46 protein-coding genes and 2 pseudogenes (2 of these 48 running past the window's edge) are annotated in these 57,671 nt (G+C 49.6%); 13 read left to right on the top strand and 35 right to left on the bottom strand.

Features of this window, described 5'->3' with window-relative positions:
* The 5 genes from BSZ32_RS05695 to BSZ32_RS05675 all read right to left on the bottom strand — a co-directional run.
* Positions 1–703, bottom strand: partial view of a L,D-transpeptidase family protein gene (locus BSZ32_RS05695; protein ID WP_276308407.1) — the 5' portion only. Its footprint begins 290 nt before the window's first position; only the first 703 of its 993 coding nucleotides appear in the window; it begins with the start codon at positions 701–703; its stop codon lies off the left edge, out of view.
* Between the two features lie 93 nt (positions 704–796).
* Positions 797–2,650 (bottom strand): phosphoenolpyruvate carboxykinase (GTP), encoded by a 1,854-nt coding sequence (locus BSZ32_RS05690; protein ID WP_105042538.1) that lies wholly within the window; start codon positions 2,648–2,650, stop codon positions 797–799.
* A gap of 166 nt (positions 2,651–2,816) precedes the next feature.
* Entirely contained in the window at positions 2,817–3,353 is a 537-nt protein-coding gene (locus BSZ32_RS05685; protein WP_105042537.1) for a rhodanese-like domain-containing protein, read from the bottom strand.
* Between the two features lie 134 nt (positions 3,354–3,487).
* Positions 3,488–5,782 carry a bifunctional glutamate--cysteine ligase GshA/glutathione synthetase GshB gene (gene gshAB / locus BSZ32_RS05680; protein ID WP_105042536.1) on the bottom strand — a complete coding sequence of 765 codons (2,295 nt, stop codon included), beginning with the start codon at positions 5,780–5,782 and terminating at the stop codon, positions 3,488–3,490.
* 77 nt (positions 5,783–5,859) lie between these two features.
* On the bottom strand, positions 5,860–6,189 hold the full coding sequence (locus BSZ32_RS05675; RefSeq protein WP_105042535.1) for an HIT domain-containing protein: 330 nt from the start codon (positions 6,187–6,189) through the stop codon (positions 5,860–5,862).
* 99 nt (positions 6,190–6,288) lie between these two features.
* Here BSZ32_RS05675 and BSZ32_RS05670 point away from each other — a divergent pair, with 99 nt between their 5' ends.
* Positions 6,289–8,298, top strand: a complete 2,010-nt coding sequence (locus BSZ32_RS05670) for an ATP-dependent DNA helicase (RefSeq protein WP_105042534.1) — start codon at positions 6,289–6,291, stop codon at positions 8,296–8,298.
* A 76-nt stretch (positions 8,299–8,374) separates the two neighbouring features.
* On the opposite strand, the gene BSZ32_RS05665 is transcribed toward BSZ32_RS05670, so the two are convergent.
* From BSZ32_RS05665 to BSZ32_RS05605, 13 genes are all read right to left on the bottom strand, one after another.
* The gene (locus BSZ32_RS05665) at positions 8,375–8,656 is read right to left on the bottom strand and encodes a hypothetical protein (protein WP_129589611.1); all 282 of its coding nucleotides are present in this window, start codon (positions 8,654–8,656) and stop codon (positions 8,375–8,377) included.
* 206 nt (positions 8,657–8,862) lie between these two features.
* Entirely contained in the window at positions 8,863–9,267 is a 405-nt protein-coding gene (locus BSZ32_RS05660; protein WP_105042532.1) for a hypothetical protein, read from the bottom strand.
* Positions 9,268–9,307: 40 nt separating this feature from the next.
* Positions 9,308–10,015 carry a type I 3-dehydroquinate dehydratase gene (locus tag BSZ32_RS05655; RefSeq protein ID WP_105042531.1) on the bottom strand — a complete coding sequence of 236 codons (708 nt, stop codon included), beginning with the start codon at positions 10,013–10,015 and terminating at the stop codon, positions 9,308–9,310.
* A gap of 198 nt (positions 10,016–10,213) precedes the next feature.
* Positions 10,214–11,227 (bottom strand): cytochrome c biogenesis CcdA family protein, encoded by a 1,014-nt coding sequence (locus BSZ32_RS05650; protein WP_105042530.1) that lies wholly within the window; start codon positions 11,225–11,227, stop codon positions 10,214–10,216.
* 17 nt (positions 11,228–11,244) lie between these two features.
* Positions 11,245–14,145 carry a HEAT repeat domain-containing protein gene (locus tag BSZ32_RS05645; RefSeq protein ID WP_165788665.1) on the bottom strand — a complete coding sequence of 967 codons (2,901 nt, stop codon included), beginning with the start codon at positions 14,143–14,145 and terminating at the stop codon, positions 11,245–11,247.
* 158 nt (positions 14,146–14,303) lie between these two features.
* The gene (locus BSZ32_RS05640) at positions 14,304–14,948 is read right to left on the bottom strand and encodes a DUF4159 domain-containing protein (protein WP_105042528.1); all 645 of its coding nucleotides are present in this window, start codon (positions 14,946–14,948) and stop codon (positions 14,304–14,306) included.
* An 8-nt stretch (positions 14,949–14,956) separates the two neighbouring features.
* Entirely contained in the window at positions 14,957–17,731 is a 2,775-nt protein-coding gene (locus BSZ32_RS05635) for a hypothetical protein (protein WP_105042527.1), read from the bottom strand.
* 17 nt (positions 17,732–17,748) lie between these two features.
* Complete coding sequence (locus BSZ32_RS05630) at positions 17,749–19,362, bottom strand: hypothetical protein (protein WP_105042526.1); 1,614 nt, start codon at positions 19,360–19,362, stop codon at positions 17,749–17,751.
* A complete protein-coding gene (locus BSZ32_RS05625; protein WP_129589610.1) occupies positions 19,346–19,942 on the bottom strand; it encodes a vWA domain-containing protein in 597 nt (198 codons plus the stop codon). Before BSZ32_RS05625 ends, BSZ32_RS05630 begins: the two co-directional genes overlap by 17 nt.
* A gap of 19 nt (positions 19,943–19,961) precedes the next feature.
* Complete coding sequence (locus tag BSZ32_RS05620) at positions 19,962–21,977, bottom strand: BatA domain-containing protein (protein WP_105042524.1); 2,016 nt, start codon at positions 21,975–21,977, stop codon at positions 19,962–19,964.
* A 6-nt stretch (positions 21,978–21,983) separates the two neighbouring features.
* Positions 21,984–22,865, bottom strand: coding sequence for a DUF58 domain-containing protein (locus tag BSZ32_RS05615; RefSeq protein WP_105042523.1), 882 nt, complete (start codon positions 22,863–22,865; stop codon positions 21,984–21,986).
* 15 nt (positions 22,866–22,880) lie between these two features.
* Positions 22,881–23,864 carry an AAA family ATPase gene (locus BSZ32_RS05610; protein WP_105042522.1) on the bottom strand — a complete coding sequence of 328 codons (984 nt, stop codon included), beginning with the start codon at positions 23,862–23,864 and terminating at the stop codon, positions 22,881–22,883.
* Between the two features lie 38 nt (positions 23,865–23,902).
* Complete coding sequence (locus BSZ32_RS05605) at positions 23,903–26,848, bottom strand: hypothetical protein (protein WP_105042521.1); 2,946 nt, start codon at positions 26,846–26,848, stop codon at positions 23,903–23,905.
* A gap of 271 nt (positions 26,849–27,119) precedes the next feature.
* Here BSZ32_RS05605 and lipA point away from each other — a divergent pair, with 271 nt between their 5' ends.
* Together lipA and BSZ32_RS05595 are read left to right on the top strand one after the other, a co-directional pair.
* The gene (gene lipA, locus BSZ32_RS05600) at positions 27,120–28,148 is read left to right on the top strand and encodes a lipoyl synthase (RefSeq protein ID WP_105042520.1); all 1,029 of its coding nucleotides are present in this window, start codon (positions 27,120–27,122) and stop codon (positions 28,146–28,148) included.
* A 563-nt stretch (positions 28,149–28,711) separates the two neighbouring features.
* Positions 28,712–28,882 carry a XapX domain-containing protein gene (locus BSZ32_RS05595; protein WP_105042519.1) on the top strand — a complete coding sequence of 57 codons (171 nt, stop codon included), beginning with the start codon at positions 28,712–28,714 and terminating at the stop codon, positions 28,880–28,882.
* Positions 28,883–28,953: 71 nt separating this feature from the next.
* Here the strand turns inward: BSZ32_RS05595 and BSZ32_RS05590 are convergent, their stop codons facing one another.
* From BSZ32_RS05590 to BSZ32_RS05565, 5 genes are all read right to left on the bottom strand, one after another.
* A complete protein-coding gene (locus BSZ32_RS05590; protein ID WP_105042518.1) occupies positions 28,954–30,411 on the bottom strand; it encodes a tetratricopeptide repeat protein in 1,458 nt (485 codons plus the stop codon).
* A 436-nt stretch (positions 30,412–30,847) separates the two neighbouring features.
* The gene (locus BSZ32_RS05580) at positions 30,848–31,780 is read right to left on the bottom strand and encodes an SgcJ/EcaC family oxidoreductase (RefSeq protein ID WP_105042517.1); all 933 of its coding nucleotides are present in this window, start codon (positions 31,778–31,780) and stop codon (positions 30,848–30,850) included.
* Between the two features lie 200 nt (positions 31,781–31,980).
* Positions 31,981–32,571: a DUF4202 domain-containing protein gene (locus tag BSZ32_RS05575; protein WP_105042516.1), complete on the bottom strand. Its 591-nt coding sequence runs from the start codon at positions 32,569–32,571 to the stop codon at positions 31,981–31,983.
* A gap of 379 nt (positions 32,572–32,950) precedes the next feature.
* Complete coding sequence (locus BSZ32_RS05570) at positions 32,951–34,135, bottom strand: hypothetical protein (protein WP_105042515.1); 1,185 nt, start codon at positions 34,133–34,135, stop codon at positions 32,951–32,953.
* Positions 34,136–34,140: 5 nt separating this feature from the next.
* Complete coding sequence (locus BSZ32_RS05565) at positions 34,141–34,743, bottom strand: hypothetical protein (protein WP_129589609.1); 603 nt, start codon at positions 34,741–34,743, stop codon at positions 34,141–34,143.
* Between the two features lie 79 nt (positions 34,744–34,822).
* Here BSZ32_RS05565 and folP point away from each other — a divergent pair, with 79 nt between their 5' ends.
* From folP to BSZ32_RS05545, 4 genes and pseudogenes are all read left to right on the top strand, one after another.
* The gene (gene folP / locus BSZ32_RS05560; RefSeq protein WP_105042513.1) at positions 34,823–35,662 is read left to right on the top strand and encodes a dihydropteroate synthase; all 840 of its coding nucleotides are present in this window, start codon (positions 34,823–34,825) and stop codon (positions 35,660–35,662) included.
* A 611-nt stretch (positions 35,663–36,273) separates the two neighbouring features.
* Positions 36,274–38,702 (top strand): annotated as a pseudogene (locus BSZ32_RS05555) (PSD1 and planctomycete cytochrome C domain-containing protein).
* A gap of 7 nt (positions 38,703–38,709) precedes the next feature.
* Entirely contained in the window at positions 38,710–40,149 is a 1,440-nt protein-coding gene (locus BSZ32_RS05550; RefSeq protein WP_105042512.1) for a DUF1501 domain-containing protein, read from the top strand.
* A 93-nt stretch (positions 40,150–40,242) separates the two neighbouring features.
* Entirely contained in the window at positions 40,243–40,707 is a 465-nt protein-coding gene (locus tag BSZ32_RS05545; protein ID WP_105042511.1) for a hypothetical protein, read from the top strand.
* A 339-nt stretch (positions 40,708–41,046) separates the two neighbouring features.
* Here the strand turns inward: BSZ32_RS05545 and BSZ32_RS18705 are convergent, their stop codons facing one another.
* Both BSZ32_RS18705 and BSZ32_RS05535 read right to left on the bottom strand, forming a co-directional pair.
* Positions 41,047–41,223: a hypothetical protein gene (locus BSZ32_RS18705; protein WP_165788664.1), complete on the bottom strand. Its 177-nt coding sequence runs from the start codon at positions 41,221–41,223 to the stop codon at positions 41,047–41,049.
* 278 nt (positions 41,224–41,501) lie between these two features.
* The gene (locus BSZ32_RS05535) at positions 41,502–42,047 is read right to left on the bottom strand and encodes a hypothetical protein (protein ID WP_129589608.1); all 546 of its coding nucleotides are present in this window, start codon (positions 42,045–42,047) and stop codon (positions 41,502–41,504) included.
* Positions 42,048–42,205: 158 nt separating this feature from the next.
* On the opposite strand from BSZ32_RS05535, the gene BSZ32_RS05530 reads away from it, so the two are divergent.
* From BSZ32_RS05530 to BSZ32_RS05520, 3 genes and pseudogenes are all read left to right on the top strand, one after another.
* Entirely contained in the window at positions 42,206–42,505 is a 300-nt protein-coding gene (locus BSZ32_RS05530) for a hypothetical protein (protein ID WP_105042508.1), read from the top strand.
* Between the two features lie 256 nt (positions 42,506–42,761).
* Positions 42,762–42,905, top strand: a pseudogene (locus BSZ32_RS20540) (sulfatase-like hydrolase/transferase); the annotation flags it as partial.
* Positions 42,906–44,060, top strand: a complete 1,155-nt coding sequence (locus BSZ32_RS05520) for a sulfatase-like hydrolase/transferase (protein ID WP_105042506.1) — start codon at positions 42,906–42,908, stop codon at positions 44,058–44,060.
* A 105-nt stretch (positions 44,061–44,165) separates the two neighbouring features.
* Here BSZ32_RS05520 and BSZ32_RS05515 read toward each other — a convergent pair whose 3' ends face one another.
* Positions 44,166–44,405, bottom strand: coding sequence for a hypothetical protein (locus BSZ32_RS05515; RefSeq protein WP_105042505.1), 240 nt, complete (start codon positions 44,403–44,405; stop codon positions 44,166–44,168).
* Between the two features lie 193 nt (positions 44,406–44,598).
* Here BSZ32_RS05515 and BSZ32_RS05510 point away from each other — a divergent pair, with 193 nt between their 5' ends.
* Positions 44,599–45,294, top strand: a complete 696-nt coding sequence (locus BSZ32_RS05510) for a pseudouridine synthase (protein WP_105042504.1) — start codon at positions 44,599–44,601, stop codon at positions 45,292–45,294.
* A gap of 99 nt (positions 45,295–45,393) precedes the next feature.
* Here BSZ32_RS05510 and BSZ32_RS05505 read toward each other — a convergent pair whose 3' ends face one another.
* From BSZ32_RS05505 to BSZ32_RS05455, 9 genes are all read right to left on the bottom strand, one after another.
* Positions 45,394–45,969, bottom strand: coding sequence for a DUF6036 family nucleotidyltransferase (locus tag BSZ32_RS05505; protein ID WP_105042503.1), 576 nt, complete (start codon positions 45,967–45,969; stop codon positions 45,394–45,396).
* Between the two features lie 141 nt (positions 45,970–46,110).
* Entirely contained in the window at positions 46,111–46,422 is a 312-nt protein-coding gene (locus BSZ32_RS05500; protein ID WP_105042502.1) for a hypothetical protein, read from the bottom strand.
* Positions 46,423–47,406: 984 nt separating this feature from the next.
* Positions 47,407–48,576 (bottom strand): tyrosine--tRNA ligase, encoded by a 1,170-nt coding sequence (tyrS, locus tag BSZ32_RS05485; protein ID WP_105044778.1) that lies wholly within the window; start codon positions 48,574–48,576, stop codon positions 47,407–47,409.
* A gap of 131 nt (positions 48,577–48,707) precedes the next feature.
* Positions 48,708–49,322 carry an imidazole glycerol phosphate synthase subunit HisH gene (gene hisH, locus BSZ32_RS05480; protein WP_105042500.1) on the bottom strand — a complete coding sequence of 205 codons (615 nt, stop codon included), beginning with the start codon at positions 49,320–49,322 and terminating at the stop codon, positions 48,708–48,710.
* Positions 49,323–49,390: 68 nt separating this feature from the next.
* A complete protein-coding gene (gene hisB / locus BSZ32_RS05475) occupies positions 49,391–49,975 on the bottom strand; it encodes an imidazoleglycerol-phosphate dehydratase HisB (protein WP_105042499.1) in 585 nt (194 codons plus the stop codon).
* A gap of 105 nt (positions 49,976–50,080) precedes the next feature.
* Positions 50,081–50,860 carry a hypothetical protein gene (locus BSZ32_RS05470; RefSeq protein WP_105042498.1) on the bottom strand — a complete coding sequence of 260 codons (780 nt, stop codon included), beginning with the start codon at positions 50,858–50,860 and terminating at the stop codon, positions 50,081–50,083.
* 14 nt (positions 50,861–50,874) lie between these two features.
* Positions 50,875–51,255 carry a hypothetical protein gene (locus tag BSZ32_RS05465; protein WP_105042497.1) on the bottom strand — a complete coding sequence of 127 codons (381 nt, stop codon included), beginning with the start codon at positions 51,253–51,255 and terminating at the stop codon, positions 50,875–50,877.
* Between the two features lie 19 nt (positions 51,256–51,274).
* Positions 51,275–54,166 (bottom strand): M16 family metallopeptidase, encoded by a 2,892-nt coding sequence (locus BSZ32_RS05460; protein ID WP_105042496.1) that lies wholly within the window; start codon positions 54,164–54,166, stop codon positions 51,275–51,277.
* Between the two features lie 70 nt (positions 54,167–54,236).
* The gene (locus tag BSZ32_RS05455; protein WP_105042495.1) at positions 54,237–54,836 is read right to left on the bottom strand and encodes a prepilin-type N-terminal cleavage/methylation domain-containing protein; all 600 of its coding nucleotides are present in this window, start codon (positions 54,834–54,836) and stop codon (positions 54,237–54,239) included.
* Positions 54,837–55,015: 179 nt separating this feature from the next.
* Here BSZ32_RS05455 and rnr point away from each other — a divergent pair, with 179 nt between their 5' ends.
* Complete coding sequence (rnr, locus tag BSZ32_RS05450) at positions 55,016–57,259, top strand: ribonuclease R (protein WP_165788663.1); 2,244 nt, start codon at positions 55,016–55,018, stop codon at positions 57,257–57,259.
* A gap of 13 nt (positions 57,260–57,272) precedes the next feature.
* Positions 57,273–57,671, top strand: partial view of a hypothetical protein gene (locus BSZ32_RS05445; RefSeq protein WP_129589607.1) — the 5' portion only. Its footprint extends 6 nt past the window's final position; the window shows 399 of its 405 coding nt (coding positions 1–399); its start codon is at positions 57,273–57,275; its stop codon lies off the right edge, out of view.

The following is a 57,671-nucleotide window of genomic DNA, read 5'->3' as shown; positions in this document are numbered from 1 at the left end:
GGCTCGTCTTGACTGGGCACTCGCCGATGGTAATGCCACTGCGAATCAGATAGAGCTTTTTGTCAGGCTTGCTAAAGATCATGGATGTTGGCCCAGATGGGGAGAGTTCAGGTTGCCAGCTGAACTTACTCGTTGTGCCATTTTGAAATTGCACTTTGTGACCATGCGAGACATGCACATCTGGCTCCTCATCTGTAACCACTACGGTTGTTCCGTTATGAGTGATTCCAAAGAGCTTCTTTGAAAAATCATAAGGGAGGTGGATGCAGCCGTGTGATGACGGGTGACCAGGGACTGCACCCGCGTGTAGGGCTACTCCATCCCAAGTAAGTCGCTCGGAGTAGGGCATTGACGCATTGCCGTAAGTTTTAGAGTGATGGTTCTTATCCTTGTTTAAAATGTGGAAAACTCCTGTGGGTGTTTCGTGGCCTTTGAAGCCAGTGCTTACCTCCGAGCTACCGATCCTGATCCCATTGCGGTAGACTGCGGCGGTTTGGCTCTTCAGACTGACTGTGACAAGGACGGGGCCATTTTTTGAAAGCTCTGGGTTCCATGTGAATGCGTCAGGATTGTGCTGACGGTCATCAGCATGGAGCATGCCTGAGGAAAGTACTGTAGCTGCAGTTAGAGCTACTGTGATGCGGAGGGCTTGGAATGTGTTCATGTCGTGTAGCAAGATAGTAAGCGCACCAATGCATAGCAAGGCCCGTTGTTCTTGAGTACTCGGAGCTCATTTCATCCACTGAGGGATATGAAAAAAGCCGGGAAGTGGAGCTTGCCGGCTTTGCCCTTAAATTTACTCAATAATACGTGAGGCTAATAACTCGCGCTGGTAGATGAGTTCTTTCGGGATCGAGTGGTGGAGCTTGAGGAAGAGCTCGCCTTGGCTGAGTACTTCTTGCTCCCATTCTTCGGGGCTGATTTTCATCACCTTGTTGAAGGTGTCTTCATCGAATCCATCGAGCCCATCGAGATCCATGTCCTCGAATTGTGGGACCCAGCCGATGGCGGTTTCGTGGCCGCGAGCTCGGCCTTTGCAGCGGTTGACGACCCACTCTAACACCCGCATGTTTTCGCCAAATCCAGGCCAGAGGAAGTTGCCATCCTCATCGAGCCTAAACCAATTGACATGAAACATCTTCGGGAGTTTGTCGATTTTTTTACTCATCTGGATCCAGTGGCGGAAGTAGTTGCCCATGTTGTAGCCGCAGAAGGGGAGCATGGCCATTGGGTCGCGCCGGACATTGCCAATAGCGCCCGCCGCCGCCGCAGTGGTCTCGGAACCCATTGTGGCGCCGATGTAAACTCCGTGGACCCAGTTGAATCCTTGGTAAACGAGGGGCATAGTCGTCTTCCTCCTGCCTCCGAAGATGATCGCTGAGATGGGTACACCCTCAGGGTTTTGCCAGTTAGGATCGATTGTTGGACATTGCTCGGCTGGTGCGGTGAAGCGTGCGTTAGGGTGCGCTGCCTTGACGCCATTTTCACCATCGGCAGGGGTCCAGTCGTTGCCTTGCCAGTCGATGAGGTGCGCTGGAACTTCACCGTCGATACCTTCCCACCAGACATCGCCGTCGTCGGTGAGAGCGACGTTAGTGAAGATGCAGTTCTCCTTCATTGAGTCCATGGCATTTGGGTTCGAGTCGTAAGATGTGCCCGGAGCCACGCCAAAGTAGCCGGTCTCTGGGTTGATTGCGTGAAGTTGACCATCCTCGTGCGGCCAAAGCCACGCGATGTCGTCACCTACGATAGTCGTCTTCCAGCCCGCTTTGCGGTACTTCTCAGGCGGAACTAGCATTGAAAGATTTGTTTTGCCACAGGCTGACGGGAAAGCTCCCGTCACATAGGTTTTCTCGCCCTCGGGTGACTCCAAACCTAAGATCAACATGTGCTCGGCCATCCAGTCGTGTTCGCGTGCGATGTTAGAGGCTATTCTGAGGGCTAGGCATTTCTTGCCTAACAAGGCGTTTCCGCCGTAGCCAGAGCCGTAGGAGGCAATTTCGCGCGAGCGTACAAAGTGAACGATGTATTTGTCGTCATTACACGGCCACGGGACATCTTTTTGTCCTTCTTCCAATGGTGCACCTACTGAGTGGAGGCAGGGGATGAAAAATCCTGGCTTGGTCCGGCGCGATTCGATTTCACCGAATGCTTCTTTTTCTAAACGGTCTAACACATGAGCACCCATGTGAGTCATGATGCGCATGTTGAGTACTGCGTAGGCGGAGTCGGTGACCTGTACCCCAATTTTAGCTAGCGGTGAATCTAGAGGTCCCATGCAGAACGGCACTACATACATCGTCCTGCCTTTCATCGATCCCTTGAATTTCTCGAGAATCGTTTTCTTCATTACAGCATCTTCACACCAGTTGTTAGTAGGCCCAGCTTGGTCCTTACGTTTGGTGGAGATGAAGGTGCGTTCCTCGACTCGTGCCACATCGGATGGGGCCGAACGGGCGAGGTAGCTATTGGGACGCTTCTCTGGGTTGAGGCGAATGAGAGTGCCTTTTTCTACCAGCTCATCCGAGAGTTGGTTCCATTCACCTTGCGATCCGTCGCACCAATGAACATCTTTAGGTTCGCAGAGGGCGATCATTTTGTTGACCCATTTGGTCAACGCACGGTGGCGGGTGGGTTGCTCTGTTGTCATCACCTATCAAGAAAACAAGGATAAGGTTAGATGGCAATCTAAACTCGCAGCTGAGCTAGTTTATTTGGCCATTAGAGTGAAATTGTCACAAGATTTTGATTATTCGATCTTAAATGTGTTAACGGAGAGGGGGGCTATGTCACGCATAGCCTTAGTTTTAGGCTCCTCATCCCTCTTCACAGTCGTCAGATTTTGGAGAGGTTTGGTTCCAGGGCATTTTTGCTAGGAGCAAGCCCATGCCGCAGAATCCAGTGGCCCCAGCCAGAAATAGACCAGCACTTGTTCCTACGATTACCCATGCCCAGGCTGGATTGATTAAAAGGGCCAAGAGCGCAGCAGTCATATTGATGATGCTTACTGTTAGGTGTACTTGACGAATCAATGGGAGCCCACTCGGCGTGCTACGGACTACGGGTTGTCCATCTTTTTCCCAGCCATGTAGGGAACCTTCAAGGCACGCTACTTCATGCCCCGATGCGGCGATTTGTTTTGCTGCTTTCTGAGCGCGAGCACCGGATAGGCAACTCACGAGAAGTTTCTTGCCTTGTGCTTGAAATCCAAGCTTAGCCACATTGAGTGAGTCTAATGGGTGGAGATGGGCTCCTTCAATATGCGCTTCACTGAACTCAGATGCAGTTCGTACATCTACTAAGTAAAAAGCATTGCGGTCAGCGAGGTATTCTTTAACAGGAATTGTGGTCATGGCTCAGTGTTGTTGATTTTTAGATTAAACTATATCGCGATACTGAAATATTCAAAAGATAAAGTCAGTTATGGAAGAATCCTTTTAGAGAGTTTAGATGGCTGACTGAGAGGTTGGATGTTCGATTTTAGTTCCTAAAACCCAAGGAAGGTCATGAGCTTGGAGTTGAGATGACGGTTTTTTCCACGGTAGGGAAAACAATGAATGTGGATCGCTGGATTGAAGTTCATCTCGATGATCGAGTAATTCTCCGCCGAAGCGGGGATGTCGATATCTGGGATGATCATATCGAGACCTGTGATTTCAGCGGCCACAGCCTTGGCTGCTAGGCTGGCTATGCGCTTGTAGCTAGGGTGGACTTCGTCGGTGAAGTCTATGCTGTCGCCGCCGGTGCTGATGTTCGAGTTCTCTCTGAGGTAGATGGTCTCGTCTTCACTAGGAATGTCGTCAACTGTGAGGTCTTGGGTTTCGAGAAAGAGGCATTCGGCTTGACCAAGTTCAATTTTCTCCAGCGGGGTGACGTAGCCTTTGCCTCGCAGTGGGTCTTGATTCTTCAGTGCTACTAGCTCGGCGATGGTGAGAGCTCCATCGCCGCAGACGTTGGCCGGGACGCGGTGGAGGATGCCTTCGACTGCGCCATTGATGAGGAAGAAGCGAAACTCTCTGCCTTCGACAAAGGGCTCGACCAACACACTCGTGTCCTCGGCGAATGCCATGTCGATCGCTTGGTCGTAATGTTGTTGGTTTTCGTTTTGTTTGAGAATGCTGATGCCTAGTCCGAAGTTAGTCGACTTTGGCTTCACCACGATTGGCTTTGCCTGATACCTGAAGTAATCGGCTTTGGCGTGGGCTGCATCTGTGTAGTGGCCGCCGAGTGGGACAGTTAGGTTGGCTGCGTGGAGCACCTTCTTGGTGACGAGTTTATTCTCCATCATCAGGATGGTCGCATAGTTGTCCTTCGAGGTTTTGGTGGCCTGTTGGATGTATTCGGTATGACCGTCTTTCTCAAATTGGACGAAGTTCTCATCACGGTCTAGCAGGTTGAATCTGATGCCTCGAAGGACAGCTTCACGCAACATAAGTTGGGTCGAAAGCTCGAGGTCTTCGAGTCCGTTGAACCGGAATGTTTGTTCGGAGCTCACTTGTTGGAAGGCCTTTGCTTGTGTGAGGTTGTATTCGATGAAGCCTTCGCTGTGGATACCTTTGCGTGATTGCTCAAGCGGCGAGAGTTCGGGGGAGTCGAGTTGATTTTGGAAGTAGCGCACAGCTTCACTATAGCTATCGTTTCCAGCTGGGACGAGGGCGCTTATTTCTGATAGGAAGTTGCTGACCTCTTTCTTTGAACTATGCGGGAAGGCCACGCCATCGACGCCTACTATCTTGCTGTCAAATCCGCAGCAGGCACAATGGTACTGATTCTGAGTGGCTATCTTCTGTTGCTCGGAATCAAATGGCTTAGGCTCATCTTGTGTCATTGCCCAGAGCATATAGAGGTGGAGCAGATGGAGGCTCTCTGGGCGGATTCCTACTTTGGTAGTAGGGTCTAAATCTAACATGCGCATTTCCAGGTGAGTGATCTCGCCAGTCTGCAGGTGAGTTTTGATCCGGATCGGGCTATAGAGTTCTTTTTCGTGGATTAGCTTTCCAGCATCGACTAAGTCGCGAACTAATCTGTGAAAGCTAGACCAGTCGGTGTAATCGAGCACGAAGTCTTCATTGTTCTTGTAGCCACAAATGCTTGCTCTAACGGATACAGTTTTTTGTCCGCAGCAGGTATTGGGAGTGACTTGAGGTAGGTCAGGACACATCGTGATATAGCTTTTATCTGCGGCGGGAGAATTTCCTAACAAGGCGATCATCATCCAACGATGGCGCATCATGTTTCGCAGTGCTTTCATGTAGAGCTGCGAGCGAAAAACTCCGAGGCTATGTTCTGAAGCAGATGAGTCGAAGAGCTTTTCGATCAAGGTTTCCGACAGGCTGATGTTGACATGGACGCCGGAGATCATCTGCTTCTTCCTACCGTAAGTTTGAGCAAGAAATCTGCGGTATTCAGTCAGAGCCCGATGCTCGCTAGTAAACTGCGCGAGCGGTATTTGTGAACCATCTTCGGGCAATGCTGGAGGCATGCTCTGTGGCCAGAGTAATTCGTCGGCTAAATTCTCGGTAACGATATCGTGGATCGTTTCCATAAACCCGAGGGCTTCATCCATGCTGCCGACGGGAGGGGTGATCATCTCTAGCTGGCTCTCAGAGAAGTCGACAGTCACATAGGGGTTGGCTAATTTGTCGCCGAATACTGCGGGGTGCGGGCTGAGCGCCAGCTTACCTGATCGATCCACTCTGATGTGCTCTTTCTCCAATCCAAATTTCCCCTTAAAGAGCCATGCTCGGCTGGATGGAACCGTGAGAGCGTCGCGAAACTGCATGGCACAGGTTCAACCCAAATCCCAAGAAATTCAATGTTTTCTTCTGTTGGATAGAGTAGCCCCTAACTATTTAACCCTCAGCGTAATGGTTCACCAGAATTGACGTGGAAGTGTAAGTGCTTGGAGTCTTGGTATTCGCCGAGGTTAGTTAGGACGCGGCAGGAGCCGTGCTCTTGTTCCACCTGAGCTGCGACTAGTCTGACTACTTCGAGAACCTTGTGGACTAGCTCGATGGGGTGGCCATCCAGCTGAGTGAGCGAGGGAATATGAGCCTTCGGGATGACGACAATATGCACTGGCCAAGACGGGCGAGTGTGATGGAAGGCGAGAACGTCAGCATTCTCGTGTACCTTTTCGATGGGAGTTTTGCCGCTGAGGGCTTCGTCATAGTAGAAATCGTTGCTCATAATGGAATGCGGCAACCTACAATCGAATGATTGTTAGTTGAAGATGAATCGTGTTTCAGTTGCTAGTTATGGGGGAATTGAGTACAGCTTCTTGCGCGCATGATAGCATTTGTAGAAGGTACTGGATCTGGGGCTTGTGAGGGCTTGGCTGATGAAATTCACGGGATATTTTCCGCGGATGGCTTGCTGTCGAAATCACCAGATTTTGCGTATCGCGCCGAGCAGCAAGAGATGGCTGTGGAGGTCGCTTCTGCGCTGGAGCAGGCGAATGTGCTCACTGTCGAGGCTGGTACTGGAGTGGGAAAGTCATTGGCCTACTTGATTCCCGCGGTGAAGTTTGCCGTGCAGAGTGGTAAAAAAGCGGTAATTTCCACCCACACCATCAACCTGCAAGAGCAACTCACCGACAAAGATATCCCGATTGTGCGAAAGCTTTTAGGAATAGATTTTACCGCGGTTTTGCTGAAAGGGCGCCAAAATTACGTTTGCCCATTGCGCTTGCGCATTGCGATGGATTCTAAAGGTGACCTATTCACTTCAAGTGAGGTGGACGAGCTCAAGCAAGTCTGGGACTGGGCTGAGGGGACTACGAATGGGACACTGAGTGAACTCGATTTCCGTCCGTCCCCTAAAGTTTGGAGCCAAGTTTGTAGCGAGGCGCACATTTGCACTCCGCGGAGCTGTGGGACGCGCGGCAATTGTTTTTACCAAAAAGCGCGCAAGCGGGTGGAGAAGGCGAATGTTGTCGTCGTGAATCACACACTTTTCTTTTCGTTGTTAGATTCAGCTGCAGACGATCGCGATGAGCGGGATATGGGCTACATTTTCCCTAATGATTTCGTGATTTTTGATGAGGCCCACACACTGGAGGATGTCGCGGCGAACCAGCTCGGTCTGCGCTTGAGTCAATCGGGACTCCGTTTCGATGTGTCGAGGCTGTACAACCCGCGCAACAAGAAAGGCCTGCTGAAACAACTACGCTGTGGCGAGGGGATTCAAGCGGCTGAAGAATTACTAGAGCGTTCACAAGACTTCTTCGATGAACTCCAAGAGAGTGTCCAGTTCGGTCAATACTCGAAGGAATCGAGAGTGCGCGAAGCTGATATTGTGGATAACACTCTAGCCGAACCGCTGCGCAAGTTGTGGGATAAAGTCGAGGATGAAGCTGAGAAGTTAGAGAAAGAATCGTCAGCCCGCAAGGAGCTGATGGATGGTGCCCGCCGACTGCGCGAGGTGCATGGGACTTTACGCCTTTTCCTCGATCAAACCGACGAGGAAAGCGTCTATTGGATCGAAAAATCTGGACGCGATGGAGATGTGCTGAGCTTGCGTTCAGCTCCTATCAACGTTGCTGATAGACTGCGTGAGCTGATGTTTGGTAAGGGACGGACCTGTATTTTAACCAGTGCCACTCTGAGTGCCGGTGAGGAAGATATGAGCTACTTCCGCCGCCGAGTGGGAGCCGAGCATGCCAAGGCTGTGCAGATTGGTAGTCCGTTTGATTACAAAAAACAAATGGAGATCTACGTCATGCAGGCGATGCCCGACCCCGGGACTCCTACCTACGAAGAGGCTTTGGTGCACTGGATTGGGCGAGTTTTAAAATACACTGAGGGCAAGGCCTTCGTGCTATTTACCAGCTACAAGGTGATGCGCAATGTGGCGGATGCCATGAAAGACTATTTTGAAGAAATGGACTGGCGACTGTTAGTCCAAGGTGACGGAACTCCACGGCACAAGATGGTGGAGATCTTTCGCGAAGACATCCACAGCGTGCTTTTTGGCACGGCTAGCTTTTGGGCCGGCGTCGATGTGCCGGGTGAGTCGCTGAGCAATGTGATTGTCACCCGCTTACCATTCTCGGTGCCAGACCACCCAGTGGTGCAGTCAAAAATAGAATCGATCGAGGCTGAGGGCGGCAACCCGTTCATGGAATATTCCGTGCCCGAGGCGGTGATCAAACTTCGCCAAGGCGTAGGCCGCTTGATCCGCTCAGAAAAGGATAAGGGGATTGTCGTGATCCTCGACAACCGCGTGGTCACCAAGCGCTACGGCAAAATGTTCCTCAAAGCACTCCCCGACGCGCCAGTGAAAATTGTGAAGCATTAGGCCGGCGGAGCCGGTAGAGTTTAGAGTTTAGAGTTATTTTGAGCTTGAAATCAGAAGCTGTAGATTTGTTGGAAGTCTAGAAAATTTGAGCGACCGAGACGGGCGCGTTACGTAGTGAGACCGTCTCGGTCGCCTTGAGTTGATCGCCGAAGGCCTGATTCTCTGTCTGTTGGGTGAGCTGAAGTTCGCTGGTGAGGTCTGAGCGCCGTGAGTCAGCAGCTTCGCTGGAATTATTTTGAGCGACCGGGACGGTCGCGTTACGTGGGAAGAGCGTCACATTGTGCACATAGTGTGTGTCTAATCCTACACGACTTTCAGGCCTTCGATATTTGCCAGTGTCAAAAGTCTTAAGGTCCAAAGTCCAGTGAGATCGCGTGGGCGCGATTGCTGGGTTCCCAAAGTCACCAGACTTTGCTAGCTTGACCTTAGACTTTCAGACCTTCGACACTCTCTCCTCTATGAGACAGGCTAATTGAGTTAAATAAGTATCTGTTGGAGTAGATTTTATCGAATCTACAAACTATTCAAAAGTGATGATGATTCCTTTGGGTTTCCAGTAGGCGGTTAGGCTTTTTTGCAGAGCTTCAGCTTTCTGACTTGTGAGAATGGCTGGGTAGGGGGCAGAGCTATTTTTACGTTAGCCACTACTGCTGGGACGGATTCGGCAGTTTTTGCGAACTCGCGGACTTTGTTTAGGTCGAGATTTTTATCCGAAATGAAGCGGAAGTTACGCGACTCATAGAGGAAGGGTGGCGAGTCGGTCTGGGTGGCAACGACCTTTGGGAGCGAAGTCCGATTTTTGAGGTGCTTAGGCCAAGGTTTCTCTTCAGACTGTGCGAGTAAGGAGGTGGTTAGAGCGCAGAGGATGAGTAGGGGAAGTATTTGGCTATACCATTTTACCCGCTGAGCCGGAAGTGTTTTGCGTTCGGTTTTCCGTGTTCCGTTAGGCGGGATTCTTAGTCGTTTCATTGGGTCGGATCGGAAAACGGAATGCGGCCAACGGAACACTTTAAAACCGTTTGGAAGCGCGGATTGCTTGGCTGAGCAAGCTGGCGGGCCACTGGCCAGGTGCGGTTTCCTTGACTCCAAGATAACCGTAATTCAGTAAGGAACCAAGCTGGGAATAGAGGACACGAGAAACTGGAGCAAGCGATCCCATACCCATCAGTGAAGTGGCGATCGGCTGGCCTTCTTGAAGTAAACTAGCGCAGCGATACATGTCTTCCACGCTGTTATGATGGACGGCAATTTTTACCATGTCGGCACCGAGGTCGATGGCTTGGCGGATCTTGGAGCGCAGGAAATCTGTGTCGGGGGTCTTTTTGAAATCGTGGAAGGAGGCGACGATGAGAGCTCCGTTGGTGCGGGCTTGATCAGCGGCGCTTTCCATTTCCTCTAGGTTGGCTAGCTCGATGTCGACGAAGGTGGCGAGTGGTGAGAGTCCACCGATGAGTTGGCATCGTTGCTCGGTGGTGAGAGCTGCGAGCCCGCCCTCTGAGGTGCAGCGCGCGGTGATGAGCGTTTGCAGCTGGCTCGATTTGAGTTTGATCAACAGATCGCGAACCTGTTGCAGGTTCTTGAGTAACCCGTCGAGACGGAACTCTACGATTTCGCATTCATCCGCCGAGAATGGGTAATCGAGAAGGCTAGCATCGGCGATGGAGCCGACGGTCATAGGGCCTTGTGGCATGCTCGGGTGGCTGCGGTTCATACTCATGCGGCAGATGCTGCACTGAGAGGGTCAAAGATTCAACAGAGATTTCTGCTGAATTGACGAGGGTCGCTACGCTCGATTTAAGAATGCAGATTGAATCAGCCGTGCGATTTGCTAAAATTAGTGCGATTCGTGTTTAACGTCGCTTCATTGTCCTCGCCCTTTCGGAACTTTCGTCTATTTCGCGGTAGGAACTTTATGTTAGCCGATGAAGTTTAGCAGTGCTGGCTGGATGTTTTTTAAGAGGCCGCTGAAGAAGTCTGAGAAAATAAGGACAGCGGCAAGTAAGAGGAAAAGAATACCGGTTAGCAACTTCACGGTCGCTGTGTGCTTCTTCTGGAAGTCGATCAGCGCATTGGATTTCATGCCGCCCATCGCTAGAGCGAAGATGATGACTAGAGGCAGGATGAAGGCTAGGTTGTAGAGCACCAGCATGTAGGTCGCATCGGCGGCACCTTGATTGATCTTGTAGATGATCGGCGCGTAGACTTGGCCAGTACAGGCTAGCTCGAGAAAGGAGATTGCTATGCCTGAGAAGAAGGCTGCAATGACAAAGCGTGATGACTTAGCTCCCTTACGGATGACGCCTTTGATGCGTTTTTTGAGGAAGTTAGGCAGCTGTAGCGTCATGTCGTCGAGGCGACCTTGGCGTGCTTTCCAGTAGTCCTTTAGCGACAGCACAGCTACTAGCAGAGCAAAGCCCGCGAACACGTAGTTGAGAGCGTTTTTCAGCCACAGGTAGCTGCTATTTTCGGTGAGCTTAGCGATGATTTCATTGAAGACCAATCCTACTGAGAGATAGGAGATGAAAATCGCTAGGATAAATGCCGAGCCAACCATGAAGATTTCTTTAGACGAGCGCTTGGCGACTCCGAGGTAGGAGAGGAAGAAAATGATGGTGGCAAAGGCGCAAGGGTTGATGCCGTCTAACAAACCTCCGGCGATGACGATGGGGAGAGTGAGTGAGTCGTAGCGGGCGTCGACGCGCTCTTCTGCAGCAGCGATCAGCTCAGGACTAGAGATCTGGAACCAAGTCTCATCCTGCGGGCTAGCCATGGTTTTTTCTAGAAGCTCTCCAAGCTTGATCGCCGAAATTGGAGGGGTGACATAGCCTTGAGATGTGAAGATAGAGGGAGTCTTTCCTATGGCATTAGACGGGAGACTGAATTTGTTAGATAGGTGGTCGTTGAGAAGTATGCCATCGTTCGAGCTCATCGAGACGTGTTGAATTTCTAGTAATGGGAAATCCGCTTTGAGGTCTTCGATGACTTCGAGAGCTTTGGCACATTGCTTGCAGCCTTCTTTTTCGAAAAGACGGCGACGAGTTTATTGCGGTCGATTGGTTGTTCTACTTTTTCGACTTCGATGTGTTGGGGTGCATCACTAACTTGAGTGGTTTGAGCTAAATTCTTGAATGAATGGAATGCCTCATTTTCATTCGAGTCAGACTTGAAGTGCTCTAGGATTTTTTTGTGATAGCGGACATTGATTCTTTTGAAATCGATGTAAGCGAGCAGCGGGCGCATCCCTGTGCCCATTTTTTTAAAGTTGCTTTCTACATAGCTGGAGAGCCTGCGTGTTGCTTGGGTTTCTTTGGGGGTTTTACTGAGGAGTGCGATGAATAGAGGAAGGTTGATATCGCGAGAATGAGTCAGTAGGCTAAAGTTAGCTTCGAATTGGTTGACGACAGAGCTGTCCGTTTCAGCAATCACTCGTAGTGCGTCTTCGAGCTCTTGAGTGATACGCCGACGGCTTCTTGAGGATGAATAGCTATTGTCTGAAGTGGATTCTGAGTCGCTAAAATAGATCTTCCAGTTTGTGCGTTCTTTGCTCGATACCTCAGCGAGGATTGCTCTGACGTGCGGGCTAGAGTCCTTGGTGATAGAGACTAGTTGCTCTGGGGTGGTGGATGATTTTTTACTAGCGATGGAATACCAGGCTGCGCGCCGGACCCATGGGTTCGTGGACTTGGTGAATTGTTCGATTTCTTGTGAGTCTCTAACACGCATTGCTTTCCCGTGGATTGTGAGAGCCAGTATTTTGACTTTATCAGAGGCTGTTGGGCTAGCAAATTGCTCGCTCGCCCACTGTTGCATGATCGACGCTGCACCAGATTTTCTAAGGGCCGAAAAGAACGGGTACTGGATGATTTCTGAGGGTTTGAGCAATGTGTCTTCACGGGCGACGTGACCTAAGGCCAGTTTGATGAGTTTGAGGTTCTTCTTATTGGTGAAGGCATTGCGAGCCGCTTCCTTGCGGATGTGGTCAGCTGGATCTTCCAGAAGAACATCAAAGATGGGGAGAGTTTCAGCGGAGCTAGGAGAATAGAGTGAGTCAGCGAGAGAGGACCTTTTGCTGACAGGCATTTCGGCAATGTTCTCGCTGATAAGTTTTAGCCCCCTTGGGTCACCCGCTTTCGTTAGAATGAGGCTTATCTGAAATGTTCGCTTATTGTTGCCGGGCTCGTTAGCTAGATTTGTTAGAGTTGTGAGTAGGGTGCTTAACCCACCAATCGAATCGGTTTTTACAGTGGGGAGAGCTGGGGTGAGAGGCTTGCCGTCCGGCATTAGAAAGGCCTTGTAGAGGGGATCAAGAACAGAGCTGGTAGTGCGTGAAGTGTGGGTGGGAAGAAAGAGTCTTGGGTCCGTAATTTTTAAGCGTGGTAGATCGATGCTGGTGAGAATCGCTTGAATTTTTGCTTCAGAACCAGATTTGAGAGAGTCGGTGAGGGTGTTGGTGACGAAGTCGAATTTCAGCTTATCGTCATCGTTTGCTAGAATACGGAGAGCCGCACATGAGATGTCAGTATCTGAGTGCTGAGCATAGCCCGCGACAACAGTGAGGATCGGCTTCTTGTCATCTGTGAATGCTGCGAGTGCTGAAATGATGGTGTCGGGATCTCTCGACTTTAGATGAGCCAGCAGGTCAGCTGGAATAGACTTTGAAAGGTCAAGGATCGCTGGTGTAAGGGCTCCAATAAGCTCGTCATTGGTGAAGAAGAGTTTCTTTAGCGTTGGTAGCCCGTCAGTAAGTTTGATGGCTACAGCTGCTTGAATACAGTGGGAGCGCACGAATTCGTCATCGTCTTCCTTGAGGAGTTTCAGCAAGTTCGGGCCTGCGGCTTTGAGCTGAAGCTTGGTGACGTGGTTGATGGCGGCCACTCTCACTCGCCACCTTGAGTCATGGAGGTAGGGCAGAACTGGTGAGTCGGAGTTTAGATTTTTTTTGTTAGATGAGCTAAAGGGGGAGTGGGAAGAATTATTAGCTATCAATTTTGTGAGAGCTTGGATTGATCCAACCACGATGTCTTCATCTTCATGAGTGAGAAGCCTGGTCGCGATAGCTATAGACTGTGGGTTGTTGATTTCTTTGATGTTTTTAAGAACAACGTAGAGGACGTTGACATCTTGTTCATTTTTAAGGTCCTCGACGACGAGTGAGAGAACCTGTGCGCCACCAACACTGAGGAGTGCGTCCATAGCCGTTTCTCTAGTGAGAGCATCTTGTTCACCAATGAAGTCGCGGATGATGGGGATAGCTATAAGGCCCAGTTTTTTGAGTTGGCTGAGGGCTGTGAGTTGTTGGTCTCGGTTCCCTTTGACCAAATCTCTGGCAAGCCCTGCGGCTTTAGAGCGATTCGCCTTGATAAGGACGAGTTCGTATTGAGCTTGTTTCAGCTTTAGTTGCTTAACTTCAGGGAGTTCTGGGTGATCGATTAGGAATGACTGGAGAGCTGCGACTGCATGGAAGTTGTTGGTTTCTAACATGCGCAGGGCTCTCTGGACTCGATTTCTGTCGTCTGAGAGAAGTTGCTGGATATAGTTTTGGAGTTGTTCTTCAGAGAGTTTTACCGAGCTACTTTCTATTTTAGAGTCTGAGTCAGCCCACTGTTTCCAACGCTGAAGAGCGAGTTGGGTGGATTCGTTTTTCGCTGGCTCGTCCCATGGGTTGAAACCAAAGTCTTCAGCAGCAGCATTTTCTAGCAGCTCTAGGCTGCCAATCCTTACGATGAGTTGCTGGTGGCTGAGTAGATTGACGAGGTTTTTGCGAGGGAATGGCTGGGCTTTTGCAATGGCTTTTTCAATGATCGATCGGGCTTGAGGAGTTGAAAGTGCGTGTGTAGCTTTGATCAAATCAGATTCGGATGGAGAACCAGACTCTAGACTTTGGATTAAATCAGCTTGAGCCCACGTATTGAGTGAGAGGGCGAGGCTAAATACTAGCGTGATGGACAAAAAGAACCGATGCATCTATTAAGAAACGAAGTAGGTGTTAGATCTAAGATATATACTTAGTGAAGGATCGCGTAGGCGAGGATGTTTGCGTTGACTCGGACCGAGTTATTTATTTCGTTACCGCCGCAACAACAACAACCTTCAGTGTTGGAGGTGTCATTGAGTCCATCTGATGAGTAGACGACGACGAGCTTTCCATTGTGTGTGACGCCTTTGAGAGTTGCTGATCCGCCGTGACTGAGTCCCATTTCTTTTACGTTAAAAACTGTCTTGAAGAGTGCGTGATCGAAGCCAATTTCTTTGAGTGCGCTCTTGCCAAAAATCCGCTTAATTTCACGTTCAAATGCTGTAGCCCAGGCGGTGTTAGAGCAACCTGGGGAGGCGAGTAAGAACCCTCCATTTTCGAGATACTTTTTGAGGTTTTCACGTTCGTCTTTAGTCAGCGAATAGTCTTGTTCACCCGTCATGATGACAAAGGGGAATTTGAAGAGTTCATCAGAGGAGAGTTTTACTTGTTTGAATCTTCTTTCCGTAGAGATGCTGGTTTTTTGCTGAACAGTGGTTAGAAACTCATCGCTGAAACAACGTGATGTTTTGGTGCCAGCATAGATGAGGTTGCCGCACTGGACGGCTCCTTCTTTGGCGACTGCTATGCTGCAAAGGAATATTGCGCAGAGGTAGCTTGGTAGTTTTGTTTTCATGGGGATTGTTAGTTAGATTGAAATTTTTTGACTGAGTCTTTGTATTTTTCGGGAATTCGATAGAGCTGAAGTTTTGATGGGAGAGTGTCTTCTTTTTTCGAGCTACGCAGCTGGCTTTGTTCTAGTTGTTGTTTGCCATGTGAGCGTTGCTTCTTGGCTAAGCCATTGCTACCTTGAGATCCAGCACTGTTGAAGTCTAGGCGAGATGGGCCGAACATCGGAAGGTTTGCTGTAGATCTACCACCTTGTCCACCACCTCCCTCACCGCCGTCTCCAGGTGGGCCATCGCCGTCTCCTTGGCCTTTGTTCTGTTCTTGGTCTTTCTTTTCGACCTTAGCGAGCATGGCTTTCAAGATAGCTTTGAGTGTGTCATCTACTTTGTCTGGGACTGGGAATTTTGACCTTTGGAGTTTCCCTTGGCACATCTGAGAAAATGCATTTCCGTCTTCTGTATTCGGTTCTTTGAGTTGTAGTAGTTGCTCTAGCAAGTTGAGGGTGAATTGGGATTGAGAGGTGGCCTCATCCGCGTTGCCTAACTTCGCAGCGTCTGAAGCGGCTTGCATTGGTTCCACGATGTTGAGTTCGTCAGCTTTCTCGGCAAATTCAGCGAGAGCAATTTTTAGATCACTAAATTCATCCGGCAATGACTCGCTGACAGCGCGAATGTCGACGAGTAGCCTGAGCAAAGCATCTCGGTTTTTCAACTGAACTTTGGCTAAGTTTGGGAGTTGTCTGGCATTTCTAATAATCCCTTTGTGGATTTCTTTGGCGATGGTGGTGAAGCGCATCGTGACCGATCTTTGGTTGCTGTAGATTTCTCTATAGCGGACGGCAAGTTTGATAGCCTCACCGATGTTGTTGACTTGGCCGGCTTCTTTTTTGAGTTTCTTAGCGCGTTCTCTCACTCCGCCGAGGCGTTCCAGCATTTTTTCGATGCTCTTGGAATTGAGCTCTACAGGGTTGCTGAAAGTGATTTCTTGAAGTTCTAGAAAGTTTTCATTGAGCACATCTGAGCTGGCTGCGGCTACGTCACCTAGTTCTTTTTCCATGGAATACGCATGGAAGTCTCTGGCGAGTTGGTAGGCTAAATCTTTGGATTGCTCGTGCCATTTTCTTGACGATTCTAGTGTGGCGTTGAAATTTTTCTCTTCATTAGCCTTATTGGCGGTCTCTAACTCCACGAGCGAGTTCCGAGCATTTTCGATAAGTTCAGCGAGCAATTTAAAGCGTTCGCTGAAGGCTTTGAGAGTGGTTTTTATGCGGATTCTCTCAGCGTATTCTTCGACTGATATAATGTGGACTCTGACCACGTTAGATGTGCCGGAGCCTAGTAGTGAGGGGTTGAGGTCAGTGGCTTCTAAATAGAATTCTAGATCTTGCTTTGGTAGTACGCCTAGAGCTCCGAGATCTATTTTTTCTGTAAAGGAGTGGTCGGTAATGCTGAGGTTGGCGGCGACGACTTGACTGCGGTCGCGGAAGCCTACCAAAGAACGGACTAAGCTTACATCCTTGAGTCCGTGGTCATCGGTGACTTCACATTGCAATGGGATAATTGAGTCAGGAGTGGCCAGGACGGTGGCAGATGGGCTGGTGAGTTCTGGAGCCGGTGCTTCATCTTGGATGATCTGGATGTTGAATGTTAGTGGTGACGATCCGTGGGTGCCTCTCACGTCGGTAATCGAGCAACTAACGGATACGCTGCGGTGGGCGGTCCACTGGAACTGAGTCGTTTTTCCGCTGGATGATGCAGCAGGAAGCTCGGTAGGAGTATCGATGTCATTGAATGGGCTAAGGGTGATCAAGCCTCCTGAGAGTGGGCGGTTAGAGGTGACATCTAAAACGACTGAGGAGCCTTCTAGAATACTCAGAGCATTGCCGTCGAGTGGGATGCTGCGTTGCGGCTTCTTGGTGTAAGGAGGGGGAGTGATGGTGAGCTGAACCGCTCCAAACTTGGGCTGCAGCATTACATTGATAGGCAGCCACTGACTGCGCGCTTTGCCGCAGGAAAATGCGATTTCAAGGTCTTCAACTATCTTGCTGAACTTCTTGGTGAATTCTTTATCCGATTTTTGGAAGGTTTCGGTTTTTTCGATTTCTCCAGTGGTCGGATTCTTAATCAGGCAATAGACTGAGTCTTCGATGTCGTCACCAGTGATGATAGCAGTGATGGAGTTCTCACCACCGTAGAGGGTGATGGCATTCTCTTTCTTTAGCGAAAATTTGAGATTGGTGAATGGGGCTATATCTTTAGCAGGCGTGAGCACCCGGCCTTTTATTGTAGTGTAGGCAGCAGGTTGTAAGTAGCTAAAACTTCCTAGAATCCCAGCTGTCATGACAATACAGACGATGGAGGTGATGAGAGCTTTCCATGGGAATCTCGACTTCCATGACATGTCTTGAAGCTCGGTGTGCGCTTGTGCCAGGGCTTTATCTTTAAGGTAGGCATGTAACTCGGTGGGGGATTGTTGGTTTTGTAGGTCATAAGCAACACTCACCGCCCGAGTTGTCGAGTTGGTCTGTTTGTCTGCTAGAGCTGTGACTTCTGAGTTGTTTAATAAAATAGACCGAATCAAGGTAACGGCTAGGCCGATGATAGAACTCACGACCAATGTGTAATAGACAACAGTTCGTGTCTTTTGGCTGAAAGCAAAAAGAAAGTCTGCGACACCTATCAGCAAGGTGAGTAGCACCATGGCAGAGCATAGATAGAACAGTGCTCGGCAGACGAGACCAATGCTCCAGGTGTGCTTGAATCGGTTATAGGATGTTTGAAATTTTGACATGTTAGGGTGTTAGAAATTTATGAAAGGCCAGATCTTCTGCGGATGAACCATTCTGAACCGAGTATAAGAACCAAAACAAAAGCGGTGATCCAGTGCGACCATGTCGGTTTCCAAGTGGCGTTTGCTTTTTTAGTAGTGGTCTGAATCTCAGAAAATGCGGAATCAAAATAACTTTCAAATGTCTCAGCGGTGAGACTTTGGCCCTTTGTTGCAGCTGCAATTTCGCTGAGGAAAGTCGGATCTGGGTTGAAATTGTCACTTTCTTTTGGCGGAGCAATAGCCTGGAGCAAGGCCGTCGGTTGCGGTGACTTGTCTGGAGTGATGAGAGTGATCTCGTAGTTTCCTGGGGTTTCCGGAGTGAAGGATGCCTTCCATGTGGGGATGGGGTCATCTGACGGAACTCTAGCGGGAGTGAGGGTCTGGGGGGGAGAGGAGCCGAATCGGATGCTTAAGACTGGTGGCTCTGGTGAGTCGCTGCCACGGTAGCGAGCAGTGAGAGTGATGTTGTTGCCATGGGTGAGTGTGGTGGCGGAAGAACGTAACGAATATTGGTAGCCCGGTAAGAATTCTGAATAGGCGACCATCCATTGGAGGAGTTGGGACCAGAATTCACTATACATATTACCTAACTCACGCGCTTCCGGATAGAAGTCCCATTTCCAGAGTCCATCAGCATTGACTATTCCAGTCACTCCTTGGCCATAGCGCCGAACTGCGAGCAGTGGGAAAGTGCTCTGATGACCATCGATTGCTCCTCGCGCCAATACCCGAGTGAAGGGTTTGACTGACTCAATCTGATGGGCATCCTTTAGCTTAGGAAGCGACTTCCACACGGTGGAGCTTGGGTTTGGGAGTGCTTGACCAAATAGACCAGAAGCCTTTCCGTCGGGTGTTGGGGTGAGTGAAAATTGTGAGAGTTGGCCAACCGTCCATGTCACAGGTTCTAGATCTGCTAGTTCGGGGAGTTTCCCTGAGTATGATTTCCCTCGTGAAAAGAGGATGGCCCCACCTTGGTCTCTGACAAACGACTTGAGCAGCTCAATGCGCTTGTTCGTAAGAAAGTACTCAGCATTTTTTCCGAATATGATCAGGTCAAATTTGGCTAATTCTTCAGCTGAGTCAGGGAAAATATTTTCAGCAGAATCCGTGTGGTAGCTCTTTTTTGAGTCGATTCTAAAGAAGCGCGAATCATTGAGGCGATGGACTGACTGAACATCGATGTGTGGTTGCAGCCGCAAGTGCTGGGCTAAAAATTTGGAGTCCCAGTAGGGAGCACCTTCCGCTATGAAGACTCGGGTTTTGGTCGTGAGCACGCGTAGGTAGACCGCACATTGGTTGTTATTGTCGCGTTGTTCACCTTCTAGAATGGGGATGCGGAGGTGGACAGTAGTGGACAACTCCGGGGCTTTGATCGTGAATGTGTGAGAGGTTTTTTCTCCCTTAACGAGAGAAATTGAGGCCTTGCTGAGCAGCTTTTCTTCGGAGTCTAGCAGCTCGATCTCAATTTCTTGATCGGCAATTTGGAGGTTGCGAATGGTGGCTTTGATATGAATATCTTGGCCAATAAATCCTGTGACTGTGCGTTTAGTGGAAGATATTTCTAGATCGACAGGGTCAATTTTTTTTTCCAATGGCAATGGTGTGGACAGGAGCGTTGTGGGCCTTGGAATGGAGTAGAAAGTTAGATCCTGAGGGTTGTTGGGTTTGTCTTCCGTCAGAGAGGATAATGACTCCTGCGGGCGTTTGGCCAGAGGCTTGGAGTGAACTGAATAGTTCTTCGCCGGATTGAAGCAAATTACTAGCAAGCGCGTTGGGGCGGATGGTTGAGGCTGAAGACGGACTAGATAGGTTGTCTCCAAAACTAAATGTCTGCACTTTAGCTCCAATTTTGTCGGCGGAATCGGAGAGTTTTTTGTGAATGGCGAGGGCGGATTCCAGTCGGGTGGACTGGCCGTCATCGACAGCCATAGAAAGTGAGTTGTCTATGAGTATGGGCCAAACCTTGGTGGTTGAATCCTCAGGTGAAACCCACTTTCCGGGGTTAAAAAAGAGGATGCAAATACTCGCTAACACGAGGCAACGAAGAGTAACTAACAGGATGCGAATACGTTTTCCTGCGTGCTGGGTGGAACGCCAAGACAAGAAAAGACCTAATCCTAGAATGAGGATCAGAATTGGTATCAGGGCTTGGGTTGAAAGTACGGGATTCAATGGAGAATAATGGGTTTGGTTAGTCCGCTATTGTGATTTTTTGAGGAGTCGATGCGAATGACTCGGCAAAAAGTAAAAGGATGCCGGCCGCTAGGAAATACGGCCACAATGGAACACCTTGGGACAGGGCGTCATTTCTGAGAACATCCTCACTCGCTAGTGTCTGGCCAAAAGTTAGAGAGTCGGGAGTGAGCGTTTGTAAATCAGACTCAGGCGAGGGAAAGTTAACATAGTTGAGGTGGCTGACATGGTTGCCAATTTTCCATGAGAAAATCCCTGGGGCAGCGGGCTCTTCGCTGAGGAGTACGGTGCTGAGATCGTCGCGGTTTACTTGGGTAGGAGAGGGCGCGTCCGCGTCTTTTTGGAGGGTGACTGAGCTGGCATCAATCTCATCCGGCAATGACCAAAAGAGTGGTGAACCACTCAGGAATTCTTGTTCATTTAACTTTGAGTCAGGTCGGATATGGAGCAGTAGTTCCGCGATGAATGGGAGAAAGGGTTCCTGCAGGGCCCAGCTAGAATCGGTAGGTGAGATCGGAAGGTTCCAGAGAAGCCTAGGTGTCGCTGTGTTGGAGCTCAGGATAGCCGGGGTGTTATCGGTGTATGAGATAAACGAGGTGATATGCTCAGCATTACTCCATGAGATGGGGAGATCCATTCGTTTGTGAAAGACGCCAGCCGCGGGGTTGCCATATTCACCAGAGGCGAAGAGCTGGAATACGGGGGAAGAGGGGTCAGAGATGGTGGCCTCCCATCCATCAGAGTTTGAACTGCGGTTGATGACTGAGGATGGGGATTTAAGACTAAATAACTCTTCGATAGCCGCGTTGCCACAGCTGATAGAGGGGTCGACTATCAATGTTGTGTTCTGTGAGATTTGTTCAAGTTGTTTGATGTTAGATCCATCCCAATCATGAATGAAGAGAATATCTGCTGGTCCAATCTTACTGATGTTTTTTACGGAAGAATGCTTCAACCACGGGAGCGCGGAGGCGACTCGGTCGAGAGTTTCAGAGCTGGCGCTAGGATTCCTTTCGAGCGAGGTGATCTGGAGTCCGCTGTCAATGTCGAGAATGAGGTGTCTAGAATCATCCGCGGGATAGGTGTCTTCGTCGATGCTGACCGTGATCGGGAGTTGGCCGCTTTTGGAAAAACTAGCAGTGAAGAGGACTTCGACTTGGCCATGAGCTGGGATGTCGATGGACTTAGATTGTCTGCTCCCGGCTATATTTAGGTAGGAACTAAGGTGTTGATTTTGATCTGAAAAGTTGGACAGCTTGGCGCGGATGAGAGTGTCTTGGCCAATGATGGGCGAGCTAGGTGAGCAGGATAGTTCTGTGACAGCTACGTTGTTAGGAGTCTGTGACGCTACCTTGATTTTGGTCAACTTGATTGAGTCTGGCAGTGCGGTTTGAGCACCATTCCAACTATTCTTCTGAAAATCAGAAATCAAAAAAATCTCTCGAGATCCTTGAGTTTTCTGTAATTGGCCGATAGCGATGCTGAGAGCGCTCGGGCCGGCAGAGGTCTCGTTGACGGATTCGGCATTTTGCAGAGCTTCGTGTAGGAATTGGAGGTTGGGAGCGGGCTCGGGGTATTCAGATTTGGCTGAGGCTCTGGCCCAGATGATATTTGCCTTATCAGGCTTGAGGTCATTGAGGAGCTTGCTGGCTTCAGAGATAGCCTTATCAAAGCGAGTGGTTGCTCCATCTCTAGCGGACATGGAGGCTGATTGGTCAATGACTAGAATGATGTTATTCTGGGCGCCGGCGACTACGTTTGGATCTCTAGCAACCAGCAATGGATGTAAAATGGCAAGCAGCAGAGCCAAGCACGCTAGTGTTCTTAACAAAAGTGTCAGCCAATCTTGCGGCTTGCGAAGGCGCGCCGTTTTCTTCAGTAAGATTTTGAGGAATGCTGTGTCGGAGAATGCATAGGAAGGTGGCCGACTGCGGGCAAACAAGTGCACCAGTATTGGGACCGTGACGAGTGCCAGAATCCAAAGAAGCGCGGGGTAGGTAGTGATGAACGACATAGGGGCTTATTTGACGAGCTGGTCGAAGAGCTTGTGGTAGGATTCAGTGGTTGGGCTAAGGGTGTAGCCGATTTGCTTAGATGCAGCGAGACGTCTCAGGCTGCGGCAATGGGTTTCCATCGCCTGAATCCATTCACTCTGAAGATTAGTAGTGTGTGCTATGAGGTTCTCAGATGTTTCCATGTCGACGAATCGCGTGAGACCTCGGTCTGTTAGCTTGAGTTCAGCGGGATCGAGGATGTGGCAAAGCTGGACGCGGAATCCACGATGAAGATAAGGATGAAGGCTGCGGAAAATTTCTTCAGGGGAATCAAAAAAGTCTGAGACCACGACGATGGTTCCTTTTCTCTTTAGCAGAGGAGCGGCTCGTTTCAGCGAAGTGGCGAGTGAGGTTTGTGAACCAGCCTTGTTCTTTTCTAAGAGGTCGAGGATGTTGAGAAGGTGCTTCCGGGTGGAGCCTGCTGGTAGGTGGTGACGGATGTCTTTGTCAAAGATTTGGAGGCCAACTCGATCACCTTTGTGAATCACTAACCATGAAAGGCAGGCAGCAAAGAACGAGGCGTACTCAAGCTTGCTCAGCTTGGATTTTTCTTTGAATCCCATTGATGCTGATGAGTCTACGAAGACGTGGCATTCTAGGTTTGTTTCCTCTTCGAAGGTCTTGAGGTAATGTCTATCTGAGCGAGCAAATACCCGCCAATCGACCATGCTGATGTCGTCACCTGGGCAGTACTGACGGTACTCGTGGAACTCTGTGGACGATCCACGTTGGTTCGACTTGTGCCTTCCCGCAAGATAGCCTTCGACCAGCGACTTAGCTCCGAACTCGTAGTTGCGGAGCTTTAGAATGTCCTCAGGTTTGAGGTAGGTATGTTGGCTGTCTGCCATATTTGAAAATGGTTGTTAGATTGCTTTGATGAGCTCTTCGATAATCTGAACCTCAGTAATGCCTTCTCCAGTGGCATTGTAGTTCGGCGTGATTCTGTGACGAAGGATAGGGAGGGCAGCAGCTCTGACTTCTTCGATTGTTGCGGATGGCTTACCGCGTAGCAGGGCAAGAGCTCTCACCGCCTTTGCGAGACATTGTGAGGCGCGTGGGCCGGCACCATACGAGATATAGTTTTTTACAAACTTGGTGGCGTGTTCAGAGGTTGGTCGGGTGGAATGCACGAGCTTGAGGATTGCCTGAACGACTGAGTCTGGTAGAGGGACTTCAAGCACTGCAGCTTGGAGTTTCTGCACGGAATCAGCATTGAGTAGTTGGCGGGCTTCAGGAGTCTCGCGGCCAGTGGTGCGTGCTACGATTTCAGCTTCCTCATCCATTGTCGGGTAATCGATGTGGATGTTGTAGAAAAAGCGATCGAGCTGGGCTTCTGGCAGTGGGTAAGTTCCTTCGTGTTCGATAGGGTTCTGGGTTGCGAAGACGATGAAGGGTTCTTCAAGCTTTCGCGTCTGTCCTGAGACTGTGACTTGCTTTTCCTGCATCGCTTCTAACAGCGCTGCTTGGGTCTTTGGTGGTGTTCGGTTGATCTCGTCGGCTAGAATCAAGTTGGCAAAAATTGGGCCAGGTCTGAACTCGAAACTACGGCCACCATTGTCGGAGGTTTGAAGTATTTCTGAGCCCACGATATCGGTCGGCATGAGGTCGGGAGTGAACTGGATGCGCTGGAATTTCAGGCCAAGAATGTGGCCAATAGTCGAGGCTAACAAGGTCTTAGCAAGCCCTGGGACACCGACGATCAGGCAGTGGCCTTTACAGAGAACAGAGACGAGCATTTGCTCGACGACTGCTTCTTGGCCGACGATGACGCGGGCAGTTTCTGTACGGATAGTTTCGATGGAGGATTGGACGGATTCCCATTGGGAGGCGGCAGTATCGGTAGGCATAGGTTTGTTGGGTTAAAGTGGGTAACGTTTGGAAGAGATTATTGATTAGAGAGAATACGATCGTAGTAGGACTGCAGCTGTTCTAGGGTGACCGAGTCGAGCTGGTCTTCAAAGTGATCGGCATAGACAGATCCTCCTGGGGTTTCAGCCATTTTTTTGAGCAGAGCTTCTTTCGGGGCTCGTGATTTTTTAAGTTCCTCTTGGCGCTTTTTGAGGCTGAGTTTTGTGGCGGTGATGATGACGCATGAACTGCTTTGATTATCGAGTAGAGAGCCAATGTAGTCCTTAACTTCAGCCTTAACTTCAGCCTTAAATTTTGGCGCGGATTCTGGGTCAGAACTGAGGACTTCTTTTTGTGATCCAGAGTTCTCTGAGTAACGTATGAGGCTGATGTAGTAGTCAATTTCCCCCTCTTTGAGGAGAGTTTCTGATTCTTGGAGTTGGCGTAGATATGAAAGTGGTGTCTTGAATAGGGAGAGTTCAAAACCAATAGTGTTGGGTGAGTTTTGCAGGTTGATCGCAACTTGATTGAAGATCTCTTTGTTTGCCTTGATGAGCTCGGTTAGTTTCGAAAAGTAATCTTCTGTGAGCTTACACCCTATGAGGGAGTGAGATTCTAAAAGTTTCTGGATTTCATCTTTGTTAGGGATTTTTTCTTGTTGTTCGTTCAACTTGAGTCTTTGAACAAAGGACTGAGCGAGGAGATAGTTCTTGGGAGCCCCATTCGCATCGAGATGGTTCTTTAAGGCGAGGAACTCTGAGGGGGTAAATCTCTCGATCACCGAGTTCATTTTTGTAGGTTGAGTACCCGCAATTTTGCCAACCAAGGCTAACATTTGCTCGTTATTGATATCATCGCTGGCTGGTAAAGAGGGTAGTTCTGCCCTCTCTAGAATGGCCTTTGTGCGAGTGTCTATAAGAGTGCTAAAAGTTGCTGGTGGGAGAGTTGCCCGAATTTCATAGTAAGAGTCAGTGACACCAGTAGGGGTGAATAAGTTTTCTAAAAGTAGGGCGGTGTCGCGACGCAGAGACTCACCTCGGGCATTTTCTTCATCAGGTTTTTCAGCGAGAAGTTTTTTCCAATCTTGGGCCTCGAAGGATCCAATTTCTACAGCATACGCTTCATCCATGCTGGTCGGATTAGGGATATCAAGTTGGAGCAAAACACCTATGATCATCCTTGCTTTGGCTGGCTCTGATTTTGCAGCAGCGTAGATGAATTTCGGCCGAAGTTCGCCGAGTGGTTTGCCTTTAAGCTGGGACGCGAGCAGCTCTAGGATTTCTGTTGTCTTAGCATCTTTTCTAGAAAGGTTAGTGAGCAGCACTTTGGGGCTGACTGGCTTGGTGTATTTATTGAGTTTAGCGATGAATTTGGTCACACCGCCATCTCTGCTGATTTGGTATTGGGCTGAGGTGTTTTTCTCAAAATCTGGGCCATCACCGAGTTCTTTGATGAGGAGAGCTTCATACTTTTTTAGAAATTCGCTACCAGCCTCTCGGCGCTTAATAATGTAGGGCTTGACGCTTGCTGCGTAGGAGCTGGGTTGAGCAGAGCTAAGTATAGTTTTCTCAATCAGTTGATTGGCTTCATCCGACTCGAGGAAGATAAGGTGAGCCGCGGTTCCTGTCATCATTTTCTCTTCTCCATTTTGCAGGAAATACTTTGCCAGCGTGATTGGAGTGTCCTCTTTGTGTGCTTTGTACCAAGCGAGGGCTTGAGATTTGAGAGCTGCAATGTCAGGTTCGGAAGACGAATTATAAGAGTCATTATCGGCCTTTTCAAAATACGGCTGGATGAAGTTTATTGCGAGTTCTCCTCTGGTTTTTGGGCGAGTCATGCTTGCATAGGCGCTGTAGGCAATTTCCTCAGGGTCGTCTGAGTAGCTATTGAAGTAATTGTTACTAGAGTAATAGTAGTCGCGTTGGTTTGCTGTGCCCTGAATGACGAGCGTGTCGTCATCTAATAGTGAAATGAGAGCGATGAAGCCATCCATGCCAAGTGTGGTGAGTTGGTTAAATGGAGACTTGGAGTTAGATTGGGCAGGCTTCTTGTTGAGTAGCCAGAGGGGGTTTTCTAAATACGAGGTCGCTGGTAGCACTGGGGTGGAGAGAGTCGCCTGGAGTTCGGTAATCGCTTCGTCTGAGAAGGTGATGCCGGCCAACTTGGGTACCGCACTGAGGTCTCCGTCCGCTCGTAGTTTCGCTTTAGGCAATAAGAGCTGGAGTCCTGGATGTTTGTCCCATCCTCGCTGATAAGTCTGATCAATTTTTTGGAGGGTGGCGTAATAGCTTTTCCAGTCAGCGCCTTGAGTCAGTTTGGCCGATGCTGATGAGAGTTCTTGGTCTGCTATTTTACTGATCAAGGAATCAATAATTTTCTCAGGAGAGTTAATACTGGTGAGAAGCTTCTGAATGATAGCGTTGGCAGATTCTTTGTGGCCACTTCGGTGGGCCATGACGGCAAAAGCTAAGATTGGAGCGGTATGCCTGATGTCAGCGTCACTACGGCGGGAGGCATCGTCTTCATTTGTTTCTAGGTCTACTAGCCACTTGAGCAGAGCCGTGAGATCTTTTTTAAGATCAGCTGGCTGAGTTTTAGAACTGATGGGCTGACCTGCCTGAAATGGCTGAAATGGCTGACTGGAATTCTTCGTGATGACGGTAAAAGGCGCTTGTTGGCCATAGCCTAGGAAGATCGTGCCAGTTTTTGGAGAGGTTTTGTCATTCTTAAACCAAGCATTGCCGGAGAGCTTTGGTGGGTTCTGAAGGCTGGATAGTGGGAGTTGGCCGTGATTGGATCCAGTGGAGATTTTTATGTAATCTGCGCCTTTTGTGTCTGCGAAGTTTAGTGCGACGAGCTTTTCGACGGCGTCAGAGAAGTCAATAGGCTTGGTTACTCTTCTGTTAGACTCTTGCGCATGGAGGCAAGTGAAAGCTGTGAGCACAGTAGAGCTCATGAGTAGTGCGACACGCAGAGAAAGCATAGCTAGGTTTATTAGCTAGAAATGTGTGAGCTGACAATAAGAATGATCGTATGATTATGTAACGCTAAGCATTTCGCTGGAGAGACTGGGAGGAGAGGGATTTGATAGAATAAAAACTTGGAGTGGATCGTGAGAGATTTCACTCAATTCGGAGGGGTCTGCTATGACTTCGACAAAGCGTGATTGGTGGCATGCATATCTTGTTCAGGCTGTGGCGTAATCGTAAAAAATTACCTTCCGTTTCTGGAGTTTCGTGCTTACGTTCCGCGCCATGAGCTGTGCAGGACCAAGAATGAAGATGGACCCGACACTCCATACGGACAAAAAGCCGTCGTGGATCAAAGTGCGTTTGCCGAATAACCCCGTATTCTGGGACACCAAGTCGATGATCAAAGATCTCAACCTCGTGACTGTTTGCGAGGAAGCACAGTGTCCAAACCGTTGGGAGTGCTGGGGGCAGGGAACTGCTACCTTCATGATCGCTGGTGAGAAGTGCACTCGTGCATGTGGCTTCTGCGCTGTCAAGACTGCCCGCCCTGACCAGCTCGAGGCTGATGAGCCACAACGTGTGGCAGAGGCGACTCGCCGGATGAAGCTGAAGCACGTGGTGATCACGGCTGTAGCGCGTGACGACCTGAAAGATGGTGGTGCCGAGCACTTCAATAAAGTGATTACAGAGATCCGTGCGACAAATCCTGGAATCATCATCGAAGTTCTGGTTCCCGATTTCAACGACCGCGACTGGGCGCTGCAAATGGTGATGGACGCACGACCGCACATTTTCAACCACAACCTCGAGACCGTAGAGCGTCTCACTCCGCTCGTGCGCTCACGCGCTAAGTACTGGCGTTCGCTCGCTGTGCTCAAGAAGGCTGGCGACATGGTTGGTGGCAAGGTTGCTGTGAAGTCAGGCCTCATGCTTGGTCTCGGCGAGACTCAGCAGGAGGTAGAAAAATCCATGGACGACCTTCTCGATCACAACGTGACTGTGCTCACAATGGGCCAATACCTGCGCCCAACTCCACGCCATCTTCCGGTTGTTGATTACATCACGCCTGAGAAGTTCGACGAGCTGAAGGAGATAGCACTTGCAAAAGGCTTCCGCCACGTAGCATCAGGACCACTTGTCCGTTCCTCTTATCACGCTGCCGACTTCCGTCCTGAACTCGATGTTCTTGACGATATCGAGGCTGACCTTCGCGGTACGACTGAGTTGGAAGTGAAGCCAAGCGACTTAGGTATCCCAGCGGCTAAGGCTGATGTCTTTCAAGAGTCTCTCAATCAAGAGAACGCAGAATAAGAAAGTTTCCTAAAATAAAGTTTTCAAAAGCGCTCCAACTCGGAGCGCTTTTTTGTCTACCTAGCTTAAGGGTATATATCCGTGAATGAAGAGCAACGAAGCCTAGCGCAGAAAGGCTTTTCAGCCCGAAGGGGGCCTATCATCAAAAACGAGCTCGGTTCGCAATTTCAAAGAATAAATAACATTCACACCGAGAACGGGAGGAGCCGGAGGTGCCCTTAGCTGAACGAGTTCAGATTCTTCGTAAGCGGTCAATACTAGACGTGAAGGAAAGACGCGCACGCCTATCTCAAATGGGTCTTTGATACAATCGTCGGTAGGACCAAGCAGCAAGACCTCCTACCCCACGTGTCAAACCACAGCCTCACCAGAGCTGCGTCAAGCCTCAGCACTCCAAGGTTTTGTCACAGCACGCGATCTCATTCGACTTTGGGCATTGAGACCTTAGACAGCCTGATGGCAGGCAAAACGGCTAGGACGCTGGTGAGGAAGATCCTCAGTTTTTACTGTAAGGGATGCGGGCAGTGCTCTACGGTTAGGCTTATTCACAATCATTTACCTCTATGTCAGAAATCCTATTAGCCCTCTTAGCTGGCCTGTTAGTCGGCGTTATTTTTTCAGCGGTTAAGCTCCCGTTACCAGCCCCACCAGTGCTATCTGGCATCATAGGGATTGTGGGGATTTACTTAGGTGGCCAGCTCTACCAATGGATTCTTAAATCCTTCTTTTCGTAGAGACTGCCTTTCACTGAGAACAAAAATCCCCCGCCCTGAATGAACAGCACGGAGGATGCTCAACATATGAACTATGATTTTATGAAGTTGAGGCCAGGGTCACCATCTGGGCCGCCTGCAATGACGAAGTTCAGGGTCTTTTTATCCTTCATTTCGATGGCTGCGACAATTTGACTTTCGTCGCCACCAAGGACTAACAAGCCGTCATCCATGCTTGCTTCGCCTGCCATTTTGAAGGGTTTCTTGCCGTCATTATACGTCCAAGTAAACTTGTCATCCTTCCCAATCGTAAGCTTGATAGATCCAGCTCCACTCTTAGCTGTCCACGTCCCTTGAATTTGATCCAATGGTGGTGGTGTGTATTCCTTCTGAGATGGGTCCGACTCTCCTTGGGAATCACCGGTAGATGAATTCTTAGTAAGGCGGAGTAATTCGTTAGCAACCTGATCACGAGGCTGAAGCTCAACACACTTAGCAAATGCTGCCTGCGCTTCCTTCATGTGACCCTCAGTCATGTAGTGGTAGCCTAACAAGAACTGAGCGTCCGCGGCTTTGGCATTTTTATTTGCGTAGGATTCCAATGCGCGAAGTTGAGCAGTGTAGGTCTCAGATGAATCGTACAAGCCTATCATCGTTTCCCAGCCCCATCCTGGATTGGATGATAGCACGGAGTTCAGAACTGAGGCCGCATCGCTATATTTCTGCAGAGCGAACAAACAAAGAGCTCGGAACTCATGTTGCACCGTTTCACCAGGGTCATAGCTGATTGCTTCATCGGTTTTCTTAAGAGCACTGAGATAGTCTTTTTCCTTGAAAGACTTCACCGCGGCATCAAAGGAGTCGCTCGCTTTTTTAGCAAGCGTGTCACTTTCCTTCTCCGACATGCCCGATCGCTGCTCGATCGCTGCTTCGGCAGAGCTTGTGACTGGCTCAGCGTAATTCACATTGCTACTGCCACCATTGTTGTACACCACCACGGTCTGTGTGGGGTACGGGTTATAGTAACTATGATAACCACAGTCGAATATAAGGCTTCCAATTCCCCATCCGACTAGTCCCCAAGCAATCACACGGCCTGGACGATAGTAATAGGGTCTACGGTGCCAACCGTAATGCCAATGACCATGGTGCCACGAATGGTGTGAGCCAGCACCCCACCATGGGCGTCCGCCCCAGTGGTTTGAGTTGACTGACCAGTTCACATTGCGTGAGAAATTGACATCAACCTTGTTTCCTATGTTGACGTTGCCTCCACCGGGACGGTGACCAACGCCGGGGCGATTTCCTCCAGCCAAGCCACCACCAGGTCTACCCGGTTTTCCGGGGCGACCAGTAATTGGCGGTCTGGCAATGGGACGACCAGTGCTCGGCCTACCAGTTCCAGGTCGTACTCCAGCACCACCCTGTCCAGGGCGAGTCGCTGGGCGAGTTGCTGGACGCGTTGCTGCACCACCTTGACCAGGACGCGTCATAGGGCGTCCATCGAAACCAACCGCAGGCTTTGCGTACTTCAAGTCTCCAGGCTTCATTGATGGTCTTTTAGACGGCTGGGAAGGCCTGCTACTTGGACGGGTTGAAGGTTTTGTCGACGGTCTCGTACTTGGACGAGTCGAGGGTTTTGTCGAGGGGCGGGTGCTCGGCCGGGTTGAAGGTTTTGTCGAAGGTCGTGTACTCGGACGAGAAGAAGGTCTAGAGCTTGGCCTAGTAGACTTTGTAGATGGTCTTGAAGCAGGCTTCGCCCTCGATCCAGTCATCGGAGTTCGATGACTACTAGAACGATGTGATGACTTAGCTGAGGAACTACGTCCACCGCCACCGCCACCGCCACCGCTGCCTCGGCCGCCGCCACCGCCGCCACCTCGGCCACCAGCGCGAGCTTCCAATATAGGCATCGCAACGATTGTCGATGCCATGAGCCATAACAATTGTTTGCTACAGATATTTTCTAGACTGAGTTTCATCCTGTTACTTTGATTTTGGGGTTAAAAATGGTTTAGGTGGCGTTTTCACGAGTTTGATCGATCGATCATCTTCCATATCGTCTCCGATGACTCGGCTGGTGAAACTCCAAAGTACCGCTTCGGTATCCACCACTTCAATGGACTGTGTGCTTGAGGTGCTTTCACCTTCACCGTTGACTCCCAGAGCCTTCATCACCCACTTGTCTGAGGACTCAGTCCACACCGCTTTGGAAAAGCCACCTTCGGAATCAAATGTCCACGAAACGATTTTAGCTAAAGCAGGGTTCCAGCCAATGCGGACAGTCATAGTTACAGGGTCAGTGTCTGGTGACACATAACGTCCACGACCTATCATCCAGGTTCCTGATGGCTCCCAACGAAAATCCATAGTGAACTTCCCATTGTCACCAACCGAGGCAACCCAGTCACCTATGAGCCCTTCGACATCACTCAATTTATCATAAGCCACGCTGTCAGTAACCTCGCGATTCCTTGATTGAACAATGAGCCATTGACCATCGTCCTGCAGCGCTAGAATGACCATATACAGGTGAGTCGAGATCTCATCGCCCGTAATATAATGGACGGAACCTTCTTCCACCACCAATCGAGGCGTCACAAAACGCACAGAGGTCGCCTCTAAAGCTACTTTTGCCTCATGATTACTATCGAAAATCCGTGTGTAGTGCTGCTCGATGGCATCATGCCCAGCTATCTTCAGGTCCTCATGCAGGAGAATCTCACCATTGTCAGCAAACAGTGCTGCCACTGCTGCTGCGTCCTTATCGTTGAAGGCTTTCACATAACGGCTCGCAGCAGTTTTTAGCTTCACCCATTCTGGGTTGGCCGCTTTATCTGGCACCACCGCTACCGCTTTTTCCTCGGCAATGAGTGGGCTACTGATAGCTAGGAGTGATCCGAAAATGACATATTTCATAGCACATCACATAACGGATCTTTCAAATCTGTGCCAGAACTATCTAACGGATAACTAAAATACCCTCACACTTTAGACTCAAAACCACTAGGAGTCCTCGCGGGTTTGATTTAATAAATGATGCACAATTTTCCTAACTTCGAGCCAAAGATGAAAGGTAGTTTAAATAGTTCCTATCCATCATTTTCCTCCGCCGCCCCCTAGCTCGCGAGAGCTTTTTGAACCACGGTTAGAGCGGTTTCTGAGAGGTTGAGTTTGAGCGCCTCTTGGTGACCTCGCTCACTCATTTTCCCCCAAGTTCTCTGCACGATCTTGATCATTTTTTCTTCCTCCGTGCCTGCTATAAGATCATCAAATTGATATTCCATAAACGTTAAGCAAAGTGCATCTTCTAACATTTGACACTCTGAGTCATTTTGAAGATTCTTCTTTAAATTCAATTGCTGCACACGGCATACCGTATCCTCATCGAAGCCGATATCCTTGAGTATTGTTCCAGCTTTCTCCGCGTGGAATTTCTTAAGATCTGAGCGCCATGCGAGGTAACCGGCTCTATCCATAGGATAGCTTTTACGCGGTATTTCCCAGCGGCATATATGCTGGCAACGTGAGGCTAATAAGAGTGCATCTGAAGCGTCTGGGTCAAGTTTCAATATCCACTTTGTGTGCTGCTCTGCGAAAAAGCACTCTTGAGGGTAACTCTTTCCATCCACCAGCCACTGCCGTGGGTCGAGCGAGTTCGCGGCATCAAACTTCTCGAAAGCGACTTCAAACAAGGCATCCTTTTCCATAGAAGTAGACTAAACCTTTCCTTCTCCTAACACAACAATGAAGACTCGAATCATTTGTTACCGCGAAAAAAAACGAAAGCGTTGAACGCGCCAGCAAGGTGAAGTATTTCTCAACCACGAATCCGCACAAATCTCATTAGTCTAAAGTAATGTTTCTCCGCAACACCTGAGAGGTGGTTTTCTCGCTTGTGAAAAACTGCTAGGATTGATGGCAACTTCGAGCAGGTATCTAGTCGTTCAAGATGATGACAAGCGGTTTTCACCCTTGATTATTTTTATCAAGGAGAGCGCTGAATGTCTGAGTCGGACGTTTGGTGGGCGTAGCTCATTTTATTTGCTTAGGAGCCAGCCAAAAGCTCGGAAACGCTCAGTGTGACGTTCAATCCGTCAAGAACGAGAGTTGGTGGTGTGGGGAGAGAGCTGATAATTTCTCGAGCTTGCTGATGGAAGGAGGCGGCAGCTGATGCTGAGTTCCAGTTGAGTGTCCAAGTGGTGGTTGCAGATTTTTCGCCTTCGGTAGTGATAGTGAGAGAATCGTTTTGATAGGCTTTGAGGGCGGTTTTGAGTTCTTGTTCGCTAAGTTCGAGCTGAGCGAGGAAGCCTTTGAGGGTGAGTGCGCGAGCTGAGTCGAGAGCTGGACTGAATCGCCCTCTTTTGGGGTGAAATTTGTCTCGGTCCAAGGACTGCCGAGGAGGATGCTTTTACTGCTCGAGTTGGTCGAGCGAATGGCTAGGTCGATGGCTTGCTTGTCTGGAAGTCTAGCGAGGAAGTCTTTGCCGAATTGATTGGGAAAGGTGGTGATGTAGCGGACGAGAGGCGGGAGCGCGCTAAAGAGTTCCTGGGCTTCGGTGGTTGCAGCGCTATCTACAAAGCCAATGTTGCGGGCTTGGATTGCGTAGAACCGGTCTTGCAGCATCGAGGCGCGACCACGGTGGAGCGCGAGATAGCAAAAGAATTGGTCGTCGGTTAGCGGATTGGGCAGCGGGGCGTGTTGCTCGAGCAGCAAGATGGCTAGCAGCCGGATGAGGCCCGCTTGGTGGTGGATGTTTTCGTTGTCGTAGTGCGGAGCGAGCAGGATTTCTGCGGAGCTGTGATCGTACACGCCTATTGCGCCAGTGGTCTCAGCGGCGATGATTTGGCCGATGAAGTTTTGGTTCGGTGGCAGGATGCCGAGGATGTCATAGGCGTAGCTGCGGATTTCTAGCCCGACCTCGCTAAAGGCGCCGAGCCAGAGTTGGCCAGCGGCTTCACGCAAGGTGTCGTCACTGCGGATGAGAGCAATCGGTGGTGTCCGAAAGCTCAGTCCAAGGTCTTTTTCGACAAAGCTGACTAGCCCAGCTTCTAGCTCAATCGGGGCATCTGAAGCGATCAGTGCGCGGAGTGAGGCATTGTCACCGCGCAGTTGTTCCAGCTCGGTCTCTAGTTCCGCTATGTATTCTTGGGTGCGAGGATTTTCGGCTGACTCGCTAGCTGTCTGTCTAGCAAGGGAGTGCTGGACGTAGAGATAGGTGCCTAGGACTAAGGCTCCGAAGCTGAGAATTGTGAGCTGATGCGTCGGTCGCATCGTGGCTATTGACCTAGCAGTTTGGCGTTCGGGTTGGCTGGGACTTTTTTGAAGGGATCACGGTCGACGTCACTAAATGGCTTATTGCGGTTTAACCAACCCATGAGATCTTCAGAGGATCTTCCGGGCTGCGAGGTGAAGGTGGTCGGGGCACTACGTTCTCCCTGAGCGTTGTAGTGGTAGCGAGTGGCGCGTACGGGTTGTTCCTTGCTGGGGTCATTTGGGTAGGTGCGTCTGACTCGGGCGTCGAACATGTCTTCAGCGATCAGCCGGCCAGTGTCTACGTGGTAGCCGTAGACCACGCGAAATAGCTTCTTTTTTTGGCCATCATAAATTTCTCCGCTGCGGAGGTTGCCGAATACATCACGTCGGTAGAATGTGCGTGAGCGTACGACTTTCTCGCCATTGGCTGTCTCAATGTAGGTGAGCTTTTTCATGGTTCTATTCCCTGGGTCGCGCACAAATTTAGTGGTCGAGCCATCCCTATTTTTAGAAATGCGAGCAAGGTGCCCTGACTTACTGGTGCTTTTTTTCTGAGCATCCACGGGAGTTTGGAGGCAGGCACAGGCAGCGAGCATCAAGGCGAAGATGCGAGGTATAGTGGTCATACCGAGTAGATAAGCAACTATTTCGGCAGCTTGCAAGTTTTCAGTTTGCCAGAGTGCTATAGAATGTCTTACTCACAGTATGCGCTGGAAAACAAGACGTCGAGTTATCGACCTCACAGAGAGGGGACTCATCATGGGGATTCTCAACGCGACCCCGGATTCTTTTTCTGATGGAGGCAGCTATGCCGACCCTCGTCAAGCTGTGCAGCATGCTATAGGGATGCTGCAGGATGGAGCTGAGATTATCGATGTCGGAGGCGAATCCACTCGACCGGGTGCGCCGAAAGTTTCTGAACAAGAAGAGCTAGCGCGAGTCATTCCAGTGATCCGAGCGCTCCGTGAGGTGAGTGATTGTTTGATCTCGATAGACACGAGCAAGGCGGAAGTCGCCCGTCAGGCGATCGAGGCCGGCGCAGATATAGTCAATGATGTCACAGGACTGATGGGGGATGTCAATATGTCTAAAGTTTGTGCACAGGAGGGAGTGGGAGTGGTTGTCATGCATATGCAGGGGATGCCTGATTACATGCAGAGTAAGCCAGTGTATGAAGATGTGCTGCGCGAGGTGAGAGCATTTTTTGAAGAACGCTATAGGACATTGGTGAAATTAGGAGTGAATCCTCAGTCGCTTTGTTTTGATCCAGGCGTCGGCTTTGGAAAAACCGTGGAGCACAACTTGCAGCTGCTGCACGGGCTATCCTCCTTGCAGGTGAATGACCGTCCGCTAATGTTGGGAGTCTCTCGAAAGTCAATGATTGGAGCCGTGCTAGGACTGGAAACTGCCGAGGATCGCGACACTGGCACTGTAGCTCTCACGAGTCTAGGACGGATGGCAGGCGCTCAGGTGCACCGAGTCCACCAGGTGAAGCCTAACTTTGAGGCGATGCGGATGGCTGAAGCTGTGCTAAATTTAGAGTAAGTTGGTGATGTCTAATCAAAGTTTTCGCTAACGATAAAAATCAAACCAGCCTAGGCAAAGGCGCAGCCGCATATATATAGGTATATATAAGTAAAAGTGCCCGTTGGCTGAAGCTCCAACATCAGCGCGTCTGTGAACGCACGGACACATTGTGCTGAAAGTTAGCAAATGGAGCGAGTGTAGAAAGCACATTGGTCGACGGCTCGTCGTTAAATAGTGCACATCGCGGGAACCAAAGAGGAAGACTACACAACGCCTCGGAGGACTTCATGGGATGATTGGGGGCAGGATCTAGAGAAGTGCTAGTGAACTAAGCTGAGAGATCTTGTTGGAAGAAATAGATATCCGTGGAACTGCCGGAGTGAGCAAGAAGTCAGAGCCACCATAGTAGTGTTGAGACCTGTGAAAGTAGATGGAGCAAAGGGTGGCAGGAAGGTGAATTCAAGGAGGTCATACGTGACATATTATGGAAATATGAAGAAGAAAAGGAACAGGCCATTGCGCACTCGTCATTTTCGTCCTACCTTTTCCAGCACACCCATTCTCCCCCCAACTCGATGCTCTCCAACCACTTCCCTCGAAAAGTAAATTCCTAGTAATAGCAAACAATCATGAATAACTCCCAGAGATTTTCCTTCCTCGTTGCTATCTTTGGTGTGCTTCCTCAACTGCTCACAGTCTCACAAGCGGGGGACGAGGTTTCCTTCAACCTCGATGTCAGACCGATACTTTCTGACCGTTGCTTTGCCTGCCACGGTTTTGATGCCAACCACCGCGAAGCTCACCTTCGGCTGGATCTGTCCGATGGCAAGGAAGGTGCTTATCGCACACACAAAGGCTCTACAGCCCTAGTGCCTAAATCTCTTAAAAAGAGCGAGCTGTGGCAGAGGATCATTACTACCGATGAGGATGATGTGATGCCGCCGGCAGATTCGCATAAAAAAGTGCTTTCCCAAAGTGAGCGAGAGATCGTCAAGCGCTGGATTCTGCAGGGGGCAAAATACGAGAAGTTCTGGGCGTTCGTTCCTCCGCAAGCACCGGAGACTCCCGAGGTGAAGAAACGTGACTGGAGTGACCAAGCTATTGATTCTCATATTCTTCATCGACTGGAAAAAGTGGGGATCAAACCATCAACCGAAGCGGACAAACGGACCTTGATTCGCCGATTGAGTTTTGACCTTACTGGACTGCCCCCGACTCTTGAAGAGGTGCAGGCTTTCGTCGCTGACGACCGCTCAAACGCCTATGAGTCACTTGTTGATGATCTTATTGCTCGGCCAGGGTATGGCGAACATATGACTCGTTACTGGCTGGATCTTGTGCGTTTTGCCGACAGCAATGGCATGCACAAAGATTTCTATCGAAACAACTTTGCGTATCGGGACTGGGTGATTCGCGCCTTCAACGACAACCTCGGCTATAACGACTTTCTACGCTACCAGCTAGCGGGTGATTTGATTCCGGACGCTGGAAATGATGCTATGGTGGCATCGGGATTCAATCGGCTCCATCTGATTATTGACAAGGGCACCGCCCTACCAGAGGAAAGCCACTTCAAGAATGTGCTGGACCGGGTCACCGCGGTTGGAACGGCGTTCATGGGACTGACCGTGCAGTGCGCTCAGTGCCACGATCACAAGTACGATCCGATTACTCAAAAGGATTTTTATTCCCTATATGCCTTCTTCAACAATTTCGATGCAGAGCCCGAAACCAAGGGAGGTGAAAGGGATGGTCTCCAGGCTCCTTTCATCATTATGGCTAGTCCAGAGAAAAAGCAGCAGCTTGCTGATTTTGAACTACAGATGGCGAGCCTATCCAAGGAATTGAATGCCGCCAAGACCGCAGCAGGAAAGGCGAAAGTACCAGCGGAGAAAGCGGCATTGGGGAAAAAGACCCAGGCTGCTAGGGCCAAATTAGGAAGCGTGCGCAAGCTGCGAAACGACTTTGATAGATCGATTTCAAAGGCGATGGTGTCGAAAGAGCGGGAGGAAATTCGACCTACTTTCGTCAGAGTCCGTGGCGAGTATGATGCTCCAGGTGAGCAAGTGCAGCGTGGGACTCCCGGTTTTCTCCCTCCGCTTAAGATGGCTGGCAAAGTCGCTTCACGCTTGGACTTAGCCGAATGGTTCGTCGATCCCAAGCACCCGCTGACCGCGCGAGTTGCCGTGAACCGCTTCTGGCAACAATTCTTCGGAGTGGGACTCGTCAAGACGTCCGAGGATCTCGGTACCCAAGGCGAAGTCCCCAGCCACCCAGAGCTGCTAGATCACCTAGCCGTTTCTTTTGTCAAATCAGGATGGGACATCAAAGCGCTGGTAAAACAAATGGTGATGTCGAAAACTTACAGGCAGTCGTCAGTCGCCACTCCTGAACAATTCAGGAAAGATCAGGAAAATCGACTACTCTCTCGCGGATCGCGCTTCAGGATGGATGCTGAAATGATCCGTGACCAGATTCTAGTGACCAGCGGCCTGCTCTCGAAAGAGATGTATGGCAGAAGCGTTAAGCCACCGCAGCCCGATGGGCTCTGGAGGGCCGTGTCCATGACCAATGAGAGCTTCAAACCCGATACGGGTGCGTCCATCTATCGCCGCAGTGTCTATACCTTCTGGAAAAGGGCGATACCGCCTCCGCAGATGACGATTCTCAACTCACCCATCCGTGATGCCTGTATCTCTCGCCGTGAACGCACAAATACCTCCACCCAGGCACTGTTACTGCTGAATGAGACCGAGTACATGAAGGCCGCACGCAAGCTTGCCGCGGACGCTCTCGCTAATAAGGAACTCTCAGAGCAAGCAAGGTCGATTTCGTTTACGAAACGGTAACCTCAAAACTCCCCGACGCTTTAGAGGGTGAGACATTGATCAAACTATTGAAGGATCTCGAAGTCGCTTATCTAGCGAATAGTGCTCTGGCCGAAAAGCTCTGCGAGGGACTCGAACTACCAGATGCCGGATCGAAGGCTAAGTTGTCCTCATGGACCGTCCTCGTTAACACACTTTATAATTTGGATATCACTAAAACCCGGGAATAACTTTGCCATGAATTTTAACTTCTCAGAACCCTCCATCAACCAATCGCGCCGCCAATTTCTCCTGAACACCGGTATGGGACTGGGTTCAACTGCCTTGGCCTCACTTGTGCCACAGCTTGGCAATGCCGCTGTTCAAGCTGGCTGCCATCACAAGCCTCGAGCCAAACGCGTGATCTTCCTTTTTATGGCAGGTGCCCCGAGTCAGATCGATCTCTTCGATTACAAACCCGATCTACACAAACTCTTCAAAACCGAGTTGCCGAAGTCGATCAGCCAAGGGCAACGCGTCACAGCGATGACGCTCGGCAAAAAGCAACTCGTCGTCCCGTCCAAATTCAAGTTTAGCCAACAAGGTAAGAGCGGCGTCTGGATGAGCGAATTATTGCCTCACCTCTCAAGCGTTGCGGATGACTTGTGCCTCATCCATTCCTTCAATACTAACGCGATCAATCACGACCCCGGCAAGACTTCGTTTTGTACCGGCTCGGAAATCCCCGGCAAACCAAGCATGGGCGCATGGCTGAGCTACGGCCTCGGTTCGCTGAACAAGAACCTGCCTGACTACGTGGTGATGCCTTCTGCTCGTTGGAGCGGAAAGGTGAATGTGCAGGCTCTCTATTCGCGACTTTGGGGTAGCGGATTCTTGCCCTCTAAGCACCAGGGCACTTCCTTCCAAAGCACAGGCGATCCAGTTCTCTTTCTTTCCAATCCAAATGGAGTCGATGCCGGGGTGAGACGCAGGATGTTAGATACTCTGGACGAAGTGAACCGCAAGCACTTCTCCGAGATAGGTGACCCTGAAATCCAGACCACAATCAGCCAGCAAGAAATGGCTTTTCGCATGCAGAGCTCGGTGCCCGAGTTAACCGACATTTCCAATGAACCAAAGGAAGTGTTAGATATGTATGGACCGGATGTCCATAAGCCTGGTTCCTACGCCCGAAATTGCCTATTAGCACGCCGCATGGCTGAGCGCGACGTTCGCTTTGTGCAGCTATTCCACCGAGGCTGGGATCACCACACAAAGTTACCTGAAAACATGAAGGGGCAATGCCAGGATGTCGATCAACCGACGGCGGCTTTACTAAAAGACCTTAAAATGCGCGGTCTGCTCGAAGACACCCTTGTCGTTTTTGCCGGTGAGTTTGGCCGGACTGTCTATGGCCAGGGAAACATTACTGCAGACAATTACGGCCGGGATCACCACCCACGATGTTTCTCCGGTTGGATGGCTGGAGGTGGCGTTAAAGGAGGTATCCAGTTCGGAAAAACAGATGACTTTAGTTACAACGTCGTCGAGGACCCGGTGAATGTCCGCGACCTCCACGCTACCATGCTTCACCTCCTCGGGCTCGACCACAACCGCTTAAGCTACCCTCACCAGGGTCTGGATCAAAAGCTCACAGGAGTGGAACTATCCCGAGTCGTCAAAGAGATCATCGCCTGATATAAAATTAGACTGACAATATTATAAGGCTCTGGTGAAGACCGGGGTCAATTCCGAGAAAAAACGATCACCCGAAGCCCCCCTAACAAATTCATGAAAACCACCAAACTCCTAGCAACTCTCCTCATCCTCGCCGCTGCTACGACTTCGGCTTTCTCCCAATCAAGTGGCTTAAGCAGCGATGGATTCAACTCTGCCGGCATCAACGTCAAACCTGCTGATAAAGTGAAGACGACAAAGAAGACCGTCAAGACGATCCAGTTCGTCGTGGTCAGCCCGGAGAGAGTCTGGAAGAGCAGCGACCAGAAGAAAATCACAGGCTCACTACTTGCCTTCGCCATTGAAAAAAAGACCGGTAAAGTCAGTATCGTGGAGGCAGAAAAAATCCGCTTGCTGATCGGCAAGAAAGATTTCACCCTGCCGCTGACCTCGCTCTCGCTGGAAGATCAGGCTTACATCAAGAAATTGGTCGATTCGGCGCGGAGCGCTGGAAGACTGATCGAGCCAGTAGCTAACAAGCGAGGAACACCCGCAGGTGAGAAGCCTACGCAGAACTAGCCATAACGGTTGAAGGTGACCCACGGCTGGCCCCGCTCCCCCTGATTAAACAGAGGATAGACAATATTAGTCTGAAGTGAGTTGTAGTAAGTATCTATATGAGTTTAAAACTCGTCAGAGAGTTATGATGGCTTCCTTGATGATTTGTATTTCAGCCCTCTATCTGGATGGCGCGACCTCTGGGATGATGACGATCAACAAACTCATACGTCCGCACCAAAACGATGCTTCCATATTGGCCGTGGAAAAAATTCGAGCTAAAGTAGCAAAAAGACACTGGTTAGGGGTAGATAGAAATACTCCTTATCTTTTACTGTCCCTATTTCTCTCGTCTTGTTCTCAGTCCTTGAGTTGAAGGTCGATGCTGTAGCCACCACTGGCGTTACGTTTCAGCACCTTTAGCCGGAACGGTACGTTCTTATGGTCCAAGCTGTCGCCGGCGTGAAAGGCCGCATCGTTCATGTCTAGGCAGCGGATAAACCACGACCGGATTCTGCCCGCTGGCGAGAGTCGCATCCACACTGTAGACAAGCATACCTTCGGCTTTGTGCTCCATTCCCTTTTTCGGTTGAAGGGGCTGGGCGACTTCGATAACGAAGACTTTGCTCGGTCGGGCCGGGTCATCCACCGGCACGACAACCATCGAAACCCCGGAGGACGCGCTCAATGGCGTGAGTTCCAGCGAGTTGCTGCTCTTGGTGAGATAGGCTTTTCTATCGGCGTCAAGCCACTTGAGTTTATGTCGATGCCAGCCGAAAAAAACCGGTGCTCTGTCCGGCACTCGACATGATGTCTCACGGGCCTGCCGGGTTTTTCGGCCCCTTGACACCACCATAGGTGTACAAGTCGGGCAGCCCCATTAGATGTCCGACTTCATGAGCTAGGACGGTGTGGCTAGCGCTGGAGATATTCATGGCAACATTGAGTTTTTCGCCGCGGTAGGGAATGGCGATGTCATCGCGCTCACCAAAGGCTGTGTTGCCGATACGCGGCATGTTGGCGATGATGTAATCGTATTCGCGGAAGTCGGTGTCGGGGTAGGTTTTGAAGATCTCGACAAAAAGAGCGCGATGCTCGGCGGTCAGTTTTAGCCCGCTGTCTGAGAGATCGTGTGACTGCCGCAGTTGCTCGAGTCGGCAAATATGGCGCAGGCCATTACCATCAAACTCCATGGCATCGCTGACCGGGAAGATGACCCCTATTACGTGGTAATACAGCACCGTGCGGGTATCGATACCAGCCATCTCATCGATGACTTCCACTGAGCACCACGTAGGCCTCGCCGGGTATCTCGGAGATCTGCCCCAGTCTGGGTGAATGGTGGAATCGACGGGACTCATTTATAGGATCTGACCGTGAGAATTATTGTTCATTGGTCGGTAGTTTTGTTTCTATTGACTCTTCTGATGATTGACATATAGGGATCTAGAACTCTTGCCTCCTCAATCCTTGAGATCTAAGATTTCATAAACAGCAACACTCACTACATCAAACCACTATGTCAGAAGAACAACAAAACACTCCTACTTCATCTTTCGGATTTCCAAAATCAACTCCTAAAAAACTTCAAGAAGAGATCGAAAAATTGATCCCGAAAGAACTCCACGAGCAAGCCATTGTTATCTTACGTGACAATGAAAAACAAGGTCTCCGTGACGCTCTCTCAGCTCGGCCTTATAAGCTTACTCCAAGCATGATCGCTATGCTTTTGAAGAATTATTACTCACACGGATGTGACACGGCAGCTATTTTGGACAAAGCGAGTCAACTCGCCAAACTCATCAGCAAAGGGAAGTAATCCCACTACATATTTAAGCAGCTTAAGAGTTTAAGCTGCTATTTTGTAGCCTATAGGGAAGCTAGTTGCAGCTCCCGCCGGTGCAGTATTGTATCTATCTCATTTATGAAACTCCATCTTCCCATCGCGCTGGCTGCCTCATCCTTGCTTGCCGTTCCTACAATTTAGGCGCGTGAAGCGACTGATAAACCGAATGTTTATCGTTTTCTTTGTCGATGACAGTGGCTACGGAGACTAAGCGCATAATGGTAATCCTACTCTGTCGACTCCGAACATCTCGAAAATAGCGCATGGTGGTGCGAATTGTACTCAATTTTATGTGGCCACTGCAGCCTGTAGTGCCTCGCGGTATAGCTTACTCACGGGGAGATACCCTGCGCGGTCAGGTTTAGGATCCTAGGTGATTGGGCCTAGTGCGGCACGACACACTCATACCAAAGAGACCACTATTGCAGAGGCTCTGCAATCACAGGGCTACACGACTGGGATGTTTGGAAAGTGGCACCTAGGCACGCCGAATAAGGGAAATAATATGTCTTCCGATGCGCTGCCTTTAGCCCACGGATTTGAGAGTTGGATTGGGACAAATGTCTCTCACGACTATGGTAGTGCGATGTTGCTGAAGAGTGATCCAGAGGGGGATGATCCGATCAAAGGCTACTCGGTAATAGCTAAGAACCTCCCATCAGACATCAAGGCGTCTGAGTCACTCACGGGCCGCTACACCGAGGCTGTCGTAGAGTTCATCAAAAAGAACAAAGAGAAACCTTTCTTCGCCTATATAGTACACAATCAACCACACCTCGGCTTGTTCGCCAGCGATAAGTTTAAAGGAGTTTCTCGTAGAGGATTGTTAGGTGATGTGATGGCCGAGATCGATGATTCAGTAGGTCGGGTGTTGGATGCTGTCGAAAAAGTGGGAATCAGTAAGAATACCCTTATCATTTTCTCATCAGATAATGGACCATGGGTGAAGTACCGTGAGTCGGAAAAGACCAAGTATGGCGAGGCGCGGATGCACGTCGGATACGCTATGCCATTCCGCGATGGTAAAGGGTCGACCTGGGAAGGGGGACACCGAGTTCCTGGGATTTTCTATTGGCCTGGAATGATCAAGCCTAACACTGTGATTCAGAACCCGATGAGTACTCTGGATGTGTTGCCAACATTGGTGAGTATCGTCGGTGGTGAATTGCCTAAAGATCGAAGTATTGATGGACGCGATGTTAGCCCGTATCTGATGAGTACGAAACAAGCAGTCCCACCTTTTGAGTTTCTCTATTCTTATAGTGATAACAAACCATCGGCTCTTCGTGTGGGACCGTGGAAGTTACATATACGCATAGGTTCTCAGCGTGGTGACAACTATGGATTTAAAGCGTTCGAAGATACGCCCTTACTTTTCCAAGTCGAACAAGACAATTCAGAGCGCTTTGATCGCGCACCTGAAAAGCTCGACCTAGTGAGTACCCTACGTGAGCAACTTCTGAAGAAGGAAGCGCAGTTGATCGAGGAGGCGAGCTTTTGGGGGCCAATCCGCCCGCGTAAAAAGTAGCGCGTCAAGAACTAGCGGGCAGGCCTCTAGTGGACTGTATGGAGTATGCCGCTTAGTCGCCTCTCAATGTCACTCTCAAACAACCCACCTTAAAAAGGCGAGATTCTAGCTGTTTAAGGCCGCAGCCTCTTCTGCTGCGAGCTCGGCCTCAAAATCAGCCTCTTCCTTCGCTTTGAGCTCTTCTTCGGTCATCTCAGAGGGATCCTTAACGGCATCTGCCGCTTCCTTGGCGGCCATCTGGGCTACGAGCTTTTCAGCCTTCGCATCTTCGCGAGCCAACCGCTTATCCAGCTTCTTCTGCTCTCGGTCGCGGCGTTTCTGATCTTTGCTTGGTGTGAAGGCCATGGGATAATCTCGTTGTAGTTCTTCTGACACAGGTGAGTCCTGCTCGATGCAGCGACGATATCAGCTGCTGCGCAGTTCTCATACATTCTGAAAGCCGTATGAAACAAGAAAAAAGGAAGAATTGGGGCAAAAAGTAAAGTAAATGGTCTAAGCAGTTGCTGGAGCTCCAATTTTTAAACTTAATGAGCATCTCATGCGCCTAGATAAATTTGTCTGTAAAAGTACTGAACATACGAAGGCCCAGGCTACTGAGTTGATTCATGATGGCCAGCTTAGGGTCAACGGTGAAGAGATCTCTAATGAGGCAGCACAGGTACACGAGAATAATACCATCACTCTCAATGGCGAATTACTGAAGGCTCGGCCATTCCGTTACCTTCTGATGCATAAACCCTTGGGGACGATCTGCTCGAATGTCGATGAAGGCTATCCCTCTCTCTTCAATTCCTTGGAGATCGATAAAGTTTCAGAATTACATGTGGCTGGGCGTTTGGATGTCGATACCACTGGTCTAGTGCTGATCACCGATGATGGCCGTTGGACCTATGATATCATCACACCATCGAAAAATTGTCAGAAAGTGTATCGTATCGGTCTCTCTCGAGATCTATCGAAAGGCTTGATCGATAAGTTTAAAGAAGGTCTGCAATTGCAAGGTGAATCCCAATTGACTCTACCGGCAGATTTACAGGTCCTCAGTCAGAAAGAAGCTCGCTTAACAATCACCGAAGGTAAATACCATCAGGTCAAGCGCATGTTCACCGCTATCGGCAATCGCGTGACCTCGTTGCACCGTGAAAAAATTGGCGAAATACCCTTAAACATCCCCCTCGACCAATGGCGTTACTTAACCAACGACGAAGTGAAGTCTTTTGCTCGGATCACTTGATGGGCCTTTAAATCTCCATTTTCGCGCTCGTTTTACAATCTTTGTAAGTTCCTTCATCTCCAGGTATGAGATTTTCGATGGACAATAATTCCACTCTCCCTAGATTCCGTCCAATTCTTCGCAGACCAGAGCGAAGTGCTTTTCTACCGTCGGTAGCAACTCGGGGTGTGGGCAACATTTTTTGATAAACCCCTCTAACTCGTCACGCGTGATGATCGCCTCATTGATCATCCCAGCGACGAAATAAATATCCTTTTTCCTCCCGGCTTCGTTCTTATTGTAAGCCAAGTCGAGTGGGTCCAAGCAATAGCCAGTAATTTCCTCAACTTCAAATTTCACACAGCGCTCCAGCCAACCATCTGGCTGAGAAAGCATCGTCCAGTCCCCCACCCGCTCGACGTAAAAATCGTGCTCGTTTTCGAACTGACTGGCCTGCCCGACTAGATCGTCTCCCGGCTTGAAGGTTTCCGTTTTTAGCTTTCGAATCGGAAACATATCTATATCTGCTGAAAGCCTCAAGTAACCTGGAGCATCGGGGTGCGATGCCAAAATCGATGCCGACCCCACCACCACAAAACGCTTGCGGTCATAAGCCTTCGCAGCGGCCTTGAGCGCAGTTTTTAAATCTTCTTCGAAAAGCTCTCTTGGGGAATACATCACTACTGTCTGATTCATATGCTATCTGCCCTGTTTCTGGCATCACAAAAGTGAGCAGGCCTAGCAGAATTTAGGAAGCTCTCATTTGTGTCGAAATCGTTCTTAATCAATGAGAATATAGTTTTCTGATGACTCTCGTTAGCAGAGGCTAATAACAATTTACACCAAAGTAAATGGAGCGCAGGCGCGGAGTTGCTCGGTGGTCGCCGATGTGTCGCGTAAAATCGCGGCAACGTAGCTCGCTGACTTGAGACAAAGAATGCGCTCCCATTCTTTGTAGATCTCTTGGGCTGTACAAAGTGGTCTATCCAATTGCTCTCGCACTTTGGTTAGACCGTCATTGATGACCTCAGGATGGGCTTCTACATATTCAGCTAGACGAGTGTGTACCCGCTGCTGACGCGCACACATGCGCTCAATACCTGCTTTTTTGCGGGCAAGAATTGCTTTAACCATATCGCTCTCAGTCATAAACAATAAAACTAGGTAGGGAAATCTATTTTGTAAAGGAACCAAGTTGCTTCTAAGGGAAACTAGCGGGCAATGCAATTGTCTTTTAGCAAGGCTGCTGTGAAATCGGGCTTCATGCGCGGACTCGGCGAGACTCAAGAGGAAAAGACAATGGATGATCTCCGCGATCACAACGTGACAGTGCTCACGCTTCACCAGTACCTGTTGCCAACTCCAAGGTCGTCTGGGTGTCCTCCAATCGGTGTCGGACCATTCAGATTTCTATGCGCTTTGCTGATAGACGTAGTAGTCGGTTGTGAATTTTCCTTTGTGTAGGAGTGAGCATTTGTTCCCGTAACTAGCTGTCCCGAGCGGGCTATGCAAATAAAAGAACATGTTTACCTGAGTCAATATACAGACAGCGAATTGTTGTAATAGCTAATACCATCTCGACAGTTATCTTGAAGGAATGGGTGTTATTCGGTATTTTAGTCAGTCAGCAGAGCTGAAAAGTGTGAAGGTGCAGGAGATCGTTGATTCTAGCTGCGTTAGTCGTCTGTCAGGTAGCCCGCTACGTTTCCTCCTCCCGCCTTGCTACAATCAACGATCTCCAGCACCATTCCACCAATCTAACTGTCGAAATGGTATAACGCCTCCTACATGGTCGGTATGGGGCTGGTCGCGAGACTCATATAACTGGAAGGTCGCTATGATTTGTTGGCTTTTTGGTATTGATAGCAGTGACGCACGATGGGGCTCCCTTTTTATAATGGCTGATGAAAAAGCAATGATGGTTGGCAGAATAGCATAAACCTTGAGGGGTATGGGCTTGTGCTAAACCTGGAATGATGGGGTCTAGAATGACGTTTTCCTGCGCAAATAGAGAGGCTTTGTTCATAACAGGCGCTTCATGCTATTTAAATAAAATAGGCTCTATACTTGAGTATAGAGCCTATTGGAGAATTGGAATGAGCCTCGACTACTCGCTACTGCCTCTACTCGCTACTATTGAAACTTCACAGTATGCTTCTTAGAAAGGCGGAGGATGTCTCCGATTTTTGGTGTGATGGCGGCATTCGGGTCGGTGAGCTTTTCTCCGTTGAGCTGGATCGCACCGGGCTGGATCGATTGCTTTTTGAGTTCGCCGTTCGACTTCTTCAGCTTGAAGCCAATTTGGAATGCGTTAGACGCTAGTGATAGAACTGTGAGCTCGGTCGGGAAGTCTGCTAGATGAACATCAGTGGCGCCAGACCCTTGGTCACCTTTTGAGCGGTCGAGCCATTTTTGGACGGCATCGGTAGCAGCGGCTTCGTCGTGGTAGCGTGCGGTGATTTGGCGTGCGAGCTCTAGCTTGGCATCACGCGGGTGGAGGGACTCGTCACGTGATGTGCCGAGGAGCATGAGGTAGTACTTGTCCATCAGGTCGTCAGAGACGCTCATGAGTTTGTTGACCATTTCAGCCGGAGGCTCGGAGACTCCGATGTAGTTGTGGGATGACTTGGACATCTTCTTCACGCCGTCGAGACCTTCAAGTAGAGGCATCAGCATGACGACTTGTTGGGCCATGCCTTCTTCCTTCTGCAGGTCACGGCCGACGAGGATGTTAAAGAGTTGGTCGGTGCCACCGATTTCAACATCGGCTTTGACGACGACTGAATCCCAGCCTTGCATGATCGGGTACTGGATCTCGTGGAGGCGCACTTCTTTGCCCTCAGCGAGACGTGACTTGAAGTCTTCGCGCTGGAGCATCTGCTGGAGCGTGACTCTGGCATTCAGTTTGAGCACCTGATCGTAGGTCATGCTGTTGAACCAATCGCCGTTGTAGACGACTTCAGTTTTCTCTGGGTCGAGAATCTTGAATGCCTGAGTGGTGTAGGTTTCGGCATTGGCGAGGACTTCTTCGCGGGTGATTGGTGGGCGGGCGGCGGAGCGTCCAGTAGGGTCGCCGACGGTGGCAGTGAAGTCGCCGATGATGAGTACGGCTGTGTGACCTAGTTGTTGGAACTGGCGGAGTTTCTCGATCGCGACTGTGTGGCCGAGATGGATGTCTGGAGCTGTTGGGTCGACTCCGAGTTTGACGCGGAGTGGGCGGCCTAGCTCGAGTTTTTCGGCGAGTTCTTTTTCAGAGAGGACTTTGGCGGTGCCGCCGATGAGTTGTTCTAAATGAGTAGACATGGGAAAAAAGTGATAAGTTAGAAGTGTGAAGTTGCCAGTGGACGCTTCGTGGTTGATTTTTTTGACAGAATTCACAAAATTAACAGAATTTGAAAATCTGTCTAATCTGCGAAATCTGTGGTTAAAAAAAGCTAGAGAGCTAGGAAATTTTTGAGGAGTTGGAGTCCAGCGTGCTGGGATTTCTCTGGGTGGAACTGGGTGGCGATGAGATTGCCACGTGTGACTGCTCCGTGGAAGGTTTGGTTTCCATAGGTGGTGACACAGGCTACGACGTCAGCTTCTTCAGCTTGAGGGAAGTAGGAGTGAACGTAATAGAAATACGGTTCATCGCTCATGCCGTTCCACATACTGAGGTTAGGATTCTGTGGAGTGACACCATTCCATCCCATGTGTGGGACTTTGAGACCAGCTTCATCAGTGAACTTGACGTTCTGACCTTTGAAAATGCCGAGCCCTTTAGATGTCGGTGATTCTTCACTGCCTTCGAACAGGAGTTGGTAACCGACACAGATTCCGAGGAATGGTTTATCTGCTGTGATCCAGTCTTTGATCGGCTGAGTCATGCCAGAGGCTTCGAGCTTGCGTGAACAATCGCCGAATTCACCTTGGCCCGGGAGTACGAGGTGGGTGAGGTCTGCGAGCTCAGCAGGGGTGGTGATGAGATTTGCTTCCGCGCCGAGGGCGTGAAATGCATTGAGGACGCTTTGGAGGTTTCCCGCGCCGTAGTCGATGATGCCGACTTTCATAACTTCGTTGTGTTATGTTTTAAGTTTTAAGTATTACGTGTAGCCAGTTTGCTAACGCAAAATAAGAATTACAGGACTTCCTTTGTGCTTGGGATTCCTTCAACGCGTGGGTCGTTCTCCATCGCGATACGCAGTGCGCGTGCGAGGCCTTTGAAGAGGGACTCGGCAATGTGGTGCCCATCACGACCGTAGAGGACTTCGGCGTGGATGTTAGCACGGAGGTTACAGGCGATCGCACGGAAGAATTCTTCTACGAGTGAGAATGGGAAGTTCTGAGCATCAGGTGTGCCCGGTGGGAATTTGAACTCGAGATGAGGGCGGTTAGAGAGGTCAACGACTACGCGAGAAAGCGTCTCGTCCATTGGGAGGTATGCGTGACCGTAGCGGGTGATGCCTTTCTTGTCGCCGAGAGCTTTTCTGAGGCATTCGCCGATAACGATACCAGTGTCCTCGACTGTGTGGTGGAAGTCTACTTCCACGTCGCCATCTACTTTAACTTCGAGGTTGATGAGCCCATGACGTGAAAACAAGGTGAGCATGTGATCGAAAAAGGCAATGCCTGTATCGATCTGGTTCTTGCCTGAGCCGTCGATATTGAGGCTGAGGTTGATCTTTGTCTCAGCGGTGTCGCGCTTCTGTGATGCTGTTCTCATAGGATTGGTGGCATTGTGCGTCAGCTGGCGGGAAGTTCAATCCAAAATAAAACCAGATTCCGCTGGGCGAAATCTGGCTTTGAGAGCTGTGCATGTTGGAAGAATTTATTTACTCTTTTTCTTAGCTTTTTTCTTAGCGTCTTCTTTCGCTTTGCGTGCTTCTTCTTTCGCTTTGCGTGCTTCTTCTTTTGCTTCGGCTTTTTTTTGCGCTTCGATGAGTTTTATCTGCGCCAGGGCTGCAGATAGTTGATCCCGAAGGTCATCGCTGTACTCCTTAGGTGGACGAGTACGACCGAACTCACTCAGTTGGAGTTTTGCCGAATCGAGGTCGTTCTTGTCGATAGATTGAAGAAATTCGCGATAGAGAGCACCTCCATCGATGTACTTTTCAGATGCGATCTTTTGGAGACGATTAGATTCGGACTCAATGGATTTCAAAACAGTCTCTGCCGATTCTGGATGGAATCGGTTGAGTGGGAGCCACTTCCCACCTGATCCCTTGGCCTTGGTAAGCTGCGATTGGTACTGAGCTTCTTCCTCCGCTAGAATTCTTTCGATTCGAGTTTTATCTCCGCTAGAGAGACGGGAGAGTGAGAGGTCACGCTTTCTGATGAGCTCATCGGCGTTATTGACAATTTTTTGCGCTTGCGATTTGTAGATAGGAAGGAAGCGAAGACTCAAATTCAATGCTTCGTGATAGGGTATGGTATTCTGGTATGTCTTTTCTTGTGCAGCTAAAGCAATGAGCGCCGCACCGAATCTACGATTTCTGGCATGGACGAGAACTGGTTTCAGAGCCAGAGCTGACTCAATTTCATATTTATTAGCAGCGCGGTCTTCAGTGTTGAGCCACTTTCCATTGATCTTGAGTTCCCCAGCCTTCACCCTTGCTTGCTCGTCTAATAACGTAGTTCAATTTTTTTGACATCAGCCAAGTGCTCTGATGTTGGGTATTCCTCTAGAAATGGAGTGAGATTTTTACTGATGAGGTTTTGATAGTCTTTTTCAGTTAGAAGGTCGCTAATGGGGAGCAACGTTAGAATTTTTTTGAAAGCGTCATGTGACTTGTCTTCTTTTAAGATGGACTCGACGTCTGATTTTTTCACTGTAATTTCATCACGGACGCCTTTTTGGATTTCAATAAGTAGAATGTAGGAGTCTTCGGTCTCCATTGCGATTTTACCTTCGAAGGAGCGACCGTTCTTTAGCTTGTATGTGTCGGCCTGTGCCGAAAGTAGGCCAGCGGCGAGTGAGCATGTTAGGATGAATGGCGTTTTCATAATAGGTGTGTTTTGCAAATTATTTAGAAGGCGAAATGGATATTCTAGCACTGTTCTCTTTCAGGCAGAATTTTTTGGCAAGGGTATTTATTTCTTCAAGGGTGATGCTGGCGTAGTCGGCGTCACGGGAGCGTGCCGCCTCGATCTTGTCGGGGTAGGCCTGGCTTCTGTCCATCACTGTGCCGAGCCAGTAGGAGTTCTGACGTAACGATTTTTCAAGAAGTCCGAATTTTGGTTTAAGACAACGATCGAGTTCATCTTGTGTGGCGCCTTCCTTGGCAAGTGTGTTAGCGAGTTCGACGATGATTTTACCCACTTTTTCAGTGTTGGCTGGTTTTCCTGGGCTATACGCCATGATAGAACCTTTATTTTTAAAGGTTTGCGAGAGTGATGCTCTAGCAAACGGGCTATATGCTTCACCCAGTTTTTCTCGGAGTTCGACTCTCATGCGTTCATCGAGTATATCTGCAAGGAGTCCAGCTCGTCTCACCTTTTTGAGGTTTCTATCCGTTGCATCATCAGCCTTCCAGAGAACAATGGCGATGGCCTTTTCTATTTCACTTTGATAGGTGAAGGTTTTCTCTGTTGGTGTTTTAGCTATTGTTAGTGTCCGGTTCTCGATGGGAATGTCGTTGCTTGTGTTTCTCGTAGGTAAAGCTGCTAGCGTTTTACTTAAAGCTGCCTGGACTGTGTCAATTGATGTGTCACCAACGATTGATATTTCTAACGAATTATGTGTAAGTTGCGGGCTTATCCAGGCTTTCACTTGACTGCTTGATAGAGCCTTTGCCTGTTCTTCGCTTGGGAATACGAAGCGTGGATCGTTGTTAACGAACCAGGCAGACATTTTACCTAGAGGTCCTTGTTCTGTGTGCTTTAGTTGCGCATAAATCTTCGGTAGCATTGCTTTGAATTGGCGTTCAGCCTCTGGCCGGAAACTTGGGTCTGTGAGATAGGCGGTGAGAAGCTGGAGTTGGAGATCGAGATCCTTTGGTGTGGTGCTGCCACTGAGAGAGAAACTGTCATCACCAATATTGAATCCCACGCCGACATTGCGGCCCGCTAGGATAGTGCGTAGCTCGTCACTGCTGTGTTTCCCTAGTCCCCCTGCGCTGAAGATAGCGCCAGCTAGAGTGTCTAGTCCTATGGTGGTCATAGGCATGCCGGCCTTTCCCGTACCAAAGCTGGCAACCATGCTAATGGAGTTTTTGTCAAAGTTAGTTTGCTTGAAGTTGACCTTCACGCCGTTCGGGTAAGTCCATTGATGGATGTCTAGGTCTTTGATGTGTGTGGTAGGGCCTGCTGTTCCCGCTTTACCAAAATCGGTATAGGCAAATGCCGAAACTTTTTTGTCAATTGGAGCCTCCAACGCGATCCCTGTTTGGAATTTATAAATTTCTTTGAGCTGTTCTTTTGAGTCAGCTTCGGCAGCTTGGGTGCTTAAAATGAGGTGGAGGTCTGGTGTGTTCCAGAATGCTTTGAACGCATCATGCACTTGGGTTGGGCTGAGACTCTTCAAGTTCTCTTTAAGAATAACTAGGTCGGTCTCTGGTGTAGAGTAAACGGCATCGGTGTGGGCGTGCTCGGTGAGGTTTGAAGCAATGCTGTCGGACTTGCGAGTTGGGGCAGTTTCTACGGATTGCTCATACGCATTGATGAACTCAGCTACGACTTCCTTGTACTCAGACTGAGTGAAACCATAGAGCTGAGCTCTGCGGAATTCATTTTCGAGTACTGCTAGGGCTGCTTTCCAATCGTTGTTGAGAGCTGTGACATCAAAGCTGCCAAGCACGAGGTCGCGCATAAAGACGCTACGTGATGCTGAGCCAGATGTGATTACTGCTCCTTCTTCTTTCGCTAGACGTGAAAAACGACGATTGATGATAGCGTGAGCGATATTGAATTTAAGCGACTCTATGCGTTTCGTCTTGCTGTCAGTCTTGTAGGAATGTGGCTGAGTGTGAATCAATGAGATCTCGGTGGAGCTGAGTTCCTTGTCCGTGAAAACGGATATATTGAAGCCTTGCTGGGAGGAAATGTCTCCTAAATTAGCTTTCGGCCCAGGTTTTTTTGGGTTCTTAATCGACCCAAAGGTATCCTGGATACGTTGCTCTGCAGTAGCTACATCGAGGTCGCCTACATAGACGAAGGTCATTTTCTCTGGAGTGTAAAAGCGTGTGTAGAAATCTACGAATCGCTCGCGCGGAGCTTTAGCGATGACTTCGTCAGTGCCGATAGGGAGGCGCTTGGGAATGATCGAATTGGGGAGGAGTGCTGAGAACTGCTTCTCGAACATACGCAATCCAACAGAATCTCTAGAGGTTTTCTCAGAGGAAATGACTCCGCGTTCTTCATTAATCTCAGAATTTTCTAACAATGCTCCGTCAGCGAAATCTCCCATGACCGCGAAACCGAGATTTAGAGTTGATTTATCAATGTTAGGGAGGTCTAACATGTAGACTGTTTCGTCAAAGGAGGTGTAGGCGTTAGCGTGTGCTCCGAAAGCAATGCCGAGGCGCTGCATTTGAGGAATCAACTTAGTAGCATCTGGGAAATGTTTGGTGCCGTTGAATACCATGTGCTCGAGGAAGTGTGCTACGCCACGCTGGTTCTCCGCTTCATTGAGCGAACCGGCATCGACGTGGAGACGCATGCTCACACGCTTGGGTGGGAGTGGGTTCTTACAGATGATGTAGCGCATGCCGTTCTCTAAGGTTCCGTAGACAACTTTCTCGTCGACAGAAATGTCTGAATCGCTTTGAGCCCATGGTCGGGCCTTTCCCGTTGCGCGCTGGGTATCGGTTTTAGCTGCGACGAGTGACGTCGGTTTGTTCGCTTCTTTTTGCGCTAGTACAAAGCCACCCACACAAGCAATGCCTATGGTGGTGATGAGTGGGATCGATTTTTTCATGTTTGGTGTAGGGTATAAAAAAACACGTGCGGTAGGGTGCACGTGTTTAGAGTTGTTTGGTGGGGGTGTTTTACCAAGATTTGACGTCGTCTACGTCATCAAAAAGGGCATCTGGACCTGGGGATGCAGCCACTGCAGGTCTTGAGCGTGCGACAATAGGAGAATCATCGTTATCCTTATACGCCTCGAAACCAGCAACTGTTCCAAGGTCGATTTCGTTCTCACCAGTGTAATCAATAGCAATGATGAAGTGGTAGCCCCAGGGGTCAACTAATTCCTCGAGAGTGTCGCCGGTATATATGAGGCCGTTGACGCCCTTAGATGTTGAGTCAGCACTTAAGAATGACATATTGTTCGGGTTTATGTCAGGTGTGCTTTCCATTCCCATGAGAACCTCAAGAAGGTCAGCATTGTCAGTTGTGTAAACTTCCACTTCATCTGGGGTTGTTCCAGCGGTGTATGGGAGGTAGTCGTATTTCTGTTCAAAACCTTCAATAGCAACGACGATGTCGTTGGCAACTTTCTTACCTTCTGCGATTTTAGCTGTCTTTATAGCTCCAATGATAGCCGGGTAGGATGCTCCAGCTAGAACTGCGATGATGGTAATAACGACGAGCAGTTCCACGAGGGAGAAACCTTTGTGAGCGCGAGGATGGATAAGCTTTTTCATAGGTTGTTTAAAATGAAGTGGAGTATGGATGGCAGGAAAAATGGATGACCGCAACTCCCCATTCGGAATTTAAGATCATCGTATCTACAATGTGTACTCTGTGAGTGTAGGTGTTTGGTCGCCTGGCGGCAAGTGAAAGTTATCTTGCGGGATGTGGTTAGATGGCACACTGTGGGGCTATGAACAACCTTCGCGACGATCTACTCAAGCTAATGGGTGGGAAAAATTATAAACCAATGGACAATGCCGAGCTTGCGCGCAGTCTAGGAGTTCAAGGTTCTGAGCGTCGTGGGTTTCGAGTTTTGCTGACTAAGCTTGAAAAAGAGGGTCGAGTGAAAATCGGAGCTAAAAGGTGCTATAAGTTGCGGGAGCGGGCTCAAATTGTACTGGTAGGGAAATTGCGCTTTCAGCCGAATGGTAATGGATGGTTTTTCCCCGTGTTGACTGATGAGGCTAATATATCGACGGGGATGGATCTGAAAAAGTACGATCGTATCTTCGTGGATGGTCGGGATCTCAGTGTCGCTCTGGACGGCGATCACGTGAGCCTAAAGGTGACTCGTGTGGGAGTGCCGAAATGGAAGCAATTTGCGGATAAAGGACACAAATCAAAATTTGATAAGAGAGGTCGCCCGATCAAAGAGAAGAAGGGACCTGAGAAAGAATTGAGAGACGAAGCTGCTGGGAGAGTGCTAAAAGTCCTAGAGCACAAAAACACCACAGTGATTGGCATTTACCGAGAAGAGGGCAAGTATTGCTTTGTCGTGCCTGAAGCCAAGGCTATGCCGCCGGAGGTTGATTTACTGGACACTGGTGGAGCGAAGCCTGGCCAATTGGTGGCGGTGGAGATTACCAAGTGGAGCTCACGGCAAGCGGCTCCAGTGGGTAAAGTCATCAAGGTGATCGGCTTTCCAGACGCGCCAGGAGTGGACATAATTTCGGTGATTCACAAACACAACTTGCGCGTAGATTTCGAGCCAGAAGTGCAGCAGGAAGCTGATGCGGTTTCTGAGGAGATCCCAAGAAAAGAGTTAGAGCGCCGGGAAGATTGGCGTGATGCTTTGGTGATGACTGTGGACCCTGGTGATGCGAAAGATCATGATGATGCCGTGCTGGTGGAGAAAACGGAGACAGGCTGGAAGCTCGTTGTGCACATTGCTGATGTGTCTCATTACGTGACGCCTCACTCAGCTCTGGATAAAGAGGCTGAATTACGTGGTAATTCTACCTACCTAGTCGACCGAGTCTTGCCGATGTTGCCGGAAAAACTTTCTAATAACATATGTAGCCTGCGCCCAAATGTGGACCGACTGACTAAGTGTGCAGTAATCGAATTTGACCTAAATGGAACGCGCAAGAGTGCGTATTTCTGTGATGCAGTCATCAATAGTAAAGCTAAGCTCGCCTATGAAGATGCACAGGTCTTTATCAAAGGAAGCGGTGGTGGTGAGATCGGTGATGCCATACGCACAGCGTGGTCCTTGGCTGAAGTATTGCGTAAGCGTCGATTCAAGAATGGAGCGCTCGACCTCGACTTCCCAGAAGTCAAAGTAATTTTAGACGAAAAGACGAAGAAGCCTATTGAGGTCAGAAAATTGGTGTATAATGAAAGTCACCAGATGATTGAAGAGTTCATGCTGTCAGCGAACGAGGCTGTGGCCGTGGAGTTGAAGATGAAACGCCGTAATGCTTTGCACCGTATTCACGAAGATCCAGATGCCGACAGGCTCAATGAGTTTGCCGAAATTGCACGGATTCACGGGTTTAGAGTAGGTGATCTAACCAACAAAAAACACGTTCAAGATTTGCTTAGATCAGCAAAAGGCTCGGCAGTTGAGCAGTCGATCAAGATCGGCCTGCTGAAGAGCCTCAAACGCGCAGCGTACAGCGTGGAGGGGCTGGGTCACTATGGTCTGGCAAAAATGGATTATTGTCACTTTACCAGCCCGATCCGACGTTATGCCGATCTAGTGGTGCATAGAGCTCTACAACATGTCCTGACGAATCCACCAGCAAATCCAGTAAGGTTGCCAAAATCTGGAAAGCTGGAAGAGGTGGCTCAACACATTTCAGCTACTGAGCGCAACAGTGGCGAGGCTGAGAACGCCACCAAGCGTATGAAGATGATGGAGTACCTGTTTGATATCGCTCAGCAGGAAGGAAAGCGGACATTTAACGCACTGATTACAGATGTGCGCCGTATGGGGCTATTTGTTGAAATTACAGACATGCAGGTCAAAGGCGTGGTGAAAAAAGAAGCCTTGCCTGAAGGGAAATGGGTCTTCGAACCTGGCGTGATGGCGTTCCGCAATTACAATGAGAAAAAGGACTACAAGCTAGGACAGCGAGTCGATGTGCAGATTGCTCGAGTAGATATGGAACGGCAACTGGTCGATTTTGTTCTAATAGAAGAGCAAGCTTAATGTTCTATTGGTGATGATACGACGGATTATTTTATTGATCTCGCTAACCTTCCTGTGTGCGTGTTCTTCAAAGAAGACGACTCCAGAGTTGGCCGATGAGTTTACTGTTGAACTGCAACTACTACCCTCGGTGATTACAGAAGTGAAGGATAAAGAGAGCGCTGATGTTGCCGTTGGGAAGATTCACCAAATGCGAGACGCTATCGCGTTGATCGTCCAGCAGGTGGAATCCGAAGAATTCCTTACGCTAGAGGAGCGAATCATCATCGAGAGAAAAGTGCGAGCGACTCAGGATGAAACTGCATTTTTGCTGCAAAAGTTGAGCAATCAGCCAGAGGTGCTGATTGCGCTTTCTGAGCCGCTCGCTGAACTCGGAAATGTGATCGAAGCCGCTTCTAAGGTGATGAAGGGG

The sequence above is a fragment of the Rubritalea profundi genome, assembly GCF_002954445.1.
In the GTDB taxonomy this organism is placed as follows: Bacteria; Verrucomicrobiota; Verrucomicrobiia; order Verrucomicrobiales; family Akkermansiaceae; genus Rubritalea; species Rubritalea profundi.
This window is presented reverse-complemented; position numbering and strand designations above follow the sequence as displayed.

What these genes read in the sequence shown, in the direction of transcription:
- gshAB (WP_105042536.1), bottom strand. Translation starts at nt 5,782, where the DNA reads ATGCAGTTTCGCGACGCTCTCACGGTTCCATCCAGCCGAGCATGGCTC.
- BSZ32_RS05655 (WP_105042531.1), bottom strand. Translation starts at nt 10,015, where the DNA reads ATGAGTATGAACCGCAGCCACCCGAGCATGCCACAAGGCCCTATGACC.
- BSZ32_RS05595 (WP_105042519.1), top strand. Translation starts at nt 28,712, where the DNA reads ATGTCAGAAATCCTATTAGCCCTCTTAGCTGGCCTGTTAGTCGGCGTT.
- rnr (WP_165788663.1), top strand. Translation starts at nt 55,016, where the DNA reads ATGAACAACCTTCGCGACGATCTACTCAAGCTAATGGGTGGGAAAAAT.
- BSZ32_RS05670 (WP_105042534.1), top strand. Translation starts at nt 6,289, where the DNA reads ATGATAGCATTTGTAGAAGGTACTGGATCTGGGGCTTGTGAGGGCTTG.
- BSZ32_RS05640 (WP_105042528.1), bottom strand. Translation starts at nt 14,948, where the DNA reads ATGAAAACAAAACTACCAAGCTACCTCTGCGCAATATTCCTTTGCAGC.
- BSZ32_RS05455 (WP_105042495.1), bottom strand. Translation starts at nt 54,836, where the DNA reads ATGAAAAAGCTTATCCATCCTCGCGCTCACAAAGGTTTCTCCCTCGTG.
- BSZ32_RS05660 (WP_105042532.1), bottom strand. Translation starts at nt 9,267, where the DNA reads ATGAAACGACTAAGAATCCCGCCTAACGGAACACGGAAAACCGAACGC.
- BSZ32_RS05515 (WP_105042505.1), bottom strand. Translation starts at nt 44,405, where the DNA reads ATGGCCTTCACACCAAGCAAAGATCAGAAACGCCGCGACCGAGAGCAG.
- BSZ32_RS05460 (WP_105042496.1), bottom strand. Translation starts at nt 54,166, where the DNA reads ATGAAAAAATCGATCCCACTCATCACCACCATAGGCATTGCTTGTGTG.
- BSZ32_RS05510 (WP_105042504.1), top strand. Translation starts at nt 44,599, where the DNA reads ATGCGCCTAGATAAATTTGTCTGTAAAAGTACTGAACATACGAAGGCC.
- BSZ32_RS05530 (WP_105042508.1), top strand. Translation starts at nt 42,206, where the DNA reads ATGTCAGAAGAACAACAAAACACTCCTACTTCATCTTTCGGATTTCCA.
- BSZ32_RS05590 (WP_105042518.1), bottom strand. Translation starts at nt 30,411, where the DNA reads ATGAAGCCTGGAGACTTGAAGTACGCAAAGCCTGCGGTTGGTTTCGAT.
- hisB (WP_105042499.1), bottom strand. Translation starts at nt 49,975, where the DNA reads ATGAGAACAGCATCACAGAAGCGCGACACCGCTGAGACAAAGATCAAC.
- BSZ32_RS05500 (WP_105042502.1), bottom strand. Translation starts at nt 46,422, where the DNA reads ATGACTGAGAGCGATATGGTTAAAGCAATTCTTGCCCGCAAAAAAGCA.
- BSZ32_RS05650 (WP_105042530.1), bottom strand. Translation starts at nt 11,227, where the DNA reads ATGAGCTCGAACGATGGCATACTTCTCAACGACCACCTATCTAACAAA.
- BSZ32_RS05465 (WP_105042497.1), bottom strand. Translation starts at nt 51,255, where the DNA reads ATGAAAACGCCATTCATCCTAACATGCTCACTCGCCGCTGGCCTACTT.
- BSZ32_RS05605 (WP_105042521.1), bottom strand. Translation starts at nt 26,848, where the DNA reads ATGCTTTCTCTGCGTGTCGCACTACTCATGAGCTCTACTGTGCTCACA.
- folP (WP_105042513.1), top strand. Translation starts at nt 34,823, where the DNA reads ATGCGCTGGAAAACAAGACGTCGAGTTATCGACCTCACAGAGAGGGGA.
- BSZ32_RS05535 (WP_129589608.1), bottom strand. Translation starts at nt 42,047, where the DNA reads ATGAGTCCCGTCGATTCCACCATTCACCCAGACTGGGGCAGATCTCCG.
- BSZ32_RS05620 (WP_105042524.1), bottom strand. Translation starts at nt 21,977, where the DNA reads ATGTCGTTCATCACTACCTACCCCGCGCTTCTTTGGATTCTGGCACTC.
- BSZ32_RS18705 (WP_165788664.1), bottom strand. Translation starts at nt 41,223, where the DNA reads ATGCGACTCTCGCCAGCGGGCAGAATCCGGTCGTGGTTTATCCGCTGC.
- BSZ32_RS05545 (WP_105042511.1), top strand. Translation starts at nt 40,243, where the DNA reads ATGAAAACCACCAAACTCCTAGCAACTCTCCTCATCCTCGCCGCTGCT.
- BSZ32_RS05575 (WP_105042516.1), bottom strand. Translation starts at nt 32,571, where the DNA reads ATGGAAAAGGATGCCTTGTTTGAAGTCGCTTTCGAGAAGTTTGATGCC.
- BSZ32_RS05505 (WP_105042503.1), bottom strand. Translation starts at nt 45,969, where the DNA reads ATGAATCAGACAGTAGTGATGTATTCCCCAAGAGAGCTTTTCGAAGAA.
- lipA (WP_105042520.1), top strand. Translation starts at nt 27,120, where the DNA reads ATGAGCTGTGCAGGACCAAGAATGAAGATGGACCCGACACTCCATACG.
- tyrS (WP_105044778.1), bottom strand. Translation starts at nt 48,576, where the DNA reads ATGTCTACTCATTTAGAACAACTCATCGGCGGCACCGCCAAAGTCCTC.
- BSZ32_RS05570 (WP_105042515.1), bottom strand. Translation starts at nt 34,135, where the DNA reads ATGCGACCGACGCATCAGCTCACAATTCTCAGCTTCGGAGCCTTAGTC.
- BSZ32_RS05565 (WP_129589609.1), bottom strand. Translation starts at nt 34,743, where the DNA reads ATGACCACTATACCTCGCATCTTCGCCTTGATGCTCGCTGCCTGTGCC.
- BSZ32_RS05580 (WP_105042517.1), bottom strand. Translation starts at nt 31,780, where the DNA reads ATGAAATATGTCATTTTCGGATCACTCCTAGCTATCAGTAGCCCACTC.
- BSZ32_RS05550 (WP_105042512.1), top strand. Translation starts at nt 38,710, where the DNA reads ATGAATTTTAACTTCTCAGAACCCTCCATCAACCAATCGCGCCGCCAA.
- BSZ32_RS05615 (WP_105042523.1), bottom strand. Translation starts at nt 22,865, where the DNA reads ATGGCAGACAGCCAACATACCTACCTCAAACCTGAGGACATTCTAAAG.
- hisH (WP_105042500.1), bottom strand. Translation starts at nt 49,322, where the DNA reads ATGAAAGTCGGCATCATCGACTACGGCGCGGGAAACCTCCAAAGCGTC.
- BSZ32_RS05610 (WP_105042522.1), bottom strand. Translation starts at nt 23,864, where the DNA reads ATGCCTACCGATACTGCCGCCTCCCAATGGGAATCCGTCCAATCCTCC.
- BSZ32_RS05690 (WP_105042538.1), bottom strand. Translation starts at nt 2,650, where the DNA reads ATGACAACAGAGCAACCCACCCGCCACCGTGCGTTGACCAAATGGGTC.
- BSZ32_RS05685 (WP_105042537.1), bottom strand. Translation starts at nt 3,353, where the DNA reads ATGACCACAATTCCTGTTAAAGAATACCTCGCTGACCGCAATGCTTTT.
- BSZ32_RS05675 (WP_105042535.1), bottom strand. Translation starts at nt 6,189, where the DNA reads ATGAGCAACGATTTCTACTATGACGAAGCCCTCAGCGGCAAAACTCCC.
- BSZ32_RS05635 (WP_105042527.1), bottom strand. Translation starts at nt 17,731, where the DNA reads ATGTCAAAATTTCAAACATCCTATAACCGATTCAAGCACACCTGGAGC.